Genomic DNA, 57,671 nt, shown 5'->3' with positions numbered 1-57,671 from the left:
CCCCACCGTCACCCCACTATTTGATATTGTCGATTTATCCCTTGCTATTAATGCGTCGTCCGTTGGGTGTTTTGCGGGATTACGCGAATTTACGGGCGATTACGCTACCTTTAAGTGGCAGCGATCACATTTTTATGCTCATCCCCGCTCCTCCTCCCTGCCTAATCCGTGCCAGGATGAGGAATGTCAACAACGAGCCAGGCAAACTAGCGATAACGTTGTTTTATTACCTAAGGATCTGGAACCCCTATGTCACAGCCTACTTTCAACAAAGATCAATTTCAGGCTGCCCTGACACGTCAGTGGCAGCGCTTCGGTTTACTGTCGGCTCAAGAAATGACGTCGCGCCAGTGGTGGCAAGCAGTGAGTGGGGCGTTGGCTGAGTTACTCAGCGCCCAGCCTGCGGCAAAACCGGCAAAAAATCAGCGTCACGTTAACTACATCTCGATGGAGTTTTTGATTGGTCGTCTGACCGGTAACAACTTACTTAATCTCGGTTGGTTTCAGGCGGTGAGCGATGAGCTGAAAGCGCATGGCGTCAACCTGACCGACCTGCTGGAAGAAGAGATCGATCCGGCGTTAGGTAACGGTGGGTTGGGGCGTCTGGCGGCCTGCTTCCTTGATTCGATGGCGACGGTCGGCCAGTCGGCGACGGGCTACGGTCTCAACTACCAGTACGGCCTGTTCCGTCAGTCGTTTGCCGATGGGCAACAGATGGAAGCCCCGGACGACTGGCATCGCGGCAGCTATCCGTGGTTCCGCCACAACGAGGCGCTGGATGTGCAGGTTGGAATTGGCGGCAAAGTCACCAAAGAAGGGCACTGGGAACCAGGATTTATCATCACTGGTCAGGCCTGGGATCTGCCGGTTCTTGGCTATCGCAACAGCGTGGCCCAGCCGCTGCGTCTGTGGCAGGCCAGCCACGCGCATCCGTTTAACCTGACCAAATTTAATGACGGCGATTTCCTGCGGGCAGAGCAGCAGGGCATCGACGCCGAAAAACTGACCAAAGTGCTGTACCCGAACGACAACCACACCGCGGGTAAAAAGCTGCGCCTGATGCAGCAGTATTTCCAGTGCGCCTGCTCCGTAGCCGACATTCTGCGTCGTCATCATCTGGCAGGGCGTAAACTGCATGAGCTGGCTGATTACGAAGTGATTCAGCTTAATGATACCCACCCGACCATCGCGATCCCAGAGCTGCTGCGCGTGCTGATTGATGAGCACCAAATGAGCTGGGACGATGCGTGGGCCATTACCAGTAAAACCTTTGCTTACACCAACCATACCCTGATGCCGGAAGCGTTAGAGTGCTGGGACGAGAAGCTGGTGAAAGCGCTTCTGCCGCGCCATATGCAAATCATCAAAGAGATTAACGACCGCTTTAAGACGTTGGTCGATAAAACCTGGCCGGGTGATGCTGAAGTCTGGGCGAAACTGGCGGTGGTGCACAACAAACAGGTGCGCATGGCTAACATGTGTGTGGTCAGCGGTTTTGCGGTTAACGGCGTGGCGGCGCTGCACTCCGATCTGGTGGTGAAAGATTTGTTCCCGGAATATCACCAGCTCTGGCCGAATAAATTCCATAACGTCACCAACGGGATTACCCCACGTCGCTGGATTAAGCAGTGCAACCCGGCGCTTGCCGCTCTGCTGGATAAATCGCTGAAAAAAGAGTGGGCCAACGACCTCGACCAGTTGATTAACCTGGAAAAATACGCTGACGATGCGAAGTTCCGTCAGCAGTATCGTGACATCAAGCTGGCGAACAAAGAGCGACTGGTGAAGTTTATTAAAGCGCGTACCGGTATTGAGATAACGACCAACGCGATTTTTGATATTCAGATTAAACGTCTACATGAGTACAAGCGTCAGCACCTCAACCTGCTGCACATTCTGGCGTTGTACAAAGAAATTCGTGAGAACCCGCAGGCCGATCGCGTGCCGCGCGTATTCCTGTTTGGCGCAAAAGCCGCGCCGGGTTACTACCTGGCGAAAAATATCATCTTCGCCATCAACAAGGTTGCGCAAACCATCAATAACGACCCGCAAGTGGGTGACAAACTGAAGGTCGTCTTCCTGCCGGATTATTGTGTCTCGGCGGCGGAAATGCTGATCCCGGCGGCGGATATCTCTGAGCAGATCTCAACCGCAGGGAAAGAGGCTTCCGGCACCGGTAACATGAAGCTGGCGCTGAACGGTGCGTTAACCGTCGGTACGCTGGATGGCGCAAACGTCGAAATCGCCGAGAAGGTGGGTGACGAGAATATCTTCATCTTTGGTCATACCGTGGAAGAGGTGAAGGCGCTCAAAGCCAAAGGCTACGATCCGGTGAAATGGCGTAAGAAAGACAAAGTGCTGGATGCTGTCCTGAAAGAGCTGGAAAGCGGGAAATACAGCGATGGCGACAAACATGCCTTCGACCAGATGTTGCACAGTATTGGCAAGCAGGGCGGTGACCCGTATCTGGTGATGGCGGACTTCGCGGCCTACGTTGAAGCTCAGAAGCAGGTTGACGTGTTGTATCGTGACCAGGAAGCCTGGACCCGGGCGGCGATTCTGAATACCGCGCGTTGCGGCATGTTCAGTTCGGATCGCTCCATCCGCGATTATCAGGCTCGTATCTGGCAGGCGAAACGTTAAGGGATCGCGATGGAAAGCAAACGTCTGGATAATGCCGCGCTGGCGGCGGGGATCAGCCCCAATTACATTAATGCCCACGGTAAACCGCAGTCTATTGGCGCCGAAACCAAGCGGCGTTTGCTTGACGCCATGCATCGCACCTCCGCCGCCGTTCAGGTGGCGGTGACGCCGGTGCCGAATGTCATGGTTTATACCGCTGGTAAGAAAATGCCGCTGGCGGTTGAGGGAAGCGGGGAGTTTAACTGGCTGCTGACTACCGAAGAGGGCGTGCAGCACAAAGGGCATGCCGTCGGCGGTAAATCTTTTAACCTTCCAGCCAGGCTGCCGGAGGGGTATCACACGCTGACTCTGACCCAGGGCGAGCTGCGCACCCATTGCCGCATCATCGTCGCGCCGAAACGCTGCTATGAGCCACAGGCGCTGCTTGCCGGGCAGAAGCTGTGGGGCGCATGCGTTCAGCTCTACACCCTGCGCTCGGAAAAAAACTGGGGGATCGGCGATTTTGGCGATCTCCGCACCATGTTGGTGGATGTGGCGCAACGCGGGGGCGCGTTTATCGGGCTTAATCCGATTCACGCACTGTATCCGGCGAACCCGGAGAGCGCCAGCCCGTATAGTCCATCGTCACGTCGTTGGCTGAACGTTATTTATATTGATGTTAACGCAGTCGATGATTTCCACCTGAGTAAAGAGGCACAGGCCTGGTGGCAGAAACCTGCGACGCAGCAAGCTTTGCAACGCGCGCGCGATGCTGAGTGGGTTGATTATTCTGCCGTTACCGCACTGAAGATGACGGCGCTACGTATGGCGTGGAAAAGCTTCTCTGCGCGCGATGATGAGCAGATGGCGGCATTCCGCCAGTTTGTGACTCAGGAAGGGGATAGCCTCTACTGGCAGGCGGCCTTTGACGCGTTGCATGCCAATCAGGTGAAAGAGGACGCATTGCGCTGGGGCTGGCCGGTGTGGCCGCAGGCATTCCAGTCGGTGGACTCGCCAGAGGTAAAACGCTTCTGCGAAACACATCGTGATGATGTGGATTTCTACCTGTGGTTGCAGTGGCTGGCGTATAGCCAGTTTGCTGACTGCTGGAAAACCAGCCAGGGCTTTGCGATGCCGATTGGACTGTATCGCGACCTGGCGGTTGGCGTGGCCGAAGGTGGGGCGGAAACCTGGTGCGACCGCGAGCTGTACTGCCTGAAAGCCTCGGTGGGCGCACCGCCGGACATTCTCGGTCCGCTCGGACAAAACTGGGGACTGCCGCCGATGGATCCGCACATCATCACGGCACGCGCTTACGAACCGTTTATCGAATTGCTGCGCGCCAATATGCAGAACTGTGGCGCGCTGCGCATCGACCATGTTATGTCGATGCTGCGTCTGTGGTGGATCCCTTACGGAGAAACAGCCGATCACGGTGCCTACGTGCATTATCCGGTAGATGATCTGCTTTCCATTCTGGCGCTGGAAAGTAAACGTCATCACTGCATGGTGATTGGTGAAGATCTGGGTACCGTGCCGGTGGAGATCGTCAGCAAGCTGCGTGACAGTGGTGTCTATTCCTACAAAGTACTTTATTTTGAGAATGACCATGAGAAGAACTTCCGTGCGCCGAAAGCGTACCCGGAACAATCAATGGCAGTCGCGGCGACGCATGACCTTCCTACGCTTAAAGGTTATTGGGATAGCGGCGATCTGACGCTCGGTAAGGCGCTGGGTCTGTACCCGGATGAAGTCGTGCTGCGTGGGTTGTATCAGGACAGAGAACTGGCGAAACAGGGGCTGCTGGACGCGCTGCACAAATACGGTTGCCTGCCAAAACGTGCTGGTCACAAGGCGTCCCTGATGTCGATGACGCCGATTCTTAATCGCGGTATGCAACGCTACATCGCTGACAGCAATAGTGCGTTGCTGGGCCTGCAACCGGAAGACTGGCTGGATATGGCTGAGCCGGTCAACATTCCGGGGACCAGCGACCAGTACAAAAACTGGCGGCGTAAGCTCACCGCCACGCTGGAACAGATGTTTGCCGATGAGGGCGTGAATAAGCTGATTAAGGATTTGGATAAGCGCCGCAAAGCGGCCGCGAAGAAGAAGTAAAAAAGCCGGGGATTTCCCCAGCTTATTTATGGTGCTAGATCGTAGGCCGGATGGCAGCTTTGCCTTATTCGGCCTACGAGCCGTCTCGTTTAAACCACCATACCCAGCAGCAGACACCCTACCAGACCGCAGACGGAGATAATGGTTTCCAGCATTGACCATGACTTGATGGTCTCACCGATGGTCAGGTTGAAGTACTCCTTGAACAGCCAGAAGCCTGGATCGTTCACGTGGGAGAAAATGACGGAACCGGAACCAACCGCAATAACCATCAGCTCTGGGCTTACGCCGGTCGTTGCAATCAGCGGCGCCACAATCCCACCTGCTGTAATCGCAGCAACGGTCGCGGAACCCAGTGCGATACGCAGTACCGCCGCGATAGACCATGCCATCAGCAGTGGAGACACGTTAGAGCCGTGCATCATTGAAGCGATGTATTTGTCCACGCCGCTATCAACCAGGACCTGTTTGAAGGCACCGCCACCACCGATGATCAACAGCATCATTGCGATGATTTTGATTGAGGACACCAGCGTGTCGTTAATCTGATCCATCGAACGTCCACGGTTCAGACCAAAAGTGAACATCGCAATCAGCACTGCGATAAGCGTTGCCATGACCGGGTCGCCGAGGAACTCTGCAACCGTCAGGAAAGCATGACCTTTTGGCAGAATCATCTCCGCCACGGCGCGCATTGCCATCAGGATAACCGGTACCAGAGAGGTCCAGACGCTGACACCAAAGCCAGGCATCTCTTCTTCAGTAAAGGTTTTCGCGCTGTACAAACCTTCCGGGATTGGCTTATCGATGCCTTTCAGGAAACGAGCGTACACCGGACCGGCGAGAATAACGGTTGGGATTGCCAGAATTGTACCAAACAGCAGGGTTTTACCCATATCTGCGTGGAAAATGGTGGCAATAGCGGTTGGACCCGGGTGTGGCGGCAGGAAGCCATGTGTTACGGACAGCGCAGCAGCCATCGGTACGCCAACGTACAGCAGCGGGATATTGGCAGCAGCGGCGATGGTGAACACCAGCGGCAGCATCAGCACGAAGCCGACTTCGTAGAACAGGGCAAAACCGACGGTGAAGCCAGTTAATACCACCGCCCACTGGATATGTTTTTTGCCGAATTTAGCAATCAGGGTGGTTGCGATGCGCTGTGCGCCGCCGCAGTCCGCCAGCATTTTGCCCAGCATGGCGCCAAAACCCATAATCAGGGCGAGGCTGCCAAGGGTTCCGCCGACGCCGGCTTTAATCGAACCGATGACTTTATCCAGTGGCATCCCTTGCATCAATCCGACAGCAAGCGCCACCAGGACGAGAGCGATGAAACCGTTCATTTTGAAACGGATCATCAGGAGGAGTAACAAGATTACACCGATAGCAACGATGACTAATGGCATGATTTACCTGGCCTTTACTTTGTTATGGGTAACGTCAGTGTTTAGATGACAAATTCCGATTGTCCCGACCGGGAACAGAGTATTCTCAGCACCAATGCTGGTTGCCTTCAAAACTAATCAGTTTAGCTGGCTATTATGTGTGTATTAGGTGCTGATACGAATGATACGGGTAACATGTGGCGCTTGAAAATCACCTGGGCAGGCAAAATTTAAATTATGAGAGGCTGGTCAAATTATGAGGGGGATTGTTGCAGGATAGATGCCAGGACAGAGGGGGACGCCGGAGACCGCGATTACACTGCCATCCGGCGTTAATGCCCGATGGCGACGCGGGGCGTCTTATCGGGCTATAGAAAGTCTACAGGTTTGGGCGTTAGTAGTAAGAGTGCTCGCCGCGCTGGTGTTCGGTTAAATCGCGAACGCCTTTCAGTTCAGGGAATTCAGCCAGCAGCTGTTTCTCGATACCTTCTTTCAGCGTGACATCTACCATTGAACAGCCGTTACAGCCGCCGCCAAACTGCAGAATGGCGTAGCCTTCATCGGTGATTTCCATCAGAGAGACGCGACCGCCGTGGCCAGCCAACTGAGGGTTGATCTGCGATTGCAGCATGTACTCCACGCGTTCCATCAGCGGCGCATCATCGGCAACTTTACGCATTTTGGCGTTTGGCGCTTTCAGAGTCAGTTGAGAGCCTAACTGGTCGGTCACGAAATCGATTTCTGCATCTTCCAAATACGGTGCGCTCAGTTCATCAACATATGCGGTCAGCAGGTCAAATTTAATGGCGGTGTCGGTTGCTTCCACGGCGTCCGGCGGACAATAAGAAACGCCGCATTCAGCGTTAGGCGTGCCGGGATTAATCACAAATACGCGGATTTGTGTCCCTTCTTCCTGATTTGCCAGCAGTTTGGCAAAGTGCGCTTGTGCAGCATCGGAAATATGGATCATAGTAATGGCCTAATAGTTGACTATTTTACTTGGTTATAATACGCCCATCATCGAGGCTCTACAAGGTTCGACACAGGCACCATACCTGGACAGTCGCCGCGCCGTTGCGTAAAAGCAGCTGCGCGATTTCCGCGACGGTACTTCCGGTAGTGACGACATCATCCACAATAACCATATGGAGTCCCCGCACCGGCAATTCAAGGCGAAAGGCGTTTTTCAGGTTACGTTTACGTAATCGGGCGCTGAGATGGTGCTGCGTGGCCGTCGCCCGAACCCGCGTGATGGCCTGGCTGTTCCAGTCGCAGCCCAGCCAGCGCGCCAGAGGGCGGCACAATAAATCGCTCTGATTAAATCCTCTGCGCCAGTGTCGGCGTTGCCAGAGCGGAACGCTGACCAGCCTGTCCGGCAGAGGAAGGCCGCTGGCGCGCCGGGCCTGTAATACCTCCAGCAACAGTAAACGTGACAGGGCGCAGGCCATTTCGCTGCGTCGCGAAAACTTGAGCTGGTGGATAAGCCCGCTCAACGGTGGAATGTAGTCGCTGACCGTGACCAGTCGCTGCCACGGTGGTGGTTTTTGCAGGCATCGCCCGCAGGGAATGACGGTATGAGCGGCAGGGAGGCCACATTGAGGGCACAGGCTGCCGCGCTGACGCGTTGCCCGCGTGCAAACAGAGCAAATCCCCCAATGCCCCAACGTCAGGGGCATTCGGCATAGCCAGCACAATCCCGGTACTGTTAGCATAGAAGCATCCTTTCAGGCTAAAAGAGAACAATAACTGATGAATGACATCTGGTGGCAGACCCAGGGTTCGGGAAATTGCCATCTTGTGCTGCTGCACGGATGGGGACTGAATGCGCAAGTCTGGAATTGCATAAGTGAGGAACTGAGCTCGCATTTCACGCTGCATCTTGTCGACTTACCGGGATTTGGCCGCAGCCAGGGTTTTGGTGCAATGTCGCTGGAAGAGATGGCTGAGCGGGTATTAAAACAGGCGCCGGAGAACGCTATCTGGCTCGGCTGGAGTCTGGGCGGGCTGGTTGCAAGCCAGGTGGCGTTAACGCATCCTGGCCGTGTTCAGGCGCTGGTGACCGTGGCGTCTTCCCCTTGCTTTAGCGCGCGAGACGAGTGGCCGGGTATCAAGCCAGAAGTGCTGGCAGGCTTCCAGCAGCAGTTGAGCGAAGATTTTCAGCGTACGGTGGAGCGTTTTCTGGCATTGCAAACGATGGGTACGGAAACCGCGCGTCAGGATGCGCGAGCGTTGAAGAAAACGGTGCTGGCTTTACCCATGCCGGAAGTCGAGGTGCTTAATGGCGGGCTGGAGATCCTGAAAACAGTCGATCTGCGTGAGCCGCTGTGCTCGGTGGTTATGCCTTTCCTGCGGATGTATGGTTATCTTGACGGGCTGGTTCCGCGCAAAGTTATCCCGATGCTGGATGCCCTGTGGCCCCAGAGCGAGTCATTGGTGTTTGCTAAGGCGGCGCATGCGCCATTTATCTCGCATCCTGCTGAGTTCTGCGCAGCGCTGGTGGCGTTGAAGCAGCGGCTATAAATTCGTTGCGTTGCCCGGCACAGCCACGCTTGCCGGGCTTGAGATTAATGACTGCGCGCAGCCAGATCCTCAGCGGTCAGACCGGTAATTCTGAAGATGGTCAGCGGGTCTATACCATCAGCCTGCATGGTTGATGCAATTCGTAAAGCTTCCTCTCGTTTGCCTTGTTGCAGACCTGTTTGTAACCCTTCCTCTAACCCCTCTTGTAGCCCTTTCCTATGACCTTCCTGAAGACCATTAAAGTGCCCTTCTTGTCGTAATCTTTCGGCGATAGTCATCAGCTTTTCCTTATGTTGGGGTAAACGTTCGGCGACTTCATATAGGAACTCGCCAAAATGTGCGCTGTCCCCGGCCTGCAGTAAATAATTAAACAGGGCTTTCAACTGGTTGTCATTAGCGTGTCCTTTAACAAGCAGGATGGCCAGCTTTTCTACCAGCCCCATCAAATCGCGTTTACGAATATGTTTTTGGATGAGTTCCAGCAGCGCCATCCGACGATGCTGCATGATCTCGTCATCGGGCATGACGGTGATATCGATCAGTGGAAACGCGGTACTATAAAGTTGTCTGGCGGATTCAGGGTCATCAAACTCGTCCAGCCAACAAAGTGAGTAGGGGTATGGGCTTGCTGAGCCATGATAAAAAAGCATGGGGATCACCAGCGGGAGTTTCTTATGGCCTGCCGCTAAATGGCGGTGCATTACCGCAATGGCATAACGCATCAGCCGAAATGCCATATGGCTATCGGCGGTGCTCTGATGCTCAATAATGGTGTAAATATAGCCATCGCCTTCGCGCGTTTTTAACGACCACAGCACATCGGAATAGTAGGCGCGCAAATCGTCCTCAATAAAACTGCCGGATTCCAGTTGCAGCGTTTTAAGATCGCAAAGTTTTTGCAAAGAGGCTGGAAGATGAAGCTGAATAAAGTCGCGTGCGGTTGCAGGGTTGTTTAAGAACGTTTTGAAAATCGCGTCATGCGGTGTAGCTGTCGTGTCAGTATTCATGGCGATCCGTCACCTGAGAAACAAGATGACGGGACTCTACTTCTCTGGTCGGCAGTAATCATCCACGAGTTGATAACGATGCGCGGCAGGCTGGAGGATAGATCTGTTTTGCTGAAAACAGAGAGGTCTTTGTGGAATCCATTACGCAAAAAGCCGGATATTAGCTTAAACGCTATATCCGGCCTGAACGTTTGCAGTTATTTGTAGGCCGGATAAGCGTAGCGCCATCCGGCATCGAACTAGCGTAAAGCCCACCACTCGCGCAGGCAGGCTTTACCTTGCGGACAATTTTTGCAGCTTCCGGAGAGACACCCGTCGGCATCTTCCTGAATCCGCATCGCTTTGCCCATCTTTTCTAACTGATTCAGCATGGCGTCAATCATGGGCTGCGGGGTATGCAGCGTGTGGCTAATTTGTGTCGCCTCCATGCGCCCCCGCAAAGCCAATAAATCACGAACCTGAATAAGCGATGCCATCGTCGATAACCTTAGTGGCAATCGCCAGTGGTGCTTGAACAACAGGAACTTGCCGTCCTGTTGGTTGCCAGCAGCGCGAGGTCCACGCGGCTGCGAGCTCGACGCAGCAGGCCCAGCAACACGATGTTAAACAGGATGACGGCTAAAATGCACACCAGACTGTAGGTCGGGTGTTCTTTGTAGCTGACCGTCTGATAAAACAGCGTCGACAGAGAGTAGGCGATGTTCAGACCCCACAGAATCGAGAAGCTCATCCAGCCACGGCTGGATTCACGTGCGATTGCGCCCATCACTGAAATGCACGGTACATACAGCAGAACAAAGATCAGGTAGCTGTACGCGGCGGCGGCGCTGCCAAATTTCTCGCCCATCACGCCCATTGCGCCTGTCGCCATTTCACCGTCGCCCTTGCTGGCTTCGATAGGGTTAGCCAGCACGCTCAGGCTGAAGGTGTCTTTCAGGCTTTGCCAGGTTTCATCCACCGCGCCGAGCAGTTCGTCACCGAGGTGGAAATCTGCCGGATTGAACTCTTCTTCCTGAATGTTTTCTGCGGTATAGAGCGTGTTCAGCGTACCGACAACCACTTCTTTCGCCATCGCGCCGGTAAACAGACCTACGGTTGCCTGCCAGTTATCTTCGTGAACGCCAATCGGCTTAAAGACAGGGGTAATAACGCGGCTAACGGAGGCCAGAGCAGAGTCGTTGATGTTGTCGACGATTTTTCCGCTCAGCGAGAAGCTGTTAAACGCGCTGAGGAAAATGCTGACGATGATGATGACTTTACCCGCGCGCAGAACGAAGCCTTTCAGGCGTTGCCAGGTCTGAATGATCAGACTCTTAATGTGCGGCACGTGGTACACCGGCAGCTCCATCACGAACGGCGTTGCTTCACCACGCATGATGGTGTGTTTGAGCATCAGACCGGTCAACACCGCCATAACGATACCCAGCACGTACAGTGAGAAGACCGCCAGCGCGCCATTCTGACCAAAGAACGCTGCGGCGAAGACGGCGAAAATCGCCAGACGTGCGCCACAGGACATAAACGGCGCCATCATGATGGTCATCAAACGCTCACGCGGGGCATCCAGCGTACGTGCGCCCATTACAGACGGTACGTTACAGCCAAAGCCGACGATCAGTGGGACAAACGATTTGCCCGGCAGTCCCAGCGCTTGCATCAGTCGGTCCATCACAAACGCGGCGCGCGCCATGTAGCCGGAGTCTTCAAGGAAGGAGAGGAACAGGTACATCATGCCGATTTGCGGTACCAGCGGCAGCACGGTGTTAATCCCGCCGCCAAGGCCCTGGGCCAGGAAGATGGTAAGCCAGTCCGGGAAGTGCAGCGTGTAGCCAATCCACTGAATACCATGGATAAAGAGCGCCACGGAGCCGACGTCAAACAAGGGCTGCAGCGCGCCGCCAATGTTGATGGCGAGCAGGAACATCAGGTACATCACGAACAGGAAAATCGGCAGACCAAGGAAGCGGTTAAGGACGATTTTATCTACAGCGGTGGTGAAACGGCTTGGCTCTGCCGTCAGGGTGTTACTGACGGTATCACAGATAGCGGCAATGCACTGATAACGCGCATCGGCGATATGCAGCGCCGGATCGTCCATTGTCTCGCTCAGGCGCGCAATGGCGGCATCAAGGTTTTGCGCGGCATCACCGGCGTAAGCACGGCTGTAGATATCGCCTTCCAGCATCTGCAGGCCCAGCCAGCGACGCTGTTTAAGCGGCATATCTTTGGTCATCGCGTCGGCCAGGGAATCCGCTTCTTGCAGCAGCGGCTGGGCATAATGGACCAGCTCGACGGTGTCGTTTTCTTTATAGCGATCGATCGCCAGCTTCAGCGCTTCAATGCCGCGAGCGCGGGTGGAAACCAGCGGAACCACCGGGCAGCCAAGACGAGCGGAGAGGGCGTCGATATCGATACGGATTTGCTGCTTCTCAGCGATATCCAGCATGTTCAGTGCGACGATGCAGGGGATGCCCAACTCAAGCAGTTGCAACGTCAGGTAGAGGTTGCGCTCAAGGTTTGAAGCATCGACCACGTTGATCAAGAGATCCGCGTCGCCGCTTAAAATATAGTGGCAGGCAATCTGCTCATCGAGAGAAGTTTGCGATGAGATTGTCGTCAGGGAATAGGTGCCGGGTAAATCGACCAGCGTGACCTGATGGTCCGTTGTGGCGAAATGACCTTCTTTACGCTCAACGGTAACGCCAGCCCAGTTGCCTACACGCTGGCGCGCGCCGGTGAGCTGGTTGAATAAAGTTGTCTTGCCGGAATTAGGATTACCAATTAAACCAATGGTTAGTTTTTTCATTTTTATAGACTCACTGTATTAACAGGAAACCGCTTCCACTTCTAATAACGCCAAATCCTTTTTACGCAATACCAGACTTACGCGACGCGTTTCGATATGGATAGGATCGCCGAGCGGGGCGACGCGTACCACGTTGAAGGATGAGCCGGGTAGCATGCCAAGTGACAACAGTTTCTGACGATAAGCTGGGCTGATTTCACGGGCAAAACCGGTAATTTTCCACGCACTGTCAGGAGTGAATTGCATAGGGACCTACTTATATCTCGCTAACTGGATGATTAACTCATGGGGCGAAAGGGCGGCATGAGACCAGATGATTAGCCAACGTAAGGAAAGAGTAAATAATCAACAAATCAATGATAATGAGAATGGTTTCTATCATCAATAGAATAAATGTGACGGAATGTACAATTGGATAATAATTTGAGCCAATTTTGATATTCCTCAATATTTATTCTGGTTGGGCATGAAGGATTCACGGAAGTAATTAGTGAGGCTCTTAATGTTTAATTAAGGTTTCATCTGTTAATGAAGTGATAAATATATTGTGGAGCAAAGCGGGAAATAGATTAAATATGCCGGATGGCGACGCTCATGTGTCTTATCCGGCCTACAAATTAATGGCGACAACCAGGCCGGAGAGGGTGTTTACTCCACCATCCGGCACACGGTTTAAACTTAGCGCTTTTTACCCATTGCCGCCGCCAGCGCATCCATCATGGCGCTGTTGCCCGCAGGCTGGGCGTCACGACCACGCGGTTTCGCGGCTTTCGGCGCCGGGCGATTGCTCTGAGTGCGATCGTTATTCCCGCCGCCGCGACGCGCATTGGTTTCACCCGGCTGCTCGTCCAGACGCATGGTCAGCGCGATACGCTTACGCTGCAGGTCCACTTCCAGCACTTTCACCTTCACAATGTCGCCCGCTTTCACCACGGTGTGTGGATCTTCGACGAACTTATTCGACAGCGAAGAGATATGCACCAGACCATCCTGATGCACGCCAATATCAACAAACGCGCCGAAATTGGTGACGTTGGTGACAGCCCCTTCCAGAATCATTCCCGGCAGCAGATCGTTCATGGTTTCGACGCCATCAGCAAACTGCGCGGTTTTAAATTCAGGACGTGGGTCACGGCCCGGTTTTTCCAGCTCTTTGATGATGTCGGTGACGGTCGGCACCCCGAAGCGTTCGTCGGTAAAATCGGCGGCTTTCAGATTGCGCAGTTCGCTGCTGTTGCCCATCAGATCGCGCAGCGATTGCTCGGTGGCGGCCAGAATGCGTTCCACAATCGGATAAGCTTCCGGGTGAACGGTAGAGGCATCCAGCGGGTTATCGCCGTGGTTGATACGCAGGAAGCCCGCGCACTGTTCAAAGGCTTTAGGCCCCAGACGGCTGACTTTTAGCAGTTGCTGACGGTTCTGGAACTGACCGTTCTCATCGCGCCAGGCGACGATGTTTTGCGCCATCATGCGCGTCAGGCCGGCAACGCGGGTCAGCAGTGGTACGGAGGCGGTATTCAGATCGACGCCGACGGCGTTCACACAGTCTTCCACTACCGCATCCAGCTTACGCGCCAGCTGCGTCTGGCTAACGTCGTGCTGATACTGGCCCACACCGATAGATTTCGGATCGATTTTCACCAGCTCAGCCAGCGGATCCTGCAGACGACGGGCGATAGACACCGCACCGCGTAGCGAAACGTCGAGGTCCGGGAACTCCAACGCCGCCAGCTCGGAAGCAGAGTAAACCGATGCCCCAGCTTCACTGACGATCACTTTCTGTGCCGTCACTTGCGGGAATTGCTTCTGTACGTCGAGGAAGAAACGCTCGGTTTCGCGCGACGCCGTACCGTTACCAATCGCCACCAGCTCAACGTTATATTTTTCGCATAACGCCGCAACGGCAACGGCGGCTTTGGCGGCCTGGCCGGTATGCGGATAAATGGTATCGGTCGCGACCAGCTTGCCGGTACCGTCAACTACCGCCACTTTTACACCGGTACGCAGACCAGGATCGAGCCCCATGGTGGCGCGCAGTCCGGCCGGGGCGGCCATCAGCAGGTCATGCAGGTTACGGGCAAAGACGTTGATCGCTTCATCTTCCGCACGTTCGCGCACGGTACCCATCAGCTCGGTTTCAAGGTGCATCAGCACTTTGATGCGCCACGTCCAGCTAACCACGCCTTTACGCCAGCTGTCGGCAGGTGCATTGTTCAGGCGCAGTCCCAGGTGATCCTGGATAATCTGCTCGCCGTGGCTCTCTTTTGGCGGCTCATCGAATTGCGGATCGGCGTTCAGTGAAAGCTGCAACACACCTTCATTACGACCACGGAACATGGCCAGGGCACGGTGGGATGGCACGGTGGAGATAGGCTCGTGGTGATCGAAGTAGTCGCGGAACTTAGCGCCTTCCTCTTCTTTACCGCTGACCACGGTGGCGACCAGGTGGGCGTTTTTCCACAGATAATCACGGACTTTCGCCAGCAGCGCGGCGTCTTCGGCGAAGCGCTCCATCAGAATGTAGCGGGCGCCGTCGAGGGCGGCTTTGGTATCCGCCACGCCGTTTTCGGCATTGAGATATTTTGCGGCTTCCGTTTCCGGGTCGTGGGATGGTTCGTTCCACAGCAGGTCTGCCAGTGGCTCCAGTCCGGCCTCAATAGCGATCTGCCCACGGGTGCGGCGCTTAGGTTTGTACGGCAGATAGAGATCTTCGAGTTCGGTCTTACTTAACGTGCCGTTGATCGCGTTCGCCAGATCCTCGGTCAGTTTGCCTTGCTCGCCGATAGATTTCAGGATTGCCTGACGGCGGTCTTCCAGTTCACGCAGATATCCCAGACGGGTCTCCAGATTACGCAGTTGCGTATCGTCCAGACCGCCGGTGATTTCCTTACGATAACGTGCGATAAACGGCACGGTGTTCCCTTCATCAAGCAGGCGAACGGCAGCTTCTACCTGTTCAGCACGAGCCTGAATTTCACCTGCGATAATGCGGCAGAAAGAATCATTCATCATGGATAGCTTCGTCTATAGGATAAAAAATCAGGGGATAGTTATACGGATTGACTGGCAAAAATGCCAGTCATCTACGGGGGCTTCGGATTGTTCCGGTCTCACTTCACGTATTCAATCTCGTTCACGTACCAGCTGGCTTCACCGCCGGGAGTGTTTACTATCGCGAGATCGCCGACCTCTTTTTTCAGCAGCGCCCGCGCCATCGGCGAGTCGATAGAGATGTAATCTTTACGACCGAATATCTCATCGTAGCCGACAATGCGGAATTTGCGGATGTCGCCATCGTCATTTTCGATCTCAACCCATGCGCCAAAGAAGACTTTGCCCTCCTGCTGGGGGGAGTAATCGACGATTTTCAGATTCTCCATGCACTTGGTCAAATAACGGACGCGGCGGTCGATCTCACGCAGGCGCTTTTTATTATACTGGTAGTCGGCATTTTCGCTGCGGTCACCCAGACTTGCGGCCCAGGTAACTTTTTTGGTGACTTCCGGGCGCTCTTCACGCCAGAGATAATTCAGCTCTTGTTTAAGTTTTTCATACCCTTCACGGGTTATCAGGGGCGTTTTCATCTTATTGTTTTACCTTCGACTCTGTGATGATGCGCACAATTGGTATTACGTGAGCATATCAACAGAATAAATAATGTATTGCGAGAAACATTGTATACTTAAGCTGCTGTTTAATATGCTTTGTAACAATTTAGCCTGGAATTCATACCAGAATTCGCTGGTGACTCACGTTAGCTTTCTTAAGAATATACACTTAATTGTTGCGAACCTTTGGGAGTAATAACAATGCAAGAGAACTATAAGATTCTGGTGGTCGATGACGACATGCGCTTGCGTGCGCTTCTGGAGCGTTATCTGACCGAGCAGGGCTTCCAGGTTCGAAGCGTCGCAAACGCTGAGCAGATGGATCGTCTGCTGACCCGTGAGTCCTTCCACCTGATGGTGCTGGATCTAATGCTGCCGGGAGAAGATGGTCTGTCTATTTGCCGTCGCCTGCGCAGCCAGAGCAACCCGATGCCGATCATTATGGTCACCGCGAAGGGTGAAGAAGTTGACCGTATCGTAGGGCTGGAAATCGGCGCTGACGATTACATCCCGAAACCGTTTAACCCGCGTGAACTGCTGGCGCGTATTCGCGCTGTACTGCGTCGTCAGGCGAACGAACTGCCGGGCGCGCCTTCTCAGGAAGAAGCGGTCATTGCGTTTGGTAAGTTCAAACTGAACCTCGGTACGCGTGAAATGTTCCGCGAAGATGAGCCAATGCCGCTCACCAGCGGGGAATTCGCGGTACTGAAAGCGCTGGTAAGTCACCCGCGTGAACCGTTGTCCCGCGACAAGCTGATGAACCTGGCCCGTGGCCGTGAATACTCGGCGATGGAGCGTTCTATCGACGTCCAAATCTCCCGTCTGCGTCGTATGGTGGAAGAAGATCCGGCGCATCCGCGCTACATTCAGACCGTATGGGGTCTGGGCTACGTCTTTGTTCCGGACGGTTCTAAAGCATGAGGCGAATGCGCTTCTCGCCACGAAGTTCGTTTGCCCGCACGTTATTGCTCATCGTCACCTTGCTGTTTGCCAGCCTGGTGACGACTTACCTGGTAGTGCTGAACTTCGCGATTCTGCCGAGCCTCCAGCAGTTTAATAAGGTCCTGGCCTACGAAGTTCGTATGCTGATGACCGATAAACTGCAGCTGGAGGACGGTACGCAACTGGTGGTGCCGCCCGCATTCCGCCGGGAAATTTACCGTGAGCTGGGTATTTCCCTCTATTCCAACGAGGCCGCTGAAGAGGCCGGACTGCGTTGGGCGCAACACTATGAATTCTTAAGTCATCAGATGGCGCAGCAACTGGGTGGCCCAACGGAAGTCCGCGTTGAGGTGAACAAAAGCTCGCCGGTCGTCTGGCTGAAAACCTGGCTGTCGCCCAATATCTGGGTACGCGTACCGCTGACCGAAATCCACCAGGGCGATTTCTCACCGCTGTTCCGCTATACGCTGGCGATTATGCTGCTGGCTATCGGTGGGGCATGGCTGTTTATTCGTATCCAGAACCGACCGTTGGTGGATCTGGAGCATGCGGCGCTGCAGGTGGGGAAAGGCATCATTCCGCCGCCGTTGCGTGAGTATGGCGCTTCAGAGGTGCGCTCCGTAACCCGAGCCTTTAACCATATGGCCGCAGGTGTGAAGCAACTGGCCGATGACCGTACGCTGTTAATGGCGGGTGTGAGCCACGATTTACGTACTCCGCTGACGCGTATTCGTCTGGCGACCGAAATGATGGGCGAAGAGGACGGTTATCTCGCGGAATCCATCAATAAGGACATCGAAGAGTGTAACGCCATTATCGAGCAGTTCATCGACTACCTGCGTACCGGTCAGGAGATGCCGATGGAGATGGCGGATCTGAATTCGGTGTTAGGCGAAGTGGTCGCGGCGGAAAGCGGCTATGAACGTGAAATCGAAACTGCGCTGCTGCCTGGCAGCATTCAGGTGAAGATGCACCCGCTGTCGATCAAGCGTGCGGTTGCCAATATGGTGGTTAACGCCGCCCGCTACGGCAACGGCTGGATTAAAGTCAGCAGCGGTACGGAGACGCATCGCGCCTGGTTCCAGGTAGAGGATGATGGTCCGGGCATCAAGCCTGAGCAGCGTAAGCATCTGTTCCAGCCGTTTGTCCGCGGCGACAGCGCGCGTAGTACCAGCGGCACAGGGCTGGGTCTGGCGATTGTGCAGCGTATTATCGATAACCATAACGGTATGCTGGAAATTGGTACCAGCGAGCGAGGAGGGTTGTCGATTCGCGCCTGGCTTCCGGTGCCCTTCACTCGCGCGCCGGGCAACACGAAAGACGCATAACAAAGGGAGGCGAAATGCCTCCCTTTTTGTTGCTGTAGGCCGGATAAGGCGAAACCGCCATCCGGCACTTTTCGTTACAGCTTCGGTCCGGCGCTAACCAGCGCTTCACCCGCAGGGGTGTCGGTGTATTTCTCGAAGTTCTCGATAAACAGTTTCGCCAGTGCATTGGCTTTTTCCTGCCACTGCTCCGGAGACGCGTAGGTATTACGCGGATCGAGAATGCGAGTGTCTACGCCCGGCAGCTCGGTAGGGATAGCGAGGTCAAACATCGGCAGACGGAACGTTTCCGCGTCATCCAGCGAACCGTTCAGGATGGCGTCGATGATCGCGCGGGTATCTTTGATAGAGATACGCTTGCCGGTACCGTTCCAGCCAGTGTTAACCAGATATGCCTGCGCACCTGCCGCCTGCATGCGTTTCACCAGCACTTCTGCGTACTGCGTTGGGTGCAGCGACAGGAATGCTGCGCCGAAGCAGGCAGAGAAGGTTGGGGTTGGTTCGGTGACGCCACGTTCGGTACCGGCCAGTTTGGCGGTGAAGCCAGACAGGAAGTGGTACTGGGTTTGGTCTGCCGTCAGGCGAGAAACCGGCGGCAGCACGCCAAACGCGTCGGCGGTCAGGAAGATAACTTTGGTCGCGTGGCCCGCTTTCGACACCGGCTTAACGATGTTTTCGATGTGATAAATCGGGTAGGACACACGGGTGTTTTCAGTTTTGGAACCGTCATCGAAATCGATGGAACCATCTTCGCGCACGGTGACGTTTTCCAGCAGCGCATCACGACGGATCGCGTTGTAGATTTCCGGCTCGGCGTCTTTAGACAGTTTGATGGTCTTCGCGTAGCAACCACCCTCGAAGTTAAACACGCCGTCGTCATCCCAGCCGTGTTCGTCATCGCCAATCAGGCGGCGTTTCGGGTCAGTGGACAGCGTGGTTTTACCGGTGCCGGACAGGCCAAAGAAGACCGCCACATCACCTTTTTCCCCGACGTTTGCCGAGCAGTGCATGGAGGCAATGCCCTTCAGCGGCAGCAGGTAGTTCATTACGGAGAACATACCTTTCTTCATTTCGCCGCCGTACCAGGTTCCGCCAATCAGTTGGATACGCTCAGTCAGGTTGAAAGCTACGAAGTTTTCGGAGTTCAGACCCTGCTCTTTCCACTGTGGGTTGGTACATTTAGCGCCGTTCATCACGATGAAATCAGGTTTGAAATCAACCAGCTCTTCCTCGCTTGGGCGGATGAACATGTTTTTGACAAAATGCGCCTGCCAGGCAACTTCGGTAATGAAGCGTACGGAAAGGCGGGTATCGGCGTTAGCGCCGCAGAAAGCATCAATGATAAACAGACGCTTGCCTGAAAGCTGCTGGGTGACTAATCCTTTCAGATGCTGCCAGGTTTCCTGGGAGAGCGGTTTGTTGTCGTTCTTACCTTTACCTTTGTCTGACCACCAGAGCGTGTCGCGCGTGGTGTCGTCACGGACAATGTACTTATCCTTTGGCGAACGTCCGGTAAAGATACCGGTATCAACTGCAACGGCGCCCAGGTTCGTTAACACGCCACGCTCATAACCTTGCAGGGAAGGATCAAGTTCCTCCTGGAAAAGTGTGTCGTAGTCTGGATTGTAAACGATATCCTGAACGTCATTGATACCATAAGCCTTGAGATCTTGCGGGGTTAAACTGGTGTTCACACGCATTTCACTGCTCCTTAGCCAATATGTATTACCTGGAATAGTAAGGTTTTTTAGGGATTGCTAACCGCGACAAGGCTCATAGATTTACGCATCCGGGAAAATCACGGGTAACCGAATGCGCTGCGACTCCTGTCACAAAGAGGCGGATATTATGGCAGGAAACCCTTTTTTGTTGTGGAAAATGTTCTTAAAACGTTAATAGAGAGTGTTTTTGGCGGGAATCTTGTGAGTGTAATCGCATTCACGTAAGAAAATAACGTAACTCATACATAAACAATATCGATTCACTTCCCGTGGCGGTGGTCTGAATTCGGTCCATCAATGCTCAAAATTGTGAAGTTGATGCGATTATGAGGCTTTCTCGTGATGCTGGATGACGACATGCATAGTGTTGAACGTTCACGAATCACTTACTGGAGCATGAGATCTATTGGTCTGCGGCAGACGGGGGCGAATGAGCAACTGGATTCAGCGTTCAGAGCGTGGCGTATATTGTCATTCACGGCGCACGGATAAAGATGCAGTATTACGCAGAGTAAGCGGAATTTAGCCCGGTAGAGCAAACTACCGGGCTCGTGATTTAATGTACCTGCGGGTCTGCCGGGGATGCATTGCTGCGGATCTCAGCAATGTCCATGGCGTTAAACAGATAGTGGCTACCGCAATAATCGCAGTGCATATCGATCTCGCCTTCTTCCGCCAGAATGCTGTCCACTTCTTCGTCCGGCAGCGTTTTCAGTGCACCAGCGCAGCGTTCGCGTGAACAGGTGCATTTGAACTCAACGTCCTGCGGATCATAGAGGGTGACCTCTTCTTCGTGGTACAAGCGCCACAACACTTCGTTGGCCGGCAGCGTCAACAGCTCTTCGGTTTTAATGGTTTCGGTCAGGGCGGTCAGGTGATCGAAATCATCTGCCTGCGCGTTTTGCGCCGGCATTACCTGCAGCAGCATTCCGCCAGCAGCAGGTTTGCCATCGACGTCGCCAGTACGGATAAACAGGCGTGTCGGCAGCTGTTCAGAACGCATGAAGTAATCTTCCAGACAGGCGGCCAGCGTGTCACCTTCCAGACCGACCACGCCCTGATAGCGTTCGCCTTCTTCCGGGGTAATGGTGATCACCAGGTAACCGTTGCCTACCAGCGTTTTCAGATCCGCGCCTTCAGGAATATCACCCTGCATGCGGGCCACGCCGCGCATCTGCTGATTGTTGTTGCCGTTAATGACGGCCAGGCTCAGCGGACCATCACCCTGCAGCTGCACGGTGATATCACCGGCAAACTTCAGCGTGGCGGTGAGCAGGCTGGTGGCGACCAGCAGTTCAGCCAGCACGTTTTTGACCGGCTGCGGGTAAGTATGATTTTCGAGGATCTGTTGCAGAGTTTCCGAAACGGTCACCAGCTCGCCGCGCACGGCAAAGTTTTCAAACAGATAACGATGTAATTGGTCATGTTGCGGCATAATCATCTCTCTTGCAGGTGACAGTCACTCACTGTCGCCATGTTTAAATCGTAACAGGTCGCGGCGCTCTTTCTTGTCCGGTCGCCTGTCCGGGTGCGGCATGGTTAACGCGTTAAGTTTACGCGCCAGCGCCACTTTTTCGCGTTTTTCCACGCTTTCCGCGGTTTCTTCATACAGCGTAACGGCTTCCGTGGCCGGGCGACGCTGCTCGGTAATAGCCTTGATAATGACCGTTCGTTCGTCATTTCCCTGGCGCAGGGTGAGGGTGGCGTTCAGCTCGACAATCTTGCTCGGCTTGCTGCGCTGGCCGTTGTAATGCACCTTACCGCCTTCAACCATTTCGCGGGCTAGCGCACGCGTTTTGTAAAAGCGTGCCGCCCACAGCCATTTATCCAGCCTGACTTCAGTAGAGGGCTTTTCTTTCATGGCGTCTCCTTCACATCAGTGAGGGGATCAGTCGGCGGTAGTCATTCAATGACGGATGGCGTGCGTACTGTTTTTCCGCAATGCCAGAGTCGGGATTGGTTACGCCGAGGCAGTAACGAATACCATACAGGGCAGCGGCGTCGAGAATGGGTTCGCTGTCGTCAATAAATAGCGTCTTCTCTGCACTCATTCCCGTTTCTTCAGCCACAGCGTGCCATAACCGCTGATCCTCTTTGGGATAACCAAATGTGTGGGTGGAAAGTAATAAATCAAGGTGTGAGGCCAGACCGGTATGCTCAAGCTTCACCGCCAGATTATGCGGATGCGCGTTGGTGAGCAAAATACGGCGCTTGCCGCTGGCTTTTAAGGCATCAAGAAACGGTACGGTATCTTCACGCAAAACGGCGCGCGGTCCCTGTTCCGTAGTCATGGCGCAAATATCCAGATCCAGGCACTCGCTCCAGTAATCCAGGCAGTACCAGTTTAGCGTATGCTGCACGGCATGATACTGCTGACGAATATAGTCCTGGGCTTCCTGGGGAGAGATACCCTGCTTCGCGCCATAGGTTTCCGGCACCAGCTTTTGCCAGAAATAGTTATCGAATGCCAGGTCGAGCAGCGTGCCGTCCATATCTAACAACACGGTGTCGACATCCTGCCAGGCAATATTGATATGCATGGAAACTCCCCAGAAGAAAACATGATGCGCGACAGAGTAGCATATCCTGTCGCGCGAGCGTGTTATCGAATCAGGCTTTCCGGGTCGTCAATCAGCGTTGGATTCAGGCAGCTTTCGTAGTAGCTCTGAATTTCCGCGATGCGGGTGCGGTTACGCTGATAGCGTCTGAATGCCTGTATGCTGTTGTAGACAGCGCATCCGAGCATGGAGAACATCAGCAGCGTCGTGCCAAGGTAGCGCCATAATCCTGAACGATCCGGGATACGGTGCAGACCAATGTGCTGGGTGCCATTGGCGTCAGTCGAAATATTGGTGACGATCCCCTCCGCGCGAAACGGCGTCTGCATCAGCATCTGCGCCAGGCGCTGAAAGGCGTTCCACTGTTCCTGGGGAGGATAGTCATATAACGAGGTCGTCGGCCACGGCTGATCGACCAGATCGCTGCCTTCGTCGCTGATAATCAGGAAACCGCCGGGAGCAGGGCTATTCAGCGCCTGGGCCGCTCGCGCAGTCTCGCGTGAAATAAACGGCGCCGTAGAGGTATTCACCAAATTATCCAGCGACTCCGCGCTTACCGGACGCAGCAGCACGTTCACTCCATCCAGTTTGCCTGCGTTTGCTCGTTTCACCAGCGCGGTCCAGTCTTTACTGTTACCAAGGTTTACCAGCGCATTTTTTAAACGTACACATTCATCTTTGGCTGCGCACAGATCGGCCGTTTTCAGGACAATCTCGCCAAAATCGTCAAGTAACACCATGCCGGACTTTTGGATGGCCGAGCGTAACGATGCGCTGACGCGAGAGTCATCATCAGCTTTGGGATGCAGCTGGCGGTTCACGGCCTGCGTGAGCGCGGTAGCTTTATTTACCAGATCGGACTCAGGTAGCGGCAATGCGCGCGCGTCATTCCAGATAATTTGCGTGCAATCGAAAGGCATAAACGGCGTGGCAGGCTGCGCATTCCAGCTCCCCTGGGTATGAATGTTACACATACCCGTACCGCTCAGGTGCAGCGTGTCACCCACGCGAACGCCCGCGTTTTCGAGCTGTTTTACGCTGGTGGCTTCGATAGTTTGCGCGCCCTTCATCCAGGAAAGCGTTAGCTTTATCGGCATATCCAGAGGGATCCAAAACAGCAGCATCAGCAGTACCAGCAATGAGCCGCCCGCGATGACGGCGTTGCGCAGCCAGTGCTGTAACGGGAAGTTTTTCACTTCATCATGCAGGGATAAAAAACGCCCCTGGCGGACAACATGGCGATCGAGATAAATATCGATATCCGTTTGCTGGCCAAGATCCTGTGCGATGTAAGGCTGCCAGTGAGGGGGATAAATAAGATCAATAATGCCTAGCGAGATATTATTGATTTGCTCCTGATCGTTTTCGCCAAACAGTCCCCAGCGACGCGGCGTACCGCGCAGACAATGAATTTCCCGCAGGGCGGTTTTAGACGGCGGGGCGAACAGTCCCCACAGACCTGCCGCCAGTAGCAGCACCGCGCCACCAACGGCCCACGGAGCAAACGTATCCGGAATGATTAAGCAGAAAAAGAACAGCAGGAATGATGCGGCAATCAGCAGCGCTTCGCGCAATCCCGACGGGCGGCTGAGTGCGTATTCTTCATGGGTTTCCTGGCGAATATTCAGCAGTTCGATCTGCTCGCTTTCTTCACCGCGAATGGACGCCTGGGTAGAGGCGGTATGCTGTAGCGCATAGCCACGCGCTTCCTGCATATATTCCTGCAGCGTGTGGCCGTTCAGAGAGATAACCAGTGGTATCGTATTGGTGTGGATTAACTCAACGCTGTTTTCGTCATTGATGTATTGTTCCCAGAAAGGGGGAAGATGCACTTCAACGGAATCGAGATAGTAACGCCATTTGTTAGGATCGTCGGTAGTAATGCCGTAACGTGTAATCGCGTGCGTCAGTACGATGACGCTATTACTTTGGGCATTCAGCGTTAACGATACCGGCGCGGAGCTGGCGCCCGTTGGACTCGGCACCTGCTGAATTTGACTAAGGCTTTCGAGATAGTTTTCAACTGCACTGCGCTCTTCAGGCGTGAGTTTACGCTTTGAGGCGTCTGAGAAGACGTTGCTCAAGGGTAAATTTTTCCGTCTGGATTTCGTTCTGAGTAGCCATCCTGCAAGCAATGAGCAGGCCAGCAAAGCAGCTAAAAAAATCAGAATGGTGCTCATGCTTTCCCCATCTTACTTAGTCTGTCAGGCGTGGCCAGTCGCACCCTGTTCAATATTCGTGATTCTGTGGTTGGCTATCGGCAAGTGTGGAGTCGAACTTGAGCATCTTTAAGTACAGCCCAGTAAATGCGAATCATAGCAAAATCACCAAAAATGGAATATCAGCAAATTCCTGGAGTTATTTCAACCTATTGACTTTTAATTTGAAATAGGGATTAACTTTTAGTACGTTACATAAATGTAAATAAACGGCAATTCACATTGCCGAAACCGTGCGGTATATCGCACAATAACCCCAGATTTCACAGCAAAGATCCTCACAATGAGCAAATCATTACAGAAACCCACGATTTTGAAAGTGGAAACCGTCGCCCAATCCCGGCTGTTTAAAGTCGAAAGCGTGGACCTTGAGTTCAGCAATGGCGTGCGCCGCGTTTATGAACGTATGCGTCCGTCCACGCGTGAAGCGGTAATGATTGTGCCGATTGTGGACGACCACCTGATCCTCATCCGCGAATACGCGGTTGGGACCGAATCTTACGAACTGGGTTTTTCCAAGGGATTAATCGATCCTGGCGAAAGCGTGTTTGAGGCGGCGAATCGGGAGTTAAAAGAAGAAGTGGGGTTTGGCGCAAAGGATCTGACTTTTTTAAAGAAACTCAGCATGGCGCCATCTTATTTCTCCAGCAAGATGAACATCGTGGTGGCAGAGGACTTATATCCTGAATCGCTGGAGGGTGATGAACCTGAGCCATTACCGCAGGTACGCTGGCCGCTGGCGCATCTGATGGACCTGCTGGAAGATCCTGATTTTCACGAAGCGCGTAATGTCAGTGCGCTGTTCCTCGTACGCGAATGGCTGAAAGGGCAGGGACGATTGTAGTTTATGTTGCCGGATGGCGGCTGACGCCTTATCCGGCCTACAACATCCAGCAATATCAAATGATTACGCCGAAAATGTAGGCCGGATAAGCGAAGCGCCATCCGGCAATCGATCAGAACAGTTCGTGCGTCTCACCATTATCGATAATGGTGGTCCCCACCTCATGCACCGCCTGTTGCGTCGGCTGTGTGCCTTCAATGAAGTACTCTGCGCGGCTGTTGCCGCCGTTTGCCAGTTGACCGGTGCTGCGATCGATGTTGACCGTCACGATACCCGGCGGCGGCGTCAGCGGCTGCTCAGGCACGCCTTCCAGCACGGACTTCATGTAGGCATCCCATGCAGGCTGCGCACTCTTCGCGCCGCCTTCGTAGCCGGAGATTTGGTCTTTGATCGCCCCGGAAGCAGTCGTGTGGCCAAGGTTGCGACGATGGTCATCAAAGCCGATCCATACTGACGTCACCACCCCTGGCCCGTAGCCGGAGAACCACGCATCTTTAGAGCTGTTGGTGGTCCCGGTTTTCCCGCCGATATCGTGACGTTGTAAATCACGACCTGCGCGCCAACCGGTTCCCATCCAGCCTGGCTCACCAAAGATATTGGTGTTCAGTGCGCTTTTAATCAGGAAGGCCAGCGGCGTGTTGATCACGTGTGGGGCGTACTCCTGCGTTCCACTTTGTGCGACCAGTGCCTGGTTGGCCTGCTCAAGCTGCGGCATTGGCACGGCGGCATTTTGCTGTTCCTGCGAGACGGCGACATCTTCTACGTTACTGTTTTCCAGTACGTTAGATTTCTGGGTATCGCCGTAAATCACCGGAATATCGCATTCCGGACAGGCAATTTTCGGCTTCGCTTCGAAGATAACGCCGCCCATATCGCTTTCGATCTTACTGATGAAATACGGGTCGACCAGGAAACCGCCGTTAGACATCACCGCGTAACCGCGCGCCACCTGCAACGGCGTGAACGAGGCCGAACCCAGCGCCAGCGACTCGGTGTGCACAATGTTCTGTGCCGGGAAACCAAAACGTTGTAGATACTCTGCCGCGTAATCCACGCCCATGGCGCGCATGGCGCGTACCATCACCACGTTTTTCGACTGGCCCAGCCCCTGACGTAAGCGAATAGGACCAGCATACTGCGGCGGTGAGTTCTTCGGCTGCCAGTCGGAACCGGCACCGGCATCCCAGCGGGAGATCGGTACGTCGTTGAGCATACTCGCCAGCGTCAGACCTTTATCCATCGCAGCGGTATACAGGAAGGGTTTGATGTTGGAACCCACCTGGCGTAGCGCCTGGGTTGCACGGTTAAACTTGCTCTGGTTGAAGTCAAAACCACCGACCAGCGCCAGCACCGCGCCGTTTTGCGGATTGATGGACACCAGTGCGGAGTTGACGTCCGGCACTTGCGCCAGCCACCAGGCATCGCCAACCTGGCGTACCCAGATTTGCTGGCCGGTCTGTACTACGTCGGTCACTTTACGCGGCGTTGGGCCTTGTTGGGTATCCGAGCGGTAAGGACGCGCCCAGCGCATACCATCCATTCGTAATGACACGGAGGTACCATCCGCCAGCGTGGCAATGGCTTCCTGCGGATTAGCGCTGGTAACAACCGCCGGAAGCAAGGGGCCATAAGTCGGCAGTGCTTTCAGCGTATCGGTGATTTTCTTGCTGTCCCAACTGCTTTCGCCCACTTTCCACAGCACATTCGACGGGCCGCGGTAGCCGTGGCGCATGTCGTAATCCATCACGTTGTTACGTACCGCCTGCTGGGCAGCTTGCTGTACTTTGCGCGTAATGGTGGTGGTGATGCGATACCCGTCTTCATAGGCTTTCTCGCCATAACGGTTATACATCTCCTGGCGCACCATTTCAGACAGATACGGCGCGGAGAAGGCGATTTCCGGCGCGTGGTAGTTGGCGTCAATGGCCTCGCCGCGTGCCTGATCGTACTGGGCCTGCGTGATGTAGTTTTCGCTCAGCATACGCGACAGCACGACGTTACGTCGCGCGGTTGCCCGGTCCATCGAATAGAGGGGGTTGAAGGTTGACGGCGCTTTTGGCAGACCGGCAATCACCGCAATTTCACTTAAGCTCAGCTGATCTACGGTCTTACCGAAATAGACCTGAGCGGCAGCACCCACGCCATAGGCGCGATACCCCAGATAGATCTTGTTCAGATACAGTTCGAGGATCTCATCTTTACTCAGCAGTTGTTCAATGCGGATCGCCAGGAACACTTCCTTGATCTTACGCATCAGCGTACGTTCCGGGCTGAGGAAGAAGTTTCTCGCCAACTGTTGGGTAATGGTACTCGCCCCTTGCGATGCGTGGCCGGAAAACAACGCGACGCTGGCTGCACGGAAGATCCCCACCGGGTCTACCCCATGGTGCTCATAAAAGCGACTGTCTTCTGTGGCGATAAAGGCTTTAACCATCACCGGCGGCATTTGATCCAGCGTAACCGGAATTCGACGTTTCTCGCCATATTGCGCGATCAGCTCGCCGTCAGCGCTGTAAACCTGCATCGGGATCTGTAAACGCACATCTTTGAGCGTCGCGACGTCAGGTAATTGCGGCTCAATATAGCGATAGAGGCCATAAATCGAGCCTGCTCCCAGCAGGATGCAACATACTGCAAGGATTAATAAATACTTTACGAACTTCACTGGAGATTTCCCATTTAGTGGCATTTGGGCAGTTTATAAACAAACGCGCGGTAGTATAAAGGCAAGCCAGACGCATTGATATACCCGTTAAAGCAACGGGTGATAAGGAGATCATCAGCAATGGCTTTCAATATCTGGAAAATTGGTTTGCATATTCAGCAACATGAAGCGCTGGCTGTCGCCGCTGTTCACGACGCATCCGGTTGGTTTCTCCAGCGCTGGTGGCGTATACCGCTGACGTCCCAGGTTATCGTCGATGGCCACATTCGCGAGCCTGAACAGCTTGTCGCAGCGCTACTGCCGTGGAGCCGGGAGCTTCCTCGCCGACACCATATTCATCTCTCCTTTCCCGCCAACAGGACGTTACAAAAAAAGTACCCTCGTCCGGAAATGACGTTGCGTGAGCCGGAGCAAACCGCCTGGTTGTCCGGCTCGATGGCGCGAGAGCTGGATATGGCGCCGGATGCGCTGCATTTTGATTATAGCGAAGACACGTTGAGCCCGGCGTTTAACGTCACGGCTGCGCAAAGCAAAGAGATTTCAGCGCTTCTGACGCTTATCCAAACGTTGAAGGTACACGTTACGGCGATTACGCCGGATGCCAGCGCATTACAGCGATTTATGCCCTACCTGCCCGAACATCATCAGTGTCTGGCATGGCGTGATGACGCCCAGTGGCTATGGGCGACCCGTTCGGCATGGGGACGTAAATCAACAGGCGATATTGACAGTGTCGACGAGCTTGCCGCGACATTGTCGCTTCCCACGACAGCCATTGCGCTATGCGGTCCCGGCGGCTTCGATCCATTAAGCGTGGTGTCTGTACGCCAGCCGCCAATTCCAACGCCAGGCCATCGCTTCGCCATTGCTCTGGGACTCGCTATGGGAGGCGCGTGCTAATGATAGCGACTATCAACCTTCTGCCCTGGCGCCAAACGCGACGCCGCGCCTGCCTGCGCTTCTGGTGTGTTTTATTTAGCGCTTCAATCCTGCTCAGTATCGGCGTGTTATTGCGCGGTTACAGCGTGATGAACGTCGAAAACCGGGCTGAATTACTGCTGGCAGACGCCGAAAAGAGGCGGGCCGAGGCCTTAATGGCGCTAAAGCCGCATATGCAGCAGCGCCAGCAACGATGGCTACAGGTTCAGGCGCGGAACAAACAGCGTGAGCAGACCCGAAACTGGCAGCAGGTTTTGCAAGGACTGGCGGAATTACTGCCGGAGCAGGCGTGGCTAACAAGAATCACCTGGCAGCAGGAGACGCTGGAACTGACGGGAAACACGCTGAACTTTGCCGCGCTGAGGGCGCTGGAAGCGCAATTACGTCAGCAACCGCTGTTTACATTGGGCAGTCCTGGTGAAACGCTGCAGGATGCGCAGGGACGCTGGCAATTCCACTATCGACTGACGCGGAGCGGTGCGCATGATAACGCTCTGTGATAGCTGGTTAGCGCAGTCGCCACGTTTTCGAGTTTTCTGCTGGTGCGCCTGGATGTTGGGACTGCTCATCGCCGTCTTGCTATGCCTCAACTCCCCCTGGCAGAAACGGATTATGCAGCAAGAGGCGCTAAGCCAGCAACGCGCGGCCATTCAGGCGCAATGGCGAAATTTATATCTGTTGGCGGCATCGCCAGGAGAGCCTGAAGAGACGTTGATTCCGTTTTCCCCGCTGCGGTTTCAGACTCCTCTGGCACGTCTTCTCCACTGGCAGCCCTCTGCACAGGGCGGAGAGATGACGCTGAAGCCCGCCTGGGATGCCATCCCGCCGATGTTTGCCCTACTGGCGGATCAGGGGATGAACGTCAGCCGGTTTTCGCTTAGCGCTGAAGGTTCGGATCTGCTGCTAACGCTACAACTGGAGCGCCTGAATGACGGTTGAACGTTGGCTGTTGGTATGCGTAAGCGTACTGATGCTCACTGGTATGCGTAATCCCTTTCTGCCGCCGGAGGACCGTTGCCAAATTGCTGAACTGCCGACATGGCGTTTTCAGGGCATGGTGAGCCAGGGCGCACGACCTATCGGCATTGTTCAGGATAGCCAGAAAAAATGGCGACGGATTGAGCGAAATGACCTCCTGAAAAACGGTTGGACGATTACACAGATAACGGCCCTGAGCGTAACGCTCGACACAGGGAAAAACTGCGAGCCGCCGCGGTGGCAGTGGCAACGACAAGGAGCGGTAAATGAAGCGATGGATAGCGTGGATACTCTTCGCGCTGGCGGTTGGAATAACGAGCGCGCTGGCGGGAAAACCACAAAACGTGACGCTGGTGGTCGATGATGTACCGGTTGTACAGGTATTGCAGGCGCTGGCTGAACAGGAGCAGAAGAACCTGGTCGTTTCACCGGATGTCAGCGGCGTGCTGTCGCTGCATTTGACGGATGTCCCCTGGAAACAGGCATTGCAAACGGTGGTGAAAAGCGCCGGGCTGGTATTACGACAGGAGGGCAATATTCTGCATGTGCATTCTGTCCAATGGCAGAGTGAAAATGCGGCCCGCCAGGACAATGAACAGGCACGGATTCAGGCCAGTTTGCCACTGGAGCAGCGCAGCATTATTTTGCAATATGCCGATGCCACAGAGCTGGCCAAAGCCGGAGAAAAGCTGCTTAGCGCCAAAGGAAGCATGACGGTGGATAAACGAACCAACCGCTTACTGCTGCGTGACAATAGCGTTGCGCTTAATGCACTGGAAAAATGGGTGGCGCAAATGGATTTGCCGGTTGCCCAGGTCGAACTGGCGGCGCATATCGTCACGATTAATGAAAAAAGTTTGCGTGAGCTGGGGGTTAAGTGGTCGCTGGCTGACGCACAGCAACCGGGGGCGGTAGGGAACGTCACAACGCTTGCCAGCGATCTCTCTGTATCCGCCGCCACATCACGTGTGGGATTTAACATTGGCCGTATTAACGGCCGTTTACTTGAGCTGGAGCTGTCTGCGCTGGAGCAAAAACAGCAACTGGATATCATTGCCAGCCCTCGCTTACTGGCTTCTCACCTGCAACCTGCCAGTATTAAGCAGGGTAGCGAGATCCCTTATCAGGTCTCCAGCGGTGAAAGCGGCGCGACATCCGTCGAGTTTAAGGAAGCGGTACTGGGGATGGAGGTAACGCCCACCGTATTGCAGAAAGGGCGCATCAGACTGAAACTGCATATCAGCCAGAATGTTCCCGGGCAGGTGCTGCAGCAGGCGGATGGCGAGGTTCTGGCTATTGATAAGCAGGAGATTGAAACCCAGGTCGAGGTAAAAAGCGGCGAGACGATTGCGCTGGGCGGCATTTTTTCACATAAAAATAAATCCGCAGCCGACAGCGTGCCGTTGTTAGGCGACATTCCCTGGCTTGGCACTTTCTTTCGCCATGATGGTAAAGAAGACGAACGGCGCGAATTAGTGGTTTTTATTACGCCCAGACTGGTTTCAGCGCAATAACTTATGCATGAAAAGCCGTTGTTTTTGCACTGAACACGTTTCAGGGATTTGACGTGCGGGTGTATTTAGCATACAAGGAGTACCGATTTGAGCGTCGGTGCTTTTCTTTACTTATGCGGCAGTAAATACGCTTTGCCTTTCTGGTGGTGTGTCATAGGCTTATTTGGTGTCATTTGGCTGCGCGATACGTCGCCAGGTCTGATGTTTGCAGGGTAGCATGCCTGCCACGACCAGAAATGCGTAAGGTTTGGTGATTTATTCAGTTGCCAAACCCGCTTGAGTATTGAGATAATTTTCAGTCTGACTCTCGCAATATCTTATGAGGTTTCAGTTCATGTCCTGCTGCGCTGGGTGTCTGCGAAGCGGGTTTATCATTAACGAATAGTCTTAGTAGTACCGAAAAAATGGCAGAGAAACGCAATATCTTTCTGGTTGGGCCTATGGGTGCCGGAAAAAGCACTATTGGGCGCCAGTTAGCTCAACAACTCAATATGGAATTTTACGATTCTGATCAAGAGATTGAGAAACGAACCGGAGCTGATGTGGGCTGGGTCTTCGATGTAGAAGGTGAAGACGGCTTCCGTGATCGCGAAGAAAAAGTCATCAACGAGTTGACGGAAAAACAGGGTATTGTGCTGGCAACTGGCGGTGGCTCTGTAAAATCACGTGAAACACGTAACCGTCTCTCCGCGCGTGGCGTCGTGGTCTATCTTGAAACGACAATTGAAAAACAACTTGCGCGTACTCAACGCGACAAGAAACGCCCGCTGCTGCAGGTAGAATCACCGCCTCGTGAAGTTCTGGAAGCGTTGGCTGACGAACGCAATCCTCTGTACGAAGAGATTGCTGACGTGACCATTCGCACCGACGATCAGAGCGCAAAAGTCGTAGCAAACCAGATTATTCATATGTTGGAAAGCAACTAATTCTGGCTGAATACACACTCGTCTGCGGGTACAAGTAACTAAGGTGGATGTCGCGTAATGGAGAGGATCACAGTCACTCTCGGGGAACGTAGTTACCCTATCACCATCGCGGCTGGTTTGTTCAATGAGCCAGCTTCATTCTTACCGCTGAAATCGGGCGATCAGGTTATGTTGGTGACCAACGAAACCCTGGCTCCCCTTTATCTCGATAAGGTTCGCGGCGTACTTGAACAGGCGGGTGTTAACGTTGATAGCGTTATCCTTCCCGATGGCGAGCAGTATAAAAGCCTGACGGTTCTGGATACGGTTTTCACCGCGTTACTGCAAAAACCGCACGGTCGTGATACCACGTTAGTCGCACTTGGCGGCGGCGTGATTGGCGATCTGACCGGTTTTGCGGCAGCCAGTTATCAGCGTGGTGTGCGTTTTATTCAAGTCCCGACAACCCTGTTGTCACAGGTCGACTCCTCCGTTGGCGGCAAAACCGCCGTAAACCATCCCCTCGGTAAAAACATGATTGGCGCGTTTTACCAACCGGCCTCCGTGGTGGTGGATCTCGATTGTCTGAAAACGCTTCCTGCGCGTGAGCTGGCATCGGGGCTGGCGGAAGTAATCAAATACGGCATCATTCTTGACGGTGAATTTTTCAGCTGGCTGGAAGACAATCTGGATGCGTTACTGCGTCTGGACGGCCCGGCGATGGCGTACTGTATTCGCCGTTGTTGTGAGCTGAAAGCAGAAGTTGTCGCAGCAGACGAGCGCGAAATGGGCTTACGTGCTTTACTGAATCTGGGACACACGTTTGGCCATGCGATCGAAGCTGAAATGGGTTATGGCAATTGGTTACATGGTGAAGCAGTCGCAGCAGGTATGGTAATGGCTGCTCGTACGTCAGAACGCCTTGGGCAGTTTACCTCCGCAGATACGCAGCGCATCATTACGCTACTGCAGCGAGCGGGCTTACCGGTTAATGGGCCGCGTGAGATGTCTGTTGAAGCTTATCTGCCGCATATGCTGCGAGATAAAAAAGTGTTAGCGGGAGAGATTCGTTTAGTGCTTCCGCGGGCCATAGGGAAGAGTGAAGTGCGCGGCGGAGTGTCGCACGAGGTGGTTCTTAACGCTATTGCTGATTGCCAGCAGGCGTAACAACAAGAAAGGTCTGGCTTACGTTGCAAAACGTAGGTCTTTTAGCTTCAGGTTATGTGCAAAGTCGTAAGCATTAACCTTTGAGTGGGGTGTTAAATGGATGAATTCAAACCAGAAGACGAGCTGAAACCCGATCCCAGCGATCGTCGTACTGGTCGTTCTCGTCAATCGTCTGAACGCGATAATGAGCCGCAAATCAATTTTGATGATGTTGATCTGGATGCTGACGATCGCCGTCCTGCGCGCACGCGTAAAGAGCGTGAAGAAGAGCGGGACATTGAAGAAGAGTATGAATCTGATGACGATGGCGTGGATGAAGAGCGTGTAGAACGTCGTCCGCGCAAGCGTAAGAAAGCCGCCAGTAAGCCTGCCTCTCGTCAGTATATGATGATGGGTGTCGGTGTTCTGGTGCTGTTGCTGCTGATCATCGGTGTCGGTTCTGCGCTGAAAGCCCCCTCATCCTCTTCCAGTGAGCCTACTGCATCTGGCGAGAAGAGCATCGATCTTTCTGGCAGCAACGCGACGGATCAGGCGGGTACGACTACGCCTGCAACGGGCGCTGAGCAGACCGCTGGCAATACCCAGCAGGATGTTTCCCTGCCGCCGATTTCCTCAACCCCAACTCAAGGTCAGACGCCTGCGGCAACTGAAGGCCAGCAGCGTGTTGAAGTGCAGGGCGATCTGAACAACGCTCTGACGCAGCCGCAAGGTCAGGAGCAGGTTAACAACGTCGTGGTTAACTCTACGCTGCCGACCGAGCCTGCGACCGTTGCGCCGATGCGTAATGGTAATGCTGCGCGCCAGACTGCGAAAACGGAAACGACTGAACGTCCTGTGGCTACGCATCAGGAACGTAAACAGGCCGTCATTGAACCGAAGAGCAAACCGCAAACTACGGTGAAAGCGACGCCGACAGAGCCGAAACCTGTTGCTCAGGCAAAACCAACCGCAACTGCGCCGACGACCACAACCAAAGCACCTGTGGTTACCGCTACGCCGAAGGCGACGGCTGAGCCGAAAGCAACCGCGACTACCACGCCTGCTCAGACCGCAACGCCTGCGCCAACCGCAACAGCGTCAACGCCTGTTGCCGGCGGAGCGAAAAGTGCAGGAAATGTTGGAGCGTTAAAATCTGCGCCGTCCAGTCATTACACGCTGCAGCTCAGCAGTTCTTCTAACTACGACAACCTGAACGGTTGGGCGAAGAAAGAAAACCTGAAGAACTACGTGGTGTATCAGACGACGCGCAACGGTCAACCGTGGTATGTTCTGGTGACGGGCGTGTATGCGTCTAAAGAAGATGCTAAACGTGCAGTGTCTACGTTACCCGCCGATATTCAGGCGAAAAACCCGTGGGCAAAACCGCTGCACCAGGTTCAGGCCGATTTGAAGTAAGATAGGATATGTTCTGCAATGGTTTGCTGTTTCGCCCAATTGCGGGACAAAGACTAAAGCGCAGGATGCTGTCGGAGCTTTCTCCACAGCCGGAGAAGGTGTAATTAGTTAGTCAGCATGAAAAAAAATCGCGCTTTTTTGAAATGGGCAGGGGGAAAATACCCCCTGCTTGATGATATCAAACGGCATTTACCTAAGGGTGAATGCCTGATTGAACCTTTCGTGGGTGCCGGGTCGGTGTTTCTTAACACCGACTTTTCTCGTTATATTCTTGCCGATATCAACAGCGACCTCATCAGTCTCTATAACATCGTGAAGACGCGTACCGATGAGTATGTGCAGGCTTCACGTGAGCTGTTTATGCCTGAAACCAATCAGGCTGAGGTGTACTATCGGTTCAGAGAAGAATTTAATGCCAGCCAGGACCCCTTCCGCCGTGCAGTGCTGTTCTTGTATCTGAACCGCTTCGGTTACAACGGATTGTGTCGCTATAACCTGCGCGGCGAGTTTAACGTGCCGTTTGGTCGTTATAAAAAACCGTATTTCCCGGAAGCCGAGTTGTACCATTTTGCTGAAAAAGCGCAGAATGCGGAGTTTCATTGCCTCTCCTATGAAGAGTGCATGGATCGTGCGGATAGCAACTCTGTGGTCTATTGTGACCCGCCTTATGCACCGCTTTCGGCGACGGCAAATTTCACCGCGTATCATACCAACAGCTTCAGCCCAAAAGAGCAGGCGCATCTGGCCGAAATGGCAGAAAAGCTGGTCAGTAAGCAGATCCCGGTGTTAATTTCGAATCATGACACGCCCGATACCCGTGAGTGGTACCGATCGGCGAAACATTTTCAGGTCAAAGTGCGGCGCAGCATTAGCAGCAATGGCGGCACGCGTAAAAAGGTGAACGAACTGCTGGCACTGTATAAACCAGGAGTTGTAACGCCTGCGAAGAAATAATTCTCAAGGAGAAGCGGATGAAACAGTATTTGATCGCCCCCTCAATTCTGTCGGCTGATTTTGCCCGCCTGGGTGAGGACACCGCGAGAGCGCTGACTGCCGGTGCCGACGTTGTGCACTTCGACGTCATGGACAATCACTACGTACCGAATCTGACCATCGGACCGATGGTCCTGAAATCGCTGCGTAAATATGGCATCACCGCCCCGATTGATGTTCACCTGATGGTGAAACCGGTCGATCGTATTGTCCCGGACTTCGCCGCCGCTGGCGCCAGCATCATTACTTTTCATCCGGAAGCCTCCGAGCATGTCGATCGCACTTTACAGCTGATCAAAGAGCATGGTTGTAAAGCGGGCCTGGTGTTCAACCCGGCAACGCCGCTGAGCTATCTGGATTACGTCATGGACAAGCTCGACGTGATCCTGCTGATGTCCGTTAACCCAGGCTTTGGCGGGCAGTCCTTCATTCCGCAAACATTGGATAAGCTGCGCGAAGTGCGTCGCCGCATTGATGAATCTGGCTATGACATTCGTCTGGAAGTGGACGGCGGCGTCAAAGTGAACAACATTGGTGAAATCGCCGCGGCAGGCGCAGATATGTTTGTCGCAGGCTCAGCTATTTTCGACCAACCAGATTACAAAAAAGTCATTGATGAAATGCGCAATGAACTGGCGAAGGTAAGTCATGGATAAGTTTCAGGATATTCGGGGCGCTGCATTTGACCTCGACGGCACGCTGGTCGACAGCGCGCCGGGATTAGCCGCTGCGGTGGATATGGCGCTGTATGCGCTGGAACTGCCGGTTGCCGGTGAAGAACGTGTTATCACCTGGATTGGTAACGGTGCAGATGTACTGATGGAGCGCGCGCTGGCGTGGTCTCGTCAGGAGCGCGCAACTTTACGCAAAACGATGGGTAAACCCCCCGTTGATGATGATATTCCCGCCGAGGAACAGGTGCGTATTTTGCGTAAGCTGTTCGACAGATACTACGGCGATGTCGCAGAAGAGGGAACATTCCTGTTCCCTGATGTTGCCGATACGCTGGGCGCGCTGCATGCGAAAGGATTGCCGCTGGGTCTGGTGACCAATAAACCGACTCCGTTTGTCGCGCCATTGCTCGAGGCGTTGGATATCGCCAAATACTTTAGCGTGGTCATCGGTGGTGACGACGTGCAGAATAAAAAACCGCATCCGGATCCGCTGCTGTTGGTGGCAAGCAAGCTTGGCATCAAGCCCGAGCAAATGCTCTTCGTAGGGGATTCACGCAATGATATTCAGGCGGCAAAAGCTGCTGGCTGTCCGTCCGTTGGCCTGACCTATGGCTACAACTACGGCGAGTCGATCGCGCTGAGCCAGCCCGACGTTATTTACGACCGTATTAATGAACTACTGCCCGCTCTCGGGCTTCCGCATAGCGAAAATCAGGAATTAAAAAATGACTAAGCCCATCGTTTTTAGTGGCGCACAGCCCTCAGGTGAATTGACCATTGGCAACTATATGGGTGCGCTGCGTCAGTGGGTGAGCATGCAGGATGACTACCATTGCATCTACTGCATCGTAGACCAACATGCCATCACCGTTCGTCAGGATGCTCAGCAACTGCGTAAAGCAACGCTGGATACGCTGGCGTTGTATCTGGCATGCGGAATCGATCCTGAAAAAAGCACCATTTTCGTGCAGTCTCACGTACCGGAACATGCCCAGCTAGGTTGGGCGCTGAACTGCTACACCTACTTCGGCGAACTGAGCCGTATGACCCAGTTCAAAGACAAATCCGCGCGCTATGCGGAGAACATCAACGCCGGTCTGTTTGATTATCCGGTGCTGATGGCGGCAGACATCCTGCTGTATCAGACCAACCAGGTACCGGTTGGCGAAGATCAGAAACAGCATCTGGAACTGAGCCGCGATATTGCCCAGCGCTTTAACGCCCTGTATGGCGACATCTTCAAAGTGCCTGAGCCGTTCATTCCTAAATCCGGTGCGCGCGTGATGTCGCTACTGGAGCCGACGAAGAAAATGTCCAAGTCGGATGACAACCGCAACAACGTGATCGGCCTGCTGGAAGATCCGAAATCCGTGGTTAAGAAAATCAAACGAGCGATGACCGACTCCGAAGAGCCGCCGGTTGTTCGCTACGACGTGCAGAACAAAGCAGGTGTTTCCAACCTGCTGGATATCCTCTCTGCCGTCACTGGCCAGAGCATTCCGGAGCTGGAACAGCACTTCGAAGGCAAAATGTATGGTCATCTGAAAGGTGAAGTCGCAGAAGCCGTTTCCGGCATGCTGACCGAGCTTCAGGCGCGGTATCACCGTTTCCGTAACGATGAAGCTTTCCTGCAGAAAGTGATGAAAGACGGTGCGGAGAAAGCCAGCGCCCGCGCGTCTGTTACGCTGAAAGCCGTTTACGAAGCGATTGGTTTTGTGGCCAAGCCGTAATGCGCTCTGCGTTGTTGAAGAAACCGGGTTACGCCCGGTTTTTTTTCGCCTGTTCGTTGGTAAATCTCAAAAAATGTGAGGCGCCTCGCCGTTTGCACATTTCCTCATTGCGTTATATCTTCACTTTAATGAAGATATAAATATTCACTTTACTGAAAATATAAAATGCGTCGGACATTTATCAAGAAAGAGGGGGTTGTGCTGACAACCCTGGCCCGTTACCTGCTCGGTGAGAAGTGCGGTAACAGACTGAAAACTATCGATGAACTGGCTGCCGAGTGTCACTCATCGGTAGGGTTAACCCAGGCCGCGTTGAAAACGCTGGAATCCTCCGGGGCGATCCGTATTGAGCGCCGCGGGCGTAACGGTAGCTATCTGGTGGAGATGGATAACCGTACGCTGCTAAAGCATGTGGATATTAATAACGTGGTCTGCGCGATGCCGCTGCCCTACACCCGTTTATATGAAGGACTGGCGAGTGGGCTTAAGGCTCAATTCGATGGGATCCCGTTTTATTACGCACACATGCGTGGGGCTGATATTCGCGTGGAATGCCTGCTGAACGGCGTCTATGACATGGCGGTAGTTTCCCGCCTGGCGGCGGAAAGTTACCTTGCCCAGGATGGATTGCGCATTACGTTGGCGCTGGGACCGCATACCTACGTCGGCGAGCATCAGCTGATTTGTCGCAAGGGCGAATCCGCAGATGTAAAACGTGTCGGGCTCGATAACCGTTCGGCGGATCAGAAAATCATGACCGAGGCCTGTTTTGGCGACCGTGACGTTGAATTGATCGATATGCCTTATCACGAAAGCTTGCAGCGTATCGCGAGAGGGGATGTGGATGCGGTTATCTGGAACGTGGTTGCAGAGGCCGAGTTGGCGGTACTGGGATTAGAAGCCACGCCGCTCACCAACGATCCGCGATTTCTGCAGGCCACGGAGGCGGTAGTGCTGACCCGGGCGGAGGATTATCCGATGCAACAGCTACTACGAGCGGTCGTCAATAAAGAGGCGCTGCTTGCCCACCAACAGCGTGTGGCGAACGGTGAACAGGAACCCAGTTATTAAGTGAAGGCGAACGATATGGAAAACAGGCTTAACCTGCTGTGTGAAGCGGGCGTTATCGACAAGGATATTTGTAGCGGCATGCTGCAGGTGGTCAGGCGGCTGGATGAAGAGTGGTGTTTACCGGTTTATAGCGAGCAAGGGACCATGGCGATGACCCATATGGCGAGCGCGTTAATGCGCAGTCGCCAGGGCGAAGTGATTGAAGCGCTGGATGGTGAGCTGTTGGAGGAGTTGGCGCAATCTCATCTGTGGCCAACTATTTTATTGGTACATCAGGCGCTGCTGAAAGAGTTCACGGTGACGCCGCACGCGAATGAAGAAGGCTATATGTTGGCTAACCTGTACGGATTGTGGATGGCGGCGAACGAAGGCGTCTGAAATCAATGGGCAATGAGCTTATTGCACCCTAAATATTCAAAAAAATGAATATTTAACTGAAGGATTAGAACGAGGCAGAGAAATGTTTATAGATGCATTGAAACGCCAGAACCCCGCACTTATCTCGGCCGCTATCGCGTTGTGGCAGCAAGGGAAGATCGCGCCTGACAGTTGGGTCATTGATGTTGATCAGGTCATGGAGAATGGCAAACGCCTGCTGGATGTCGCCAGGCAACATGGCATCTCGCTATATCTGATGACCAAACAGGTAGGACGTAACCCGTGGCTGGCAGAGAAGCTGTTACAGCTTGGCTATGAAGGCATCGTGGTTGTCGATTACAAGGAGAGCCGCGTCATGCGCCGCGCCGGGTTACCGGTTGCGCATCAGGGACATCTGGTGCAGATCCCGTCGCGGCTGGTCAATGAGGCAGTGGCGCAAGGCACTGAGGTCATCACATTGTTCTCGCTGGAGAAAGCGCGCGAAGTTTCGGCTGCGGCGGTGAAGGCCGGCTGTGAACAGAACGTGATGCTGAAGGTGTATGACAAGGATGATTTTCTCTATCCGGGGCAGGAAAGCGGATTTCCGCTGAAGTATCTGACGGATGTGGTCAATGAAATCGGCAGCCTGCCGGGCCTGCGTCTGTGCGGGTTAACCCATTTCCCCTGCCTGTTATGGGATGAAAAATCAGCGCAGACGATGCCGACGCCTAATCTGCACACGCTGGTGAGCGCCCGACGTCAGTTGGCGGAAGCCGGGATTGCCATTGAGCAACTTAATGCGCCGTCAGCCAGTAGCTGCGCGTCACTTCCCCTGTTGGCGGAATATGGTGTCACCCATGCTGAGCCGGGTCATGCGCTGACCGGCACCATTCCTTGTAACCAAAAAGGCGACCAGCCGGAACGCATTGCGATGCTGTGGTTAAGCGAGGTTTCACACACGTTTCGTGGGGACAGTTATTGCTATGGCGGGGGCTATTACCGTCGTGGTCACGCGCAAAACGCGCTGGTCTTTACGCCGGAAAATGACGCCCCAATAGCCGCAAAGCTTAAACCCGTCGACGACAGCAGCATTGACTACTACCTGCCTGTAGCCGGCGAATTTCCGGTGAGTAGCGCGGTGATCTTCTGTTTTCGCACCCAGATCTTCGTGACGCGTAGCGACGTGGTGCTGGTGTCGGGCATTCAGCGCGGCGCGGCTGAAATCGTCGCGCGTTACGACAGTCTCGGCAATATTCTGGAGGACTAATGGCTCGATTCGTCGTGTTGGTGATCGACAGTTTTGGTGTTGGCGCAATGAAAGACGTCACGCTGGTCAGGCCGCAGGATGCGGGAGCGAATACCTGCGGCCATATCCTGGGCGAACTCCCGCAGTTACGGTTGCCAACCATGGAAAAGTTGGGGCTGATTAACGCTCTGGGCTTTACGCCTGGCGTGATGAAACCTTCAGCATCGGCGGTTTGGGGCGTTGCAGAGCTGCAGCATGAAGGGGGAGATACCTTTATGGGCCATCAGGAGATTTTAGGCACACGACCTCAGGCTCCGCTGCGGATGCCATTTAGCGACGTCATCAATGGCGTTGAGCAAGCGCTGAAAGCCGCGGGCTGGCAGGTGGAACGCCGCGGCGGCGATCTGGCGTTTCTTTGGGTCAACAATGCGGTCGCAGTGGGCGATAACCTCGAAGCGGATTTAGGTCAGGTCTACAACATTACCGCCAATCTTGCCGTTATCCCATTTGATGAGGTGCTAAAAATAGGCCGTGTGGTGCGTGAGCAGGTTCAGGTCGGGCGCGTGATCGCGTTTGGCGGTCAGCTTAAAGACAGCCAGCGCATTCTGGATGCAGCCGAGACCAAAGAAGGACGCTTTATCGGCATTAACGCTCCACGTTCCGGCGCCTATGAAAATGGCTTCCAGGTCAGGCATATGGGTTTTGGCGTAGATGAGCAGGTACAGGTGCCGCAAAAACTGCATGACGTCGGAATCCCTACCGTGCTGGTCGGTAAAGTGGCGGACATCGTTGCCAATCCGCACGGGCGCAGCTGGCAAAACCTGGTGGATAGCCAGCAGATCATGGATATCACGCTTAACGAATTTAACGCTGAGCCGACGGTATTTATCTGTACCAACATTCAGGAAACCGATCTTGCCGGGCACGCTGAAGACGTAGCGCGGTATGCCGAACGGTTGCAGCTTGTCGATCTTAATCTTTCACGCCTTTTGGCCGCTATGGATCCAAGTGACTGTCTGGTGGTCATGGCCGATCACGGCAACGATCCGACCATCGGTCACAGCCATCATACCCGGGAAGTTGTGCCGGTACTGGTGTATCAACAGGGGCTGGAGCCTGCGCAATTAGGCATCCGGGCGACGTTATCCGATGTTGGCGCGACGGTGTGTGAATTTTTCGGCGCGGCGGCGCCACAAAATGGCTGCTCTTTTCTCTCGGCATTGCGCCTTACAGGAGACACCTTATGAACTTTGATCCGACGGGCTATACCTGGGTCCACGAACATCTGCATATCGATCTCTCTGGGTTCAAAAATAACCTCGACTGCCGGTTAGATCAGTACGATCTGATTTGTCAGGAGATGAAGGATCTCCGGGCGTCAGGCGTCAGCAATATTATTGAGATGACCAACCGCTATATGGGGCGTAATCCACAATTCATGCTCGACCTGATGCGCGATACCGGTATCAACGTCATGGCCTGCACTGGCTATTACCAGGATGCGTTTTTCCCTGAACATGTCGCGGCTCGCAGCGTGGAACAGCTCGCGCAGGAGATGGTCGATGAGATAGTCATCGGTATTGATGGTACTGAATTGAAGGCCGGAATTATTGCGGAAATTGGCTCCAGCGAAGGGGTGATTACGCCGCTTGAAGAGAAGGTGTTTATCGCCGCGGCGCGGGCGCACATCGAAACCGGACGTCCCATCTCCACCCACACCTCGTTTAGCACCATGGGCCTGGAACAGCTGGTGTTGCTGCAGGCGCACGGCGTTGACCTTTCTCGCGTAACCGTTGGTCACTGCGACCTGAAAGATAATCTCGACAATATCTTACGCATGATCGATCTCGGCGCGTATGTGCAGTTCGATACCATCGGTAAAAACAACTATTACCCGGACGAGAAACGCATTGGCATGCTCCATGCGCTGCGCAATCGCGGGCTGCTTGATCGCGTGATGCTTTCCATGGACATTACCCGCCGCTCGCATTTAAAAGCCAATGGCGGCAATGGCTACGACTATCTGTTAACCACTTTTATCCCACAGTTGCGCCAGTCAGGATTCAGCCAGGCCGATGTGGACACGATGTTACGTGATAACCCCTCAAAATTTTTCCAATAAGGACAGAATCATGAAAAAGATTGGCGTTGCTGGCTTACAGCGTGAGCAGATTAAAAAGACCATTGAAACCGCAGCTCCGGGTTGCTTTGAAGTATCCATTCATAACGACATGGAAGCGGCGATGAAAGTGAAATCCGGACTGCTGGATTACTACATCGGCGCTTGTAACACCGGCGCGGGCGCGGCGCTGTCGATTGCCATCGCGGTGATTGGCTACAACAAAAGCTGCACTATCGCCAGGCCGGGTATTAAGGCGAAAGACGAACATATCGCAAAAATGGTTGCGGAAGGGAAAGTGGCTTTTGGTCTCTCCGTCGAACATGTTGAACATGCGATTCCGATGCTGGTTAACCATTTGAAATAAAAGGCATGACTATGGATCTGTATATTCAGATTGTGGTGGTGGCCTGCCTGACCGGCATGACGTCACTTCTGGCACATCGCTCGGCGGCCGTCTTTCATGACGGTATCCGCCCGATTCTGCCGCAGCTGATCGAGGGGTACATGAATCGCCGTGAGGCGGGGAGTATCGCGTTTGGTCTGAGTATCGGCTTTGTGGCGTCGGTGGGGATCTCATTTACCCTGAAAACCGGCTTGCTCAACGCCTGGCTGCTGTTCCTGCCGACGGATATTCTCGGCGTGCTGGCGATGAACAGCCTACTGGCGTTCGGTCTGGGCGCTATCTGGGGCGTATTGATTCTGACCTGCCTGCTGCCGGTGAACCATCTGCTCACGGCGCTGCCGGTTGATGTACTGGGTAGCCTCGGTGAACTGAGTTCTCCGGTGGTTTCCGCATTCGCACTCTTCCCGCTGGTGGCGATTTTCTATCAGTTTGGCTGGAAGCACAGCATTATCGCGGCGGTGGTGGTACTGATGACCCGCGTGGTGGTGGTGCGTTACTTCCCACACCTGAACCCGGAATCAATTGAGATTTTTGTGGGGATGATGATGCTGCTGGCGATCGCCATTACGCATGATATTCGCCACCGCGGCGATGACGAGATGGATGCCAGCGGGCTATCGGTCTTTGAAGAACGAACCTCGCGGATTATTAAAAACCTGCCGTATATCGCCATTGTCGGCGCGTTGATTGCCGCCGTCGCCAGTATGAAGATTTTCGCCGGCAGCGAGGTTTCAATTTTTACGCTGGAAAAAGCGTATTCGGCTGGGATTTCGCCGGAGCAGTCGCAGACGCTGGTGAATCAGGCGGCCCTGGCGGAGTTTATGCGCGGGCTGGGTTTTGTACCGATGATTGCGACAACCGCGCTGGCGACGGGCGTGTATGCGGTAGCGGGTTTTACCTTCGTGTTCTCCGTAGGTTACCTGGCGCCGAACCCGTGGATAGCGGCAATCCTTGGCGCTATCGTGATTTCAGCGGAAGTGTTACTGCTGCGCTCTATTGGCAAATGGCTGGGGCGTTATCCGTCAGTGCGTAACGCATCGGACAATATTCGTAATGCGATGAATATGCTGATGGAAATGGCGCTGCTGGTAGGCTCGATTTTTGCCGCCATCAAGATGGCAGGCTACACCGGTTTCTCAATTGCGGTAGCGATTTACTTCCTCAACGAATCGATAGGGCGTCCGGTTCAGAAGATGGCGGCTCCGGTCGTAGCGGTAATGATAACCGGTATTGTGCTGAATATTCTCTACTGGTTTGGTCTGTTTGTTCCGGCTTGAGGAGGCGTAAAACATGAAGACGTTCCCTCTGCAAAGCCTGACGCTTGCGCAGGCACAGCAAAAGCAGTTTGCGCTGGTGGATACGCTTTGCCGTCACTTTCCTGGCGCTGATTTTCTGGCCGGTGGTGATATAGGGCTGGCCCCGGGGCTGAATCAGCCTCGGGTGACGCAACGCGTGGAAAAGGTGCTGGCCGAGGCGTTTCACGCTGAGGCCGCAGCGTTGGTTCAGGGCGCAGGCACCGGGGCTATTCGCGCCGGGCTGGCTGCGCTGCTCAAACCCGGCCAGCGACTGTTAGTTCACGATGCGCCTGTGTATCCTACAACCCAGGTGCTCGTCGAGCAGATGGGCATTACCCTGGTGAGGGCGGATTTTAACTGCCTCCCGGCAATCACCCAGGCGATTACGCAGCATCGTCCTGACGCCGCGCTGGTGCAGCATACGCGTCAGCAACCGCAGGATTGTTACGTGTTAGCCGAGGTGCTGGCGGAAATCGCGCGGTGCGGCGTACCGACGTTAACCGATGACAACTACGCGGTGATGAAAGTTGACGGTATTGGCTGTGAATTTGGGGCGACGCTGTCTACTTTTTCGTGCTTTAAACTCTTCGGCCCGGAGGGCGTCGGGGCGGTGGTCGGCAAGGCGGAAGCTATCGCGAAAATCCGCGCGACGCTTTATTCCGGCGGCAGCCAGATTCAGGGGGCGCAGGCGCTGGAGGTGCTTCGTGGTCTGGTTTTCGCGCCGGTGATGCATGCGGTACAGGCTGGCGTTGCTGAACGGTTGCTGACGATGCTTAATAGCGGAGCGCTACCCGAGGTGAAAAAGGCCGTCATCGCCAATGCCCAGTCGAAGGTGCTGATCGTGGAGTTTCATCAGCCGATTGCCGCCCGCGTGCTGAAAGCGGCGCAAGAGAGAGGCGCGCTGCCATACCCGGTGGGAGCTGAGTCGAAGTATGAGATCCCTCCGCTGTTCTATCGCCTTTCGGGGACGTTTCGCGAAGCGAATCCGTTGCTGGGTGATTATGCGATTCGTATTAATCCAAACCGAAGTGGAGAACAGACCGTGCTACGTATTCTGCGCGAGAGCGTGAGTGCGATAGCATGTGAATGAGCATCTAATCTATAAATGCAAAAAACCGGGAAATTCCCGGTTTTTTTTGTATCTGCGCAATCGCTTTTATTACTGGTTTGCAGCCGGACCACAGCCACCAATAATTTTAGAAATTGAAATCGCTGGATGCAGGAAGTAATCGTAGCTGCAGTTATTTTTTGTATTTTCGATATGGCCAGTACACGCGGTCAGCGTAGCCAGAACACCAGCAACGAGGGTGATTTTTGCAAATTTCAGCATGTTAAAATCCTTGTAAGATATCTATTTTTAAATGGATGAAATCCATTTCTCGGCGGTTAGGATATCAACTAAAATAAACTTTAAGTAGTCCGGATAAGGACATAATAAGCTTTATATAATTAATGAATTAGATTGCTGGATGCTTATATTTTAATTAATGATTAATAGTCGGATTATTGAGGAGAGTATATAGCGCGGTTCGTTTTTTATTTATTTCTGCTGGGGGATAAATAGATGCCCTGAATATCAGGGCATCTTCAGAAACTATATTAATGGTTCGAGAACCAGTTCAGCTTATCGCGAAGGCCTACCACACGACCGACGATAATCAGCGCCGGGCTTTCAACCTGCTGCGCCAGTTCGCCGAGCTGCGTCAGTACCCCGTTGACGACGCGTTGCTTCACAGAAGTACCGTTTTCTACCAACGCGACAGTCATATCGGGCTGCATACCAAATTCGATCAGTTTTTCCTGAATGGTGGCCGCCTGGTTCAGACCCATGTAGAACACCAGCGTCTGTTTCTCTGCCGCCAGGTTTTCCCAGTCCAGCTCTCCGCCGGTTTTCAGGTGTCCGGTAACCAGACGTACGCTCTGGGCGTAATCACGATGGGTCAGCGGAATGCCGGAATAGGCGGAACACCCGGAAGCAGCGGTAATACCCGGCACAACGGAGAATGGAATACCGGCGTGGCACAGGGTTTCCAGCTCTTCGCCGCCGCGGCCAAAGATGAACGGATCGCCACCTTTCAGTCTCACGACGCGTTTACCCTGTTGCGCTTCACGCAGCAGGATCTGGTTAATCTCTTCCTGCGGTACGCAGTGGTAGCCCGCGCGTTTACCGACGAAGACCCGGTCCGCATCGCGGCGTACAAGGTTCATGATGTCGTCGGACACCAGACGGTCATAGACCACGACATCTGCTTGCTGGATCTGCTGTAGTCCTTTCAACGTCAGCAGCCCGGCATCGCCAGGACCGGCGCCAACCAGCACCACTTCCCCGCGATGATCCAACGGTTCGCTAAGCAACTGCTCGGTGGTTTCCTCGACGGCTTTCTGGTCACTGTTCGCCAGCGACTGCGCCAGGCGGTCATTCACGAACAATTTTTCCCAGAAGCGACGACGCTCTCCCATGCTGGCAAACTGTTGCTTCACTCGGGAACGCAACTTGCCGGCATACTGCGCGACCTGGCCCAGATGCTGAGGCAATACGGATTCAAGTCTTTCACGCAGTAGACGGGCAAGCACCGGCGATGTCCCGCCGGAGGAGACCGCCACCATCAGCGGCGAGCGGTCGATAATGGAGGGCATGATAAAACTGGCTGCTTTTGGCGCATCGACCACGTTGCAGAAAATACGGCGTGATTCTGCGGCGGTACTGACGCTTTGGTTGACGGTATCGTCATCGGTGGCGGCGATAGCCAGCCAGCAGGCGTCGAGCAGAGACTCATCGAATGGCCCTTCAACCAGCGTCAGCATGCCTTCATCTGCCCATACTTTGAACTGCGGAATAAACGCCAGCGCATTAACCGTTAAACGTGCGCCCGCTTCCAGCAGTAAGCGCGCTTTGCGTTCTGCGACATCACCACCGCCGACGATCAAGCAGTCGCGGTCACGTAGTTGACAAAATATAGGCAAATGATCCACGACATTACCCCTTAATTATTGGCAGCAGCCTCTGGCTGGTTGATTTTTGCCGGAACAGGACGCTCCGATTTTGGCGTAGCATACCAATAACCCAATCCCATGAATACGACACCGGACAAAGTATTACCGAGTGTCACCCACAGCAGGTTATGACCAATTCCTGACAGGGTATAAGCTTCGCTGTGGTGACCGAACCAGGAGAGGGCAAACAGCGTCATGTTGGCAACCGAGTGCTCGTAGCCGGAAGCAATAAACGCCAGCAGACACCACCAGATAGCGAGGAATTTTGCCGCGCCTTCGGTACGGATTGCCATCCAGATTGCCAGACAAACCAACCAGTTACACAGCGCGCCTTTGAAGAACAGCACCGTTGCAGGCGCGGTCGTTTTCGCCAGCGCAACCGAATGGACGATGCTGGTATCAACCGGCAGCAGGCTGCCGCCGCCCCAGCTGTAAAGCAGGGCGACAAACACGGAGCCGACCAGGTTACCCAGCCAGGTTTGCGGCAGGATAGCCCACATCTGGCCGTGGCTGATGGTACCCGCTTTGACGCCGAGCGTCAGGAACATGGTGTGACCGGTAAACAATTCCGAACCGGCGATAATGACCAGCGTTAAAGCGATGCCAAAGGTTGCCCCCATCACCAGAGGACGTACGGACGGGTCGAGCAGATTGCCGAGGGTGAAAATAAGGATGATGCCGAGACCGACATAAGCCCCTGCCATTGCCGAACTGACCCAGAATCCGAGCGGATTATTAGCCGACAGGCGTGCGATGCGCGCAGCGTTAGCCGCACACTTATTGATAGTGTCAGTAAACATTTGATTATCCTTGAAGTACAAAAAATAAAAAAAATCGTAACCGTAGGCCGGATAAGGCATTTATGCCGCCATCCGGCAATGTGCTTTTGCAATTGCCTGATGGCGCTACGCTTATCAGGCCTACCAATAAAAGACCTGCAAATACGTCAAAAAAGGGGAGGCGTTGCGCCTCCCAAAAATTTATTAACCGCGCAGTTGTACCGTGCCGTCTTTCACTCGCGCTTCGTAATGTTTCACGGAGAACTGTTCGTCTTCCATGCACAGGCCGTCGCTTAAACGAAAGCGCTGTTTTTTCAGCGGGCTGGCGACCCACAGTTCGCCCTGATGTTCAGCAATCAGCCCACGAGAAAGTACGCTGGACTCAAAGAACGGGTCGATGTTGCTGATCGCAAACACCTGGTCGCTGTGATACGGGCGGAAAATCGCAACTTGCTCACTACCTAACAGGGCGCAGACGCCTGTTGCAGGCAGAATGTCATCGATTTTGCAGATGTTTTGCCACTGGCTCATGCGTTTTCCTCCACCAGAGTCACCGGAATACGCTCATAAGGCGTGGCCGGACGATGTTGTTCACGTTCAGGCACAACCTGGACATTTGGATCGCGTTTTTCGCTGTTGATAAAGTGTTTGAAGCGAACCTGCGCGGATGGGGTGTTAACCGTTTCTGTCCATTCGCAGACCACCGCTTCACGCAGACGGGTCATCTCTTCTTCCAGGTGCTGGTTCAGACCCAGCTTGTCGTCGATGATGACAGATTTCAGATACTCGATACCGCCTTCCAGATTGTCTAACCACGGTGCGGTACGGGTCAGTTTGTCGGCGGTACGGATGTAGAACATCATGAAACGGTCAAGGTACTTGAGCAGCGTGTCGCGATCGATATCCGCCGCCAGCAGATCCGCATGACGAGGTTTCATCCCGCCGTTACCGCAAACGTACAGGTTCCAGCCTTTCTCTGTGGCGATGATACCCACGTCTTTACCCTGAGCCTCCGCACATTCACGGGTACAGCCGGAGACGCCGAATTTCATTTTGTGCGGGGTACGAATGCCTTTGTAGCGATTTTCCAGTTCTACGCCGAAGCCGACGCTATCGCCGACGCCGTAACGGCACCAGGTGCTGCCCACGCAGGTTTTTGCCATACGCAGCGCTTTGGCGTACGCGTGGCCGGTTTCAAAGCCCGCTTCAATCAGCTGACGCCAGATTTCCGGCAGGTCGTCTTTTTGCGCGCCGAACAGGCCGATACGCTGAGAACCGGTGATTTTGGTGTACAGGTTAAATTCACGCGCGATACGGCCCACGGCCACCAGCCCTTCAGGGGTAATCTCACCACCCGCAGAGCGCGGGATCACGGAGTAGGTACCGTCTTTCTGGATGTTCGCCAGGAAGTTGTCGTTGGTGTCCTGCAGAGGCGTGTGCTGCGGTTTGAGGATGTACTCATTCCAGCAGGAAGCCAGCAGAGAACCGACGGTCGGCTTACACACTTCACAGCCGTAGCCTTTCCCGTGTTTTGCCAGTAACTCTTCGAAGGTTTTGATGCCTTCTACGCGGATGAGATGGAACAGTTCCTGACGTGAGTACGGGAAGTGTTCGCACAGGTTGTTGTTAACTTCGATACCCTGTTTCGCCAGTTCGGCGTTCAGGACCTGCGTTACCAGCGGGATACACCCGCCACAGCCGGTACCGGCTTTGGTTTCAGCTTTCAGCGCTGCAACGGTGTGGCAGCCTTTGTTGATAGCGGCAATCAGCATGCCTTTGGTGACATCGAAGCAGGAGCAAATCTGCGCGCTGTCCGGCAGTTTATCGACACCGATAGACGGCTTACCGCTACCCGCGTGTGCTGGCAGAATCAGTGAATCCGGGTTTTCCGGCAGTTCGATGGCGTTCAGCACCAGCTGCAGCAGGTTGCCGTAATCGCTGGTGTCGCCGACTAAAACTGCGCCGAGCAGGGTTTTGTTATCTTCGCTAACGATCAGGCGTTTGTAGACTTCTTTGCTTTCGTCGAGATAGACGTAGCTACGGGCACCCGGCGTACGCGCATGTGCGTCGCCAATCCCGCCGACGTCAACGCCGAGCAGCTTCAGCTTGGCGCTCAGATCCGCGCCTTCAAAGGCGTTTTCGGTTTCGAGAATATGGTCAACGGCAACCTGCGCCATTTTGTAGCCTGGAGCGACCAGACCATACACGCGGTTGTTCCAGCTGGCGCATTCGCCGATGGCATAGATATCCGGGTCAGAAGTCTGGCAGGTGTCGTTAATCACGATACCACCGCGCGGAGCGACGTCCAGGCCGCATTGGGTGGCCAGTTTGTCGCGTGGACGAATACCGGTAGAGAAGACGATGAAATCGACTTCCAGTTCGCTACCGTCGGCAAAACGCATGGTTTTGCGCGCTTCGGTGCCTTCCTGGACGATCTCTTTGGTGTTTTTGCTGGTGTGCACGCGCACGCCCATGCTTTCAATTTTGCGACGTAACTGCTCGCCACCCATATGATCCAGCTGTTCAGCCATCAGCATTGGGGCGAATTCAATCACGTGGGTTTCAACGCCGAGGCTTTTCAGCGCGCCGGCGGCTTCCAGGCCCAGCAGGCCACCCCCGACGACGGCGCCGCGTTTGCTCCGGCGTGCGCAAGACTCAATGGCGTTGAGGTCTTCGATGGTACGGTAAACGAAGCAGTCCTGGGTTTCCGAACCTTTAATCGGCGGGATCCACGGGTAAGAGCCCGTCGCCATGATCAACTTATCGTAATAGACCGTACGACCCGCGCTGGAGTGGATCACCTTCTCCTGGCGGTTGATGGTAATTGCGCGCTCGCCCACTAACACCTTAACGCCGTGCTTCTCGTAGAATCCTTCACGCACCAGAGAAAGCTCTTCGGCGGTGTGGTGGGAGAAGTAGGAGGACAGGTGTACACGGTCGTACGCTTTGCGGGGTTCTTCACAGAAGACGGTAATATCAAAATTGGCAGCGTCGGATTTATCAAGAAGATCCTCAATAAAGCGATGGCCGACCATACCATTACCGATAATAGCGAGTCTGACTTTGCTCATTTTTGCCTCGATTTCTTTTCTATTACTGCCTACCTTAACGATTCAGCAACCCCGCTTATTGATGCAAATCAAATTCGCCTTTATATACTCCTTAAGAGGTATATAACTGATTTGTCAGCATTTTTATAAGTAACGGAATTAACTGACTTTTCGTGTTTGTATAAAAAGCATACAATTTAAGGGGCTTTTGTAAGAATTGGCCTACATGACCAGTGAAAGGCAGATGGAGTGAGAATGTGCCGGATAGCGCAGATACCATCCGGCAGTGAGATTAATGCGTTGCTGGCACGTTATGTTGGCGATGGCGCGTGACGAACCCAAGGATGAAGCACATCACGAATACTACGGCATACAAGCCGTTGGCCGTCTGTAATGCTGCCAGCGGTCCGCTGTGCGCCACGATAGGGCCGGTTACCACGAAAGTGAGCATAGTACCAATGGTGCCGCAGGTCAGAACGAAGTTAACCAGTTTAGGTGATGCGACCTTCGTCTGCTGGGAGCCGAGAGTAATAATGGTGGTATAAATCGCGCTGGAGAAGAAGCCCAGTGTCAGAATAAACCACGGCATATGCTCCGGCGTACCGGTGATGAACAGATACATCAGGACGGTGGCCAAACCCGCCAGTACGGTCAGGATGCGCTGCAAATCGAAGAAACGCAGGATAAAGCTAAACGCCCACATGCCAACCATGTAAGACATCCAGAAGTCGCTGACCAGTTTACCTGCGTCGTTCAGGCTCATGCCAAGGCTTTTGGCGTATTCCGGCACCCAGGAGATAAAGCCCAACTGACCGAGGATGTAGCACAGTGCGGCGATCGCCAGGAACAGCACGCCAATACCCCATTTTTCTTTCACTACCGGCGCGTCCGGTTGCTGCGCGTGTTTGCCCAGCGCCGGGAATTCGCAGCCGAAGGTCAGCAGGAAAATGGCGACGTATACCAGGCCGATACAGGCATAGACCCAATACCATTCGATGCTGCGCGCTAACAGGAACGCGGCCACCATCGGGAAAATCATGCCAGCCATGCTGAAGAAGGAGTCAGTAAACAGCAGACGAGAACCGCGCTGGCGGCCTTCGTACATCTGAGTCACCAGAAACGTACCAATCGACATGGTGATACCGCTCACCAGACCCAGTACAAACATGGCGGCTGAGAACAAGGCCAGGCTATGGCTGAGCATCAGTCCGGCGACCGCCAGAACCATCAGGATAAAGCCAAAGCGCAATTGGGTTTTCAGGGGCACAATTTCCATCAGCCAGGCATTCAGGAAGATAGAGATCAGAATGCCGGCATTCAGAAAGGTGAAGGTGTTACTCATACTGGAAACGGGCAAATGGAAGTACTCTGCGATGTTTCCCATCACCATCCCGGTGACAATTACCAACGCGCCTGTCAGGGCGTAGGAGAGAAAGCTAATCCATGTGAGCTTGATGCGATTGCTGTTAGTCATGACTGGCCTGTATAGAAGTGGGAGGCGCATTGACTGCGCCGTGAGCGGGCAGATTTTAGGCGTTTTAGTGATGCATTTAAATGTTTATTGGCAATTACCAGCTCCGTTACATTTTTTTATGTGATCTAGATCGCATTGAGTCTTGGGGCTATAAGGTTACATTTGTTTCAAGTACGTAAAATTAAGTAAAGGGATGGCCTTGTCCTTGAAGGCTCTTTAGAATCAATTCACTTGCTTCATTTCTGCTCTTGTTAAGGAATTCTCATGCTCAAATCGACTCTGGCGGCTGTTGCAGCTGTTCTCGCTCTTTCTGCTCTTTCTCCCGCAGCACTGGCAGCAAAAGGTGACCCGCATGTCCTGCTGACAACCTCTGCCGGTAACATTGAGCTGGAGCTGAACAGTCAGAAAGCCCCGGTTTCAGTGCAAAACTTTGTCGATTATGTCAACAGCGGTTTCTATAACAACACTACGTTCCACCGCGTGATCCCTGGCTTCATGGTGCAGGGCGGCGGTTTTACCGAGCAGATGCAGCAGAAGAAACCTAACCCGCCAATCAAGAATGAAGCCGATAACGGACTGCGTAACACCCGCGGCACGATTGCTATGGCGCGTACAGCGGATAAAGACAGCGCGACCAGCCAGTTCTTTATCAACATTGCGGACAATGCGTTCCTCGATCACGGCCAGCGCGACTTTGGCTACGCTGTCTTCGGTAAAGTTGTGAAAGGTATGGATGTCGCGGATAAGATCTCTCAGGTACAGACCCATGATGTCGGTCCTTACCAGAATGTTCCGTCAAAACCGATTGTTATCCTGTCTGCTAAAGTCCTGCCATAACCGTATTTTGCGCGGGCAGTTCTCGCCCGCGTTCTCTCCCTTCTCTGCGTAACCCGAAATTGCTGCTTATACTTGTGGCAAGTGTCGGCTCATTCAGGGAGGTCATGTGAAAAAACTCACCGATAAACAAAAGTCCCGGCTCTGGGAACAACGACGAAATGCCAATTTCCAGGCCAGTCGGCGGCTGGAAGGTGTGGATATTCCACGGGTTACTCTGAGTGCTGAAGACGCCCTGGCGCGTCTTGAAGAGTTGAGGAGGCACTATGAGCGATAAATTCGGTGATGGACGCGACCCCTATTTGTATCCGGGCCTGAATGTCATGCGTAACCGTCTGGGGATCCATCAGGCGCAACGACTGACGCAGGCGGCCTATGAACTGACGGCGCTGCGTGCGGCCACTATCGAGCTGGGCCCGCTTAAACGGGGATTGCCGCATCTGTGCGCCATTCATCGCCAGCTGTATCGGGATATTTTTGACTGGGCGGGACATCTGCGGGAAGTCGATATCTACCAGGGCGATACCCGTTTTTGCCATTTCGCTTATATCGAGAAAGAGGGCAATGCGTTGATGCAGGACCTGGAAGATGAGTCCTGGCTGGTGGGGTTGCCGGAAGACAAGTTTGTCGATCGTCTTGCACACTATTATTGCGAAATCAACGTGCTGCATCCGTTTCGTATTGGCAGCGGCCTGGCGCAGCGTATTTTCTTCGAACAATTAGCGATTCATGCCGGGTATATGCTGAGCTGGGATGACATCCCGGTTGAGGAGTGGAATCTGGCTAATCAGAGCGGGGCGATGGGTGACTTGTCTGCGCTGCGGGCGATATTTCGTAAAGTGGTAAGCGAAGCCCCGGAAACTGAGTAGAATAGCGCGGTTCTTATGTACCGGAGCCGCCATGATCCTGCTTATTGATAACTATGATTCTTTTACCTGGAACCTGTACCAATACTTCTGCGAACTGGGCGCTGATGTCCTTGTCAGGCGTAACGACGAGCTGACGCTGGCGCAAATTGATGCGTTGAGCCCGCAAAAAATCGTGATTTCCCCAGGACCCTGCACGCCGGATGACGCCGGTATCTCGCTGGATGTAATTCGCCATTTCGCGGGCAACATCCCTCTGCTGGGCGTGTGTCTCGGTCACCAGGCGATGGCGCAGGCCTTTGGCGCGAGCGTGGTTCGGGCGGCAAAAGTGATGCACGGTAAAACCTCGCCGATTACGCATAACGGGCAGGGCGTTTTTCAGGGACTCGCCAACCCATTAACGGTGACGCGCTACCATTCTCTGGTGGTTGCCCCCGAAACGCTTCCTGACTGCTTTGAAGTGACGGCCTGGAGTGAAACGCAGGAGATTATGGGCATTCGTCACCGTGAGTGGGATATGGAAGGGGTGCAGTTTCACCCGGAGAGTATTCTCAGCGAACAGGGGCATCAGCTGCTGGCTAATTTCCTCAATCGCTGATTTGTGGTTGCTATTCAGTGATTTTTTATTCATATTTTGTGATTATAATTTCACTAGCATTTCTGCTTAACAGGGTGGTAATGACATGGCAACTGAACAAACTGCTATTACGCGCGCGACATTCGATGAAGTGATTCTGCCGATTTATGCACCGGCTGAGTTTATCCCGGTAAAAGGAAAAGGGAGTCGAGTCTGGGATCAACAGGGCAAAGAGTATGTTGATTTCGCGGGCGGCATTGCAGTTACCGCGCTAGGGCATTGCCATCCGGCACTGGTTGAGGCGTTAAAAACCCAGGGGGAAACCCTGTGGCATACCAGCAACGTTTTCACCAATGAACCCGCGCTGCGTTTAGGCCGTAAAATCATTGATGCGTCCTTCGCCGAGCGCGTGCTGTTCATGAATTCAGGTACGGAAGCCAACGAAACCGCCTTTAAGCTGGCGCGCCACTATGCCTGTGTGCGTCATAGCCCGTTCAAAACCAAAATCATTGCCTTCCATAATGCGTTTCACGGCCGTTCGCTGTTTACCGTTTCTGTTGGCGGGCAGCCGAAATACTCCGACGGCTTTGGACCAAAGCCGGCAGATATCATCCATGTCCCGTTTAACGATCTGCATGCGGTAAAAGCGGTGATGGACGATCACACCTGCGCGGTGGTGGTTGAGCCAATTCAGGGAGAAGGCGGCGTCACTGCGGCTACGCCGGAATTCCTGCAAGGTTTGCGCGAACTCTGTGACCAGCACCAGGCGCTGTTGGTATTTGATGAAGTGCAGAGCGGGATGGGGCGTACCGGCGATTTGTTTGCCTATATGCACTACGGCGTGACGCCGGATATCCTCACCAGCGCGAAGGCGCTCGGCGGCGGTTTCCCGGTGAGCGCGGTGCTGACCACTCAGGAGATTGCCTCCGCGTTCCACGTGGGGTCGCACGGTTCCACGTACGGCGGTAACCCGCTGGCCTGCGCGGTAGCGGGTGCAGCGTTTGATATCATCAACACGCCGGAAGTGCTGGGAGGCATTCAGGCCAAACGTCAGACGTTTGTCCAGCATTTGCACAAGATTGATCAACAGTTCGACATTTTCAGCGATATTCGCGGGATGGGGCTGCTGATTGGCGCCGAGTTGAAGCCGCAGTTTAAAGGCCGGGCGCGCGATTTCCTCTATGCCGCCGCGCACGAAGGGGTGATGGTGCTGAACGCCGGGCCGGACGTAATGCGTTTCGCGCCGTCGCTGGTGGTAGAGCAGGCGGATATCGATGAAGGGATGCAGCGTTTCGCGCAGGCTGTCGCGAAGGTGGTGGGCTGATTGCCGGATGGCGGCGCGAGCGCCTTATCCGGCCTACAGGGTAAGGTGTGATTCGTAGGCCGGATAAGCGTAGCGCATCCGGCAAATCTTTTAACCCTTCATGTCCCGTAGTCGGCGGCTCAGCCAGATCCCGTGGTGCGGTCGCTGACGCCATGCTACCGACGAAATGGTATGCATGGTGTTCAGATGCCCAAGAACCCGTTGCAGATGCTGCTCAAGAGTGCTTAACGGACCGTGGGACAGCATCTCCGGCGCTTCGAGAATATTCACATCGCCCGAGCTTCCCGGTCCGTCATACTCCAGCCGCTGCTGACAGCGCTGAAGCGCAATTTCACAGGATTCCAGATACCGCTGCGCCAAATCCGGCGTCAGCATCGTATGTTCCCTTGCCAGCGTGGTCATCGCGTTAATGTGTTCGACGATGAACTGGCTGTGCGTGACCCACAGTTTCATGTCCGCAAGGTAGTGCGAGTTGAATCCTGGCTCCTGCATCGCCTGGTTCAGTGAGTTGAACAGCGTGTTCTGCGCCTGGTTAACCCGCATGCGTTGATACGCCAGCGGCGTGGCCTGCGGATCGTTGCTGAGGATCAGGCGAATGGCCTCCTGGTCGGCTTCTAACGCGTCGTGGGCGTTCTTACGCAACA

Annotated in this window: 53 protein-coding genes (1 of these 53 running past the window's edge); 31 read left to right on the top strand and 22 right to left on the bottom strand. The window is 54.1% G+C overall.

The genetic code is table 11. The features are described from left to right. Positions 1 to 249 precede the first annotated feature (249 nt). Together malP and malQ are read left to right on the top strand one after the other, a co-directional pair. Positions 250 to 2,643, top strand: coding sequence for a maltodextrin phosphorylase (gene malP, locus LA337_21905; protein UBI15775.1), 2,394 nt, complete (start codon positions 250 to 252; stop codon positions 2,641 to 2,643). Positions 2,644 to 2,652: 9 nt separating this feature from the next. Then, positions 2,653 to 4,740 (top strand): 4-alpha-glucanotransferase, encoded by a 2,088-nt coding sequence (gene malQ / locus LA337_21900; protein ID UBI15774.1) that lies wholly within the window; start codon positions 2,653 to 2,655, stop codon positions 4,738 to 4,740. A gap of 89 nt (positions 4,741 to 4,829) precedes the next feature. On the opposite strand, the gene gntT is transcribed toward malQ, so the two are convergent. The 3 genes from gntT to gntX all read right to left on the bottom strand — a co-directional run bounded on the left by gntT (position 4,830) and on the right by gntX (position 7,837). Then, complete coding sequence (gene gntT, locus LA337_21895; protein ID UBI15773.1) at positions 4,830 to 6,146, bottom strand: gluconate transporter; 1,317 nt, start codon at positions 6,144 to 6,146, stop codon at positions 4,830 to 4,832. A gap of 373 nt (positions 6,147 to 6,519) precedes the next feature. Next, positions 6,520 to 7,095, bottom strand: coding sequence for a Fe-S biogenesis protein NfuA (gene nfuA, locus LA337_21890; protein UBI15772.1), 576 nt, complete (start codon positions 7,093 to 7,095; stop codon positions 6,520 to 6,522). A 58-nt stretch (positions 7,096 to 7,153) separates the two neighbouring features. After that, the gene (gene gntX / locus LA337_21885; GenBank protein UBI15771.1) at positions 7,154 to 7,837 is read right to left on the bottom strand and encodes a DNA utilization protein GntX; all 684 of its coding nucleotides are present in this window, start codon (positions 7,835 to 7,837) and stop codon (positions 7,154 to 7,156) included. A 37-nt stretch (positions 7,838 to 7,874) separates the two neighbouring features. Here gntX and bioH point away from each other — a divergent pair, with 37 nt between their 5' ends. After that, complete coding sequence (bioH, locus tag LA337_21880) at positions 7,875 to 8,645, top strand: pimeloyl-ACP methyl ester esterase BioH (GenBank protein ID UBI15770.1); 771 nt, start codon at positions 7,875 to 7,877, stop codon at positions 8,643 to 8,645. A gap of 44 nt (positions 8,646 to 8,689) precedes the next feature. Here bioH and LA337_21875 read toward each other — a convergent pair whose 3' ends face one another. From LA337_21875 to greB, 6 genes are all read right to left on the bottom strand, one after another. Further along, the gene (locus LA337_21875; protein UBI15769.1) at positions 8,690 to 9,652 is read right to left on the bottom strand and encodes an Rpn family recombination-promoting nuclease/putative transposase; all 963 of its coding nucleotides are present in this window, start codon (positions 9,650 to 9,652) and stop codon (positions 8,690 to 8,692) included. Positions 9,653 to 9,891: 239 nt separating this feature from the next. Then, entirely contained in the window at positions 9,892 to 10,128 is a 237-nt protein-coding gene (feoC, locus tag LA337_21870) for a [Fe-S]-dependent transcriptional repressor FeoC (protein UBI15768.1), read from the bottom strand. Positions 10,129 to 10,139: 11 nt separating this feature from the next. After that, the gene (gene feoB / locus LA337_21865; protein ID UBI15767.1) at positions 10,140 to 12,458 is read right to left on the bottom strand and encodes a Fe(2+) transporter permease subunit FeoB; all 2,319 of its coding nucleotides are present in this window, start codon (positions 12,456 to 12,458) and stop codon (positions 10,140 to 10,142) included. 18 nt (positions 12,459 to 12,476) lie between these two features. Next, on the bottom strand, positions 12,477 to 12,704 hold the full coding sequence (gene feoA / locus LA337_21860) for a ferrous iron transporter A (GenBank protein ID UBI15766.1): 228 nt from the start codon (positions 12,702 to 12,704) through the stop codon (positions 12,477 to 12,479). Between the two features lie 432 nt (positions 12,705 to 13,136). Further along, a complete protein-coding gene (locus LA337_21855; protein UBI15765.1) occupies positions 13,137 to 15,470 on the bottom strand; it encodes an RNA-binding transcriptional accessory protein in 2,334 nt (777 codons plus the stop codon). A gap of 98 nt (positions 15,471 to 15,568) precedes the next feature. Continuing rightward, positions 15,569 to 16,042 (bottom strand): transcription elongation factor GreB, encoded by a 474-nt coding sequence (gene greB, locus LA337_21850; GenBank protein ID UBI15764.1) that lies wholly within the window; start codon positions 16,040 to 16,042, stop codon positions 15,569 to 15,571. Positions 16,043 to 16,267: 225 nt separating this feature from the next. Here greB and ompR point away from each other — a divergent pair, with 225 nt between their 5' ends. After that, positions 16,268 to 16,987 carry a two-component system response regulator OmpR gene (ompR, locus tag LA337_21845; protein ID UBI15763.1) on the top strand — a complete coding sequence of 240 codons (720 nt, stop codon included), beginning with the start codon at positions 16,268 to 16,270 and terminating at the stop codon, positions 16,985 to 16,987. Further along, positions 16,984 to 18,336 carry a two-component system sensor histidine kinase EnvZ gene (envZ, locus tag LA337_21840; GenBank protein UBI15762.1) on the top strand — a complete coding sequence of 451 codons (1,353 nt, stop codon included), beginning with the start codon at positions 16,984 to 16,986 and terminating at the stop codon, positions 18,334 to 18,336. The genes ompR and envZ overlap by 4 nt, the downstream gene beginning before the upstream one ends. A gap of 74 nt (positions 18,337 to 18,410) precedes the next feature. On the opposite strand, the gene pckA is transcribed toward envZ, so the two are convergent. From pckA to igaA, 5 genes are all read right to left on the bottom strand, one after another. Next, positions 18,411 to 20,033 (bottom strand): phosphoenolpyruvate carboxykinase (ATP), encoded by a 1,623-nt coding sequence (gene pckA / locus LA337_21835; protein ID UBI15761.1) that lies wholly within the window; start codon positions 20,031 to 20,033, stop codon positions 18,411 to 18,413. Between the two features lie 577 nt (positions 20,034 to 20,610). Next, entirely contained in the window at positions 20,611 to 21,489 is an 879-nt protein-coding gene (gene hslO / locus LA337_21830; protein ID UBI15760.1) for an Hsp33 family molecular chaperone HslO, read from the bottom strand. Between the two features lie 24 nt (positions 21,490 to 21,513). Then, positions 21,514 to 21,915 (bottom strand): ribosome-associated heat shock protein Hsp15, encoded by a 402-nt coding sequence (gene hslR, locus LA337_21825; GenBank protein UBI15759.1) that lies wholly within the window; start codon positions 21,913 to 21,915, stop codon positions 21,514 to 21,516. Between the two features lie 10 nt (positions 21,916 to 21,925). Further along, on the bottom strand, positions 21,926 to 22,594 hold the full coding sequence (yrfG, locus tag LA337_21820) for a GMP/IMP nucleotidase (GenBank protein ID UBI15758.1): 669 nt from the start codon (positions 22,592 to 22,594) through the stop codon (positions 21,926 to 21,928). Between the two features lie 62 nt (positions 22,595 to 22,656). Beyond that, the gene (gene igaA, locus LA337_21815; protein ID UBI15757.1) at positions 22,657 to 24,792 is read right to left on the bottom strand and encodes an intracellular growth attenuator protein IgaA; all 2,136 of its coding nucleotides are present in this window, start codon (positions 24,790 to 24,792) and stop codon (positions 22,657 to 22,659) included. 322 nt (positions 24,793 to 25,114) lie between these two features. Here igaA and nudE point away from each other — a divergent pair, with 322 nt between their 5' ends. Continuing rightward, the gene (gene nudE / locus LA337_21810; protein ID UBI15756.1) at positions 25,115 to 25,675 is read left to right on the top strand and encodes an ADP compounds hydrolase NudE; all 561 of its coding nucleotides are present in this window, start codon (positions 25,115 to 25,117) and stop codon (positions 25,673 to 25,675) included. Between the two features lie 112 nt (positions 25,676 to 25,787). Here nudE and mrcA read toward each other — a convergent pair whose 3' ends face one another. Continuing rightward, entirely contained in the window at positions 25,788 to 28,340 is a 2,553-nt protein-coding gene (mrcA, locus tag LA337_21805; protein ID UBI15755.1) for a peptidoglycan glycosyltransferase/peptidoglycan DD-transpeptidase MrcA, read from the bottom strand. A gap of 120 nt (positions 28,341 to 28,460) precedes the next feature. Between mrcA and LA337_21800 the strand changes: the two genes are divergently transcribed. The 20 genes from LA337_21800 to LA337_21705 all read left to right on the top strand — a co-directional run bounded on the left by LA337_21800 (position 28,461) and on the right by LA337_21705 (position 46,219). Beyond that, positions 28,461 to 29,240 (top strand): DNA utilization protein HofM, encoded by a 780-nt coding sequence (locus tag LA337_21800; protein UBI15754.1) that lies wholly within the window; start codon positions 28,461 to 28,463, stop codon positions 29,238 to 29,240. Continuing rightward, positions 29,240 to 29,779: a PilN domain-containing protein gene (locus LA337_21795; protein ID UBI15753.1), complete on the top strand. Its 540-nt coding sequence runs from the start codon at positions 29,240 to 29,242 to the stop codon at positions 29,777 to 29,779. Before LA337_21800 ends, LA337_21795 begins: the two co-directional genes overlap by 1 nt. Continuing rightward, complete coding sequence (locus LA337_21790; GenBank protein UBI15752.1) at positions 29,763 to 30,218, top strand: hypothetical protein; 456 nt, start codon at positions 29,763 to 29,765, stop codon at positions 30,216 to 30,218. Before LA337_21795 ends, LA337_21790 begins: the two co-directional genes overlap by 17 nt. Beyond that, positions 30,208 to 30,621 carry a DUF2531 family protein gene (locus tag LA337_21785; protein ID UBI15751.1) on the top strand — a complete coding sequence of 138 codons (414 nt, stop codon included), beginning with the start codon at positions 30,208 to 30,210 and terminating at the stop codon, positions 30,619 to 30,621. Before LA337_21790 ends, LA337_21785 begins: the two co-directional genes overlap by 11 nt. Then, on the top strand, positions 30,524 to 31,771 hold the full coding sequence (hofQ, locus tag LA337_21780) for a DNA uptake porin HofQ (protein UBI15750.1): 1,248 nt from the start codon (positions 30,524 to 30,526) through the stop codon (positions 31,769 to 31,771). Before LA337_21785 ends, hofQ begins: the two co-directional genes overlap by 98 nt. A gap of 404 nt (positions 31,772 to 32,175) precedes the next feature. Beyond that, entirely contained in the window at positions 32,176 to 32,697 is a 522-nt protein-coding gene (gene aroK, locus LA337_21775; GenBank protein UBI15749.1) for a shikimate kinase AroK, read from the top strand. Between the two features lie 57 nt (positions 32,698 to 32,754). Then, positions 32,755 to 33,843 carry a 3-dehydroquinate synthase gene (aroB, locus tag LA337_21770; GenBank protein UBI15748.1) on the top strand — a complete coding sequence of 363 codons (1,089 nt, stop codon included), beginning with the start codon at positions 32,755 to 32,757 and terminating at the stop codon, positions 33,841 to 33,843. 96 nt (positions 33,844 to 33,939) lie between these two features. Then, positions 33,940 to 35,238: a cell division protein DamX gene (gene damX, locus LA337_21765; GenBank protein ID UBI15747.1), complete on the top strand. Its 1,299-nt coding sequence runs from the start codon at positions 33,940 to 33,942 to the stop codon at positions 35,236 to 35,238. 117 nt (positions 35,239 to 35,355) lie between these two features. Beyond that, positions 35,356 to 36,192 (top strand): adenine-specific DNA-methyltransferase, encoded by an 837-nt coding sequence (gene dam / locus LA337_21760; protein UBI15746.1) that lies wholly within the window; start codon positions 35,356 to 35,358, stop codon positions 36,190 to 36,192. A 17-nt stretch (positions 36,193 to 36,209) separates the two neighbouring features. Further along, positions 36,210 to 36,887, top strand: a complete 678-nt coding sequence (rpe, locus tag LA337_21755; protein ID UBI15745.1) for a ribulose-phosphate 3-epimerase — start codon at positions 36,210 to 36,212, stop codon at positions 36,885 to 36,887. Then, positions 36,880 to 37,638, top strand: coding sequence for a phosphoglycolate phosphatase (gene gph, locus LA337_21750; protein UBI15744.1), 759 nt, complete (start codon positions 36,880 to 36,882; stop codon positions 37,636 to 37,638). The genes rpe and gph overlap by 8 nt, the downstream gene beginning before the upstream one ends. Then, a complete protein-coding gene (gene trpS / locus LA337_21745; GenBank protein ID UBI15743.1) occupies positions 37,631 to 38,635 on the top strand; it encodes a tryptophan--tRNA ligase in 1,005 nt (334 codons plus the stop codon). Before gph ends, trpS begins: the two co-directional genes overlap by 8 nt. 165 nt (positions 38,636 to 38,800) lie before the next feature. Further along, positions 38,801 to 39,706: a hypothetical protein gene (locus LA337_21740; GenBank protein UBI15742.1), complete on the top strand. Its 906-nt coding sequence runs from the start codon at positions 38,801 to 38,803 to the stop codon at positions 39,704 to 39,706. Between the two features lie 15 nt (positions 39,707 to 39,721). Next, positions 39,722 to 40,084 carry a PRD domain-containing protein gene (locus tag LA337_21735; GenBank protein ID UBI15741.1) on the top strand — a complete coding sequence of 121 codons (363 nt, stop codon included), beginning with the start codon at positions 39,722 to 39,724 and terminating at the stop codon, positions 40,082 to 40,084. Between the two features lie 82 nt (positions 40,085 to 40,166). After that, the gene (locus LA337_21730) at positions 40,167 to 41,330 is read left to right on the top strand and encodes a YhfX family PLP-dependent enzyme (GenBank protein UBI15740.1); all 1,164 of its coding nucleotides are present in this window, start codon (positions 40,167 to 40,169) and stop codon (positions 41,328 to 41,330) included. After that, on the top strand, positions 41,330 to 42,556 hold the full coding sequence (locus tag LA337_21725) for a phosphopentomutase (GenBank protein UBI15739.1): 1,227 nt from the start codon (positions 41,330 to 41,332) through the stop codon (positions 42,554 to 42,556). Before LA337_21730 ends, LA337_21725 begins: the two co-directional genes overlap by 1 nt. Then, positions 42,553 to 43,431, top strand: coding sequence for a phosphotriesterase-related protein (locus LA337_21720; GenBank protein UBI15738.1), 879 nt, complete (start codon positions 42,553 to 42,555; stop codon positions 43,429 to 43,431). The genes LA337_21725 and LA337_21720 overlap by 4 nt, the downstream gene beginning before the upstream one ends. A gap of 10 nt (positions 43,432 to 43,441) precedes the next feature. Further along, a complete protein-coding gene (locus LA337_21715) occupies positions 43,442 to 43,795 on the top strand; it encodes a DUF2620 domain-containing protein (GenBank protein UBI15737.1) in 354 nt (117 codons plus the stop codon). An 11-nt stretch (positions 43,796 to 43,806) separates the two neighbouring features. Beyond that, positions 43,807 to 45,111, top strand: a complete 1,305-nt coding sequence (locus tag LA337_21710; GenBank protein UBI15736.1) for a YhfT family protein — start codon at positions 43,807 to 43,809, stop codon at positions 45,109 to 45,111. A 13-nt stretch (positions 45,112 to 45,124) separates the two neighbouring features. Continuing rightward, the gene (locus tag LA337_21705) at positions 45,125 to 46,219 is read left to right on the top strand and encodes an aminotransferase class V-fold PLP-dependent enzyme (GenBank protein ID UBI15735.1); all 1,095 of its coding nucleotides are present in this window, start codon (positions 45,125 to 45,127) and stop codon (positions 46,217 to 46,219) included. 69 nt (positions 46,220 to 46,288) lie between these two features. Here LA337_21705 and LA337_21700 read toward each other — a convergent pair whose 3' ends face one another. The 6 genes from LA337_21700 to tsgA all read right to left on the bottom strand — a co-directional run bounded on the left by LA337_21700 (position 46,289) and on the right by tsgA (position 53,426). Further along, positions 46,289 to 46,459 (bottom strand): YhfL family protein, encoded by a 171-nt coding sequence (locus LA337_21700; protein ID UBI15734.1) that lies wholly within the window; start codon positions 46,457 to 46,459, stop codon positions 46,289 to 46,291. A gap of 269 nt (positions 46,460 to 46,728) precedes the next feature. Then, complete coding sequence (gene cysG / locus LA337_21695) at positions 46,729 to 48,102, bottom strand: siroheme synthase CysG (protein ID UBI15733.1); 1,374 nt, start codon at positions 48,100 to 48,102, stop codon at positions 46,729 to 46,731. Positions 48,103 to 48,113: 11 nt separating this feature from the next. Next, on the bottom strand, positions 48,114 to 48,923 hold the full coding sequence (gene nirC, locus LA337_21690) for a nitrite transporter NirC (protein ID UBI15732.1): 810 nt from the start codon (positions 48,921 to 48,923) through the stop codon (positions 48,114 to 48,116). 183 nt (positions 48,924 to 49,106) lie between these two features. After that, a complete protein-coding gene (gene nirD / locus LA337_21685) occupies positions 49,107 to 49,433 on the bottom strand; it encodes a nitrite reductase small subunit NirD (GenBank protein ID UBI15731.1) in 327 nt (108 codons plus the stop codon). Then, positions 49,430 to 51,973 (bottom strand): NADPH-nitrite reductase large subunit, encoded by a 2,544-nt coding sequence (gene nirB, locus LA337_21680; protein UBI15730.1) that lies wholly within the window; start codon positions 51,971 to 51,973, stop codon positions 49,430 to 49,432. The genes nirD and nirB overlap by 4 nt, the downstream gene beginning before the upstream one ends. 271 nt (positions 51,974 to 52,244) lie before the next feature. Continuing rightward, complete coding sequence (tsgA, locus tag LA337_21675) at positions 52,245 to 53,426, bottom strand: MFS transporter TsgA (protein UBI15729.1); 1,182 nt, start codon at positions 53,424 to 53,426, stop codon at positions 52,245 to 52,247. Positions 53,427 to 53,690: 264 nt separating this feature from the next. Here tsgA and ppiA point away from each other — a divergent pair, with 264 nt between their 5' ends. The 5 genes from ppiA to LA337_21650 all read left to right on the top strand — a co-directional run bounded on the left by ppiA (position 53,691) and on the right by LA337_21650 (position 57,027). Next, positions 53,691 to 54,263, top strand: coding sequence for a peptidylprolyl isomerase A (gene ppiA / locus LA337_21670; GenBank protein ID UBI15728.1), 573 nt, complete (start codon positions 53,691 to 53,693; stop codon positions 54,261 to 54,263). A 106-nt stretch (positions 54,264 to 54,369) separates the two neighbouring features. Next, positions 54,370 to 54,537: a YhfG family protein gene (locus LA337_21665; GenBank protein UBI15727.1), complete on the top strand. Its 168-nt coding sequence runs from the start codon at positions 54,370 to 54,372 to the stop codon at positions 54,535 to 54,537. Then, the gene (locus LA337_21660) at positions 54,527 to 55,129 is read left to right on the top strand and encodes a putative adenosine monophosphate-protein transferase Fic (protein UBI15726.1); all 603 of its coding nucleotides are present in this window, start codon (positions 54,527 to 54,529) and stop codon (positions 55,127 to 55,129) included. The genes LA337_21665 and LA337_21660 overlap by 11 nt, the downstream gene beginning before the upstream one ends. Before the next feature lie 31 nt (positions 55,130 to 55,160). After that, the gene (gene pabA / locus LA337_21655; GenBank protein UBI15725.1) at positions 55,161 to 55,724 is read left to right on the top strand and encodes an aminodeoxychorismate synthase component 2; all 564 of its coding nucleotides are present in this window, start codon (positions 55,161 to 55,163) and stop codon (positions 55,722 to 55,724) included. A gap of 85 nt (positions 55,725 to 55,809) precedes the next feature. Then, entirely contained in the window at positions 55,810 to 57,027 is a 1,218-nt protein-coding gene (locus LA337_21650; GenBank protein ID UBI15724.1) for an aspartate aminotransferase family protein, read from the top strand. A 90-nt stretch (positions 57,028 to 57,117) separates the two neighbouring features. On the opposite strand, the gene LA337_21645 is transcribed toward LA337_21650, so the two are convergent. Then, positions 57,118 to 57,671: the final stretch of an FUSC family protein gene (locus tag LA337_21645; protein ID UBI18533.1), read on the bottom strand. The gene runs 1,534 nt beyond the window's last position; 554 of the gene's 2,088 nt are visible here — the last part of the coding sequence; the start codon falls outside the window, past its right edge — the gene reads right to left on this strand; it ends in the stop codon at positions 57,118 to 57,120.

The organism is Citrobacter europaeus, from assembly GCA_020099315.1.
GTDB classification, from domain to species: domain Bacteria; phylum Pseudomonadota; class Gammaproteobacteria; order Enterobacterales; family Enterobacteriaceae; genus Citrobacter; species Citrobacter europaeus.
Note: the sequence above shows the minus strand (reverse complement) of the source record. Positions and strands in the feature narration are given on the sequence as shown.

What these genes read in the sequence shown, in the direction of transcription:
- malP (UBI15775.1), top strand. Translation starts at nt 250, where the DNA reads ATGTCACAGCCTACTTTCAACAAAGATCAATTTCAGGCTGCCCTGACA.
- malQ (UBI15774.1), top strand. Translation starts at nt 2,653, where the DNA reads ATGGAAAGCAAACGTCTGGATAATGCCGCGCTGGCGGCGGGGATCAGC.
- gntT (UBI15773.1), bottom strand. Translation starts at nt 6,146, where the DNA reads ATGCCATTAGTCATCGTTGCTATCGGTGTAATCTTGTTACTCCTCCTG.
- nfuA (UBI15772.1), bottom strand. Translation starts at nt 7,095, where the DNA reads ATGATCCATATTTCCGATGCTGCACAAGCGCACTTTGCCAAACTGCTG.
- gntX (UBI15771.1), bottom strand. Translation starts at nt 7,837, where the DNA reads ATGCTAACAGTACCGGGATTGTGCTGGCTATGCCGAATGCCCCTGACG.
- bioH (UBI15770.1), top strand. Translation starts at nt 7,875, where the DNA reads ATGAATGACATCTGGTGGCAGACCCAGGGTTCGGGAAATTGCCATCTT.
- LA337_21875 (UBI15769.1), bottom strand. Translation starts at nt 9,652, where the DNA reads ATGAATACTGACACGACAGCTACACCGCATGACGCGATTTTCAAAACG.
- feoC (UBI15768.1), bottom strand. Translation starts at nt 10,128, where the DNA reads ATGGCATCGCTTATTCAGGTTCGTGATTTATTGGCTTTGCGGGGGCGC.
- feoB (UBI15767.1), bottom strand. Translation starts at nt 12,458, where the DNA reads ATGAAAAAACTAACCATTGGTTTAATTGGTAATCCTAATTCCGGCAAG.
- feoA (UBI15766.1), bottom strand. Translation starts at nt 12,704, where the DNA reads ATGCAATTCACTCCTGACAGTGCGTGGAAAATTACCGGTTTTGCCCGT.
- LA337_21855 (UBI15765.1), bottom strand. Translation starts at nt 15,470, where the DNA reads ATGATGAATGATTCTTTCTGCCGCATTATCGCAGGTGAAATTCAGGCT.
- greB (UBI15764.1), bottom strand. Translation starts at nt 16,042, where the DNA reads ATGAAAACGCCCCTGATAACCCGTGAAGGGTATGAAAAACTTAAACAA.
- ompR (UBI15763.1), top strand. Translation starts at nt 16,268, where the DNA reads ATGCAAGAGAACTATAAGATTCTGGTGGTCGATGACGACATGCGCTTG.
- envZ (UBI15762.1), top strand. Translation starts at nt 16,984, where the DNA reads ATGAGGCGAATGCGCTTCTCGCCACGAAGTTCGTTTGCCCGCACGTTA.
- pckA (UBI15761.1), bottom strand. Translation starts at nt 20,033, where the DNA reads ATGCGTGTGAACACCAGTTTAACCCCGCAAGATCTCAAGGCTTATGGT.
- hslO (UBI15760.1), bottom strand. Translation starts at nt 21,489, where the DNA reads ATGCCGCAACATGACCAATTACATCGTTATCTGTTTGAAAACTTTGCC.
- hslR (UBI15759.1), bottom strand. Translation starts at nt 21,915, where the DNA reads ATGAAAGAAAAGCCCTCTACTGAAGTCAGGCTGGATAAATGGCTGTGG.
- yrfG (UBI15758.1), bottom strand. Translation starts at nt 22,594, where the DNA reads ATGCATATCAATATTGCCTGGCAGGATGTCGACACCGTGTTGTTAGAT.
- igaA (UBI15757.1), bottom strand. Translation starts at nt 24,792, where the DNA reads ATGAGCACCATTCTGATTTTTTTAGCTGCTTTGCTGGCCTGCTCATTG.
- nudE (UBI15756.1), top strand. Translation starts at nt 25,115, where the DNA reads ATGAGCAAATCATTACAGAAACCCACGATTTTGAAAGTGGAAACCGTC.
- LA337_21800 (UBI15754.1), top strand. Translation starts at nt 28,461, where the DNA reads ATGGCTTTCAATATCTGGAAAATTGGTTTGCATATTCAGCAACATGAA.
- LA337_21795 (UBI15753.1), top strand. Translation starts at nt 29,240, where the DNA reads ATGATAGCGACTATCAACCTTCTGCCCTGGCGCCAAACGCGACGCCGC.
- LA337_21790 (UBI15752.1), top strand. Translation starts at nt 29,763, where the DNA reads ATGATAACGCTCTGTGATAGCTGGTTAGCGCAGTCGCCACGTTTTCGA.
- LA337_21785 (UBI15751.1), top strand. Translation starts at nt 30,208, where the DNA reads ATGACGGTTGAACGTTGGCTGTTGGTATGCGTAAGCGTACTGATGCTC.
- hofQ (UBI15750.1), top strand. Translation starts at nt 30,524, where the DNA reads ATGAAGCGATGGATAGCGTGGATACTCTTCGCGCTGGCGGTTGGAATA.
- aroK (UBI15749.1), top strand. Translation starts at nt 32,176, where the DNA reads ATGGCAGAGAAACGCAATATCTTTCTGGTTGGGCCTATGGGTGCCGGA.
- aroB (UBI15748.1), top strand. Translation starts at nt 32,755, where the DNA reads ATGGAGAGGATCACAGTCACTCTCGGGGAACGTAGTTACCCTATCACC.
- damX (UBI15747.1), top strand. Translation starts at nt 33,940, where the DNA reads ATGGATGAATTCAAACCAGAAGACGAGCTGAAACCCGATCCCAGCGAT.
- dam (UBI15746.1), top strand. Translation starts at nt 35,356, where the DNA reads ATGAAAAAAAATCGCGCTTTTTTGAAATGGGCAGGGGGAAAATACCCC.
- rpe (UBI15745.1), top strand. Translation starts at nt 36,210, where the DNA reads ATGAAACAGTATTTGATCGCCCCCTCAATTCTGTCGGCTGATTTTGCC.
- gph (UBI15744.1), top strand. Translation starts at nt 36,880, where the DNA reads ATGGATAAGTTTCAGGATATTCGGGGCGCTGCATTTGACCTCGACGGC.
- trpS (UBI15743.1), top strand. Translation starts at nt 37,631, where the DNA reads ATGACTAAGCCCATCGTTTTTAGTGGCGCACAGCCCTCAGGTGAATTG.
- LA337_21740 (UBI15742.1), top strand. Translation starts at nt 38,801, where the DNA reads ATGCGTCGGACATTTATCAAGAAAGAGGGGGTTGTGCTGACAACCCTG.
- LA337_21735 (UBI15741.1), top strand. Translation starts at nt 39,722, where the DNA reads ATGGAAAACAGGCTTAACCTGCTGTGTGAAGCGGGCGTTATCGACAAG.
- LA337_21730 (UBI15740.1), top strand. Translation starts at nt 40,167, where the DNA reads ATGTTTATAGATGCATTGAAACGCCAGAACCCCGCACTTATCTCGGCC.
- LA337_21725 (UBI15739.1), top strand. Translation starts at nt 41,330, where the DNA reads ATGGCTCGATTCGTCGTGTTGGTGATCGACAGTTTTGGTGTTGGCGCA.
- LA337_21720 (UBI15738.1), top strand. Translation starts at nt 42,553, where the DNA reads ATGAACTTTGATCCGACGGGCTATACCTGGGTCCACGAACATCTGCAT.
- LA337_21715 (UBI15737.1), top strand. Translation starts at nt 43,442, where the DNA reads ATGAAAAAGATTGGCGTTGCTGGCTTACAGCGTGAGCAGATTAAAAAG.
- LA337_21710 (UBI15736.1), top strand. Translation starts at nt 43,807, where the DNA reads ATGGATCTGTATATTCAGATTGTGGTGGTGGCCTGCCTGACCGGCATG.
- LA337_21705 (UBI15735.1), top strand. Translation starts at nt 45,125, where the DNA reads ATGAAGACGTTCCCTCTGCAAAGCCTGACGCTTGCGCAGGCACAGCAA.
- LA337_21700 (UBI15734.1), bottom strand. Translation starts at nt 46,459, where the DNA reads ATGCTGAAATTTGCAAAAATCACCCTCGTTGCTGGTGTTCTGGCTACG.
- nirC (UBI15732.1), bottom strand. Translation starts at nt 48,923, where the DNA reads ATGTTTACTGACACTATCAATAAGTGTGCGGCTAACGCTGCGCGCATC.
- nirD (UBI15731.1), bottom strand. Translation starts at nt 49,433, where the DNA reads ATGAGCCAGTGGCAAAACATCTGCAAAATCGATGACATTCTGCCTGCA.
- nirB (UBI15730.1), bottom strand. Translation starts at nt 51,973, where the DNA reads ATGAGCAAAGTCAGACTCGCTATTATCGGTAATGGTATGGTCGGCCAT.
- tsgA (UBI15729.1), bottom strand. Translation starts at nt 53,426, where the DNA reads ATGACTAACAGCAATCGCATCAAGCTCACATGGATTAGCTTTCTCTCC.
- ppiA (UBI15728.1), top strand. Translation starts at nt 53,691, where the DNA reads ATGCTCAAATCGACTCTGGCGGCTGTTGCAGCTGTTCTCGCTCTTTCT.
- LA337_21660 (UBI15726.1), top strand. Translation starts at nt 54,527, where the DNA reads ATGAGCGATAAATTCGGTGATGGACGCGACCCCTATTTGTATCCGGGC.
- pabA (UBI15725.1), top strand. Translation starts at nt 55,161, where the DNA reads ATGATCCTGCTTATTGATAACTATGATTCTTTTACCTGGAACCTGTAC.
- LA337_21650 (UBI15724.1), top strand. Translation starts at nt 55,810, where the DNA reads ATGGCAACTGAACAAACTGCTATTACGCGCGCGACATTCGATGAAGTG.